General features: G+C 61.9%; 41 protein-coding genes and 1 pseudogene. 21 read left to right on the plus strand and 21 right to left on the minus strand.

From position 1 onward, the window contains the following. The first annotated feature begins 202 nt into the window (after positions 1–202). Positions 203–2,554, plus strand: a complete 2,352-nt coding sequence (locus tag QT386_RS21895) for a UvrD-helicase domain-containing protein (RefSeq protein WP_289275879.1) — start codon at positions 203–205, stop codon at positions 2,552–2,554. A gap of 247 nt (positions 2,555–2,801) precedes the next feature. Continuing rightward, positions 2,802–3,764: a metallophosphoesterase gene (locus QT386_RS21900; RefSeq protein ID WP_289275880.1), complete on the plus strand. Its 963-nt coding sequence runs from the start codon at positions 2,802–2,804 to the stop codon at positions 3,762–3,764. A 70-nt stretch (positions 3,765–3,834) separates the two neighbouring features. Here the strand turns inward: QT386_RS21900 and QT386_RS21905 are convergent, their stop codons facing one another. From QT386_RS21905 to QT386_RS23580, 7 genes and pseudogenes are all read right to left on the minus strand, one after another. Then, entirely contained in the window at positions 3,835–4,998 is a 1,164-nt protein-coding gene (locus QT386_RS21905; protein WP_289275881.1) for a TnsD family Tn7-like transposition protein, read from the minus strand. A 222-nt stretch (positions 4,999–5,220) separates the two neighbouring features. Further along, positions 5,221–5,709, minus strand: a pseudogene (locus QT386_RS23575) (TniQ family protein); the annotation flags it as partial. Further along, the gene (locus tag QT386_RS21910; RefSeq protein ID WP_289275882.1) at positions 5,709–6,950 is read right to left on the minus strand and encodes a TniB family NTP-binding protein; all 1,242 of its coding nucleotides are present in this window, start codon (positions 6,948–6,950) and stop codon (positions 5,709–5,711) included. The gene QT386_RS21910 and the pseudogene QT386_RS23575, both read right to left, overlap by 1 nt. Continuing rightward, positions 6,947–9,100 (minus strand): Mu transposase C-terminal domain-containing protein, encoded by a 2,154-nt coding sequence (locus QT386_RS21915; protein ID WP_289275883.1) that lies wholly within the window; start codon positions 9,098–9,100, stop codon positions 6,947–6,949. Before QT386_RS21915 ends, QT386_RS21910 begins: the two co-directional genes overlap by 4 nt. Then, on the minus strand, positions 9,094–9,897 hold the full coding sequence (locus QT386_RS21920) for a TnsA endonuclease N-terminal domain-containing protein (RefSeq protein ID WP_289275884.1): 804 nt from the start codon (positions 9,895–9,897) through the stop codon (positions 9,094–9,096). The genes QT386_RS21915 and QT386_RS21920 overlap by 7 nt, the downstream gene beginning before the upstream one ends. Positions 9,898–9,989: 92 nt before the next feature. Then, a complete protein-coding gene (locus tag QT386_RS21925) occupies positions 9,990–11,402 on the minus strand; it encodes a ThiF family adenylyltransferase (protein ID WP_289275885.1) in 1,413 nt (470 codons plus the stop codon). 14 nt (positions 11,403–11,416) lie between these two features. Beyond that, on the minus strand, positions 11,417–12,247 hold the full coding sequence (locus QT386_RS23580) for an E2/UBC family protein (RefSeq protein ID WP_289275886.1): 831 nt from the start codon (positions 12,245–12,247) through the stop codon (positions 11,417–11,419). Between the two features lie 414 nt (positions 12,248–12,661). Here QT386_RS23580 and QT386_RS21935 point away from each other — a divergent pair, with 414 nt between their 5' ends. From QT386_RS21935 to QT386_RS21960, 6 genes are all read left to right on the plus strand, one after another. Next, entirely contained in the window at positions 12,662–12,997 is a 336-nt protein-coding gene (locus QT386_RS21935) for a helix-turn-helix transcriptional regulator (RefSeq protein ID WP_289275887.1), read from the plus strand. 5 nt (positions 12,998–13,002) lie between these two features. Next, the gene (locus QT386_RS21940) at positions 13,003–13,542 is read left to right on the plus strand and encodes an ImmA/IrrE family metallo-endopeptidase (RefSeq protein ID WP_289275888.1); all 540 of its coding nucleotides are present in this window, start codon (positions 13,003–13,005) and stop codon (positions 13,540–13,542) included. A gap of 68 nt (positions 13,543–13,610) precedes the next feature. Continuing rightward, entirely contained in the window at positions 13,611–14,873 is a 1,263-nt protein-coding gene (locus QT386_RS21945; protein WP_289275889.1) for an HAD hydrolase-like protein, read from the plus strand. After that, positions 14,870–15,862 (plus strand): DNA-processing protein DprA, encoded by a 993-nt coding sequence (locus tag QT386_RS21950; protein WP_289275890.1) that lies wholly within the window; start codon positions 14,870–14,872, stop codon positions 15,860–15,862. Before QT386_RS21945 ends, QT386_RS21950 begins: the two co-directional genes overlap by 4 nt. Before the next feature lie 180 nt (positions 15,863–16,042). After that, positions 16,043–17,113 (plus strand): lipopolysaccharide kinase InaA family protein, encoded by a 1,071-nt coding sequence (locus QT386_RS21955; protein ID WP_289275891.1) that lies wholly within the window; start codon positions 16,043–16,045, stop codon positions 17,111–17,113. 9 nt (positions 17,114–17,122) lie between these two features. Next, on the plus strand, positions 17,123–18,736 hold the full coding sequence (locus tag QT386_RS21960; RefSeq protein WP_289275892.1) for a hypothetical protein: 1,614 nt from the start codon (positions 17,123–17,125) through the stop codon (positions 18,734–18,736). Positions 18,737–18,879: 143 nt separating this feature from the next. On the opposite strand, the gene QT386_RS21965 is transcribed toward QT386_RS21960, so the two are convergent. From QT386_RS21965 to QT386_RS22005, 9 genes are all read right to left on the minus strand, one after another. Further along, the gene (locus QT386_RS21965; protein ID WP_289275919.1) at positions 18,880–19,161 is read right to left on the minus strand and encodes an SDR family oxidoreductase; all 282 of its coding nucleotides are present in this window, start codon (positions 19,159–19,161) and stop codon (positions 18,880–18,882) included. A gap of 30 nt (positions 19,162–19,191) precedes the next feature. Continuing rightward, on the minus strand, positions 19,192–19,833 hold the full coding sequence (gene dcd / locus QT386_RS21970; protein ID WP_289275893.1) for a dCTP deaminase: 642 nt from the start codon (positions 19,831–19,833) through the stop codon (positions 19,192–19,194). Then, positions 19,830–21,188 carry a hypothetical protein gene (locus QT386_RS21975; RefSeq protein ID WP_289275894.1) on the minus strand — a complete coding sequence of 453 codons (1,359 nt, stop codon included), beginning with the start codon at positions 21,186–21,188 and terminating at the stop codon, positions 19,830–19,832. Before QT386_RS21975 ends, dcd begins: the two co-directional genes overlap by 4 nt. Positions 21,189–21,191: 3 nt before the next feature. After that, complete coding sequence (locus QT386_RS21980) at positions 21,192–21,563, minus strand: hypothetical protein (RefSeq protein WP_289275895.1); 372 nt, start codon at positions 21,561–21,563, stop codon at positions 21,192–21,194. Positions 21,564–22,426: 863 nt separating this feature from the next. Beyond that, complete coding sequence (locus QT386_RS21985) at positions 22,427–23,092, minus strand: NYN domain-containing protein (protein ID WP_289275896.1); 666 nt, start codon at positions 23,090–23,092, stop codon at positions 22,427–22,429. 214 nt (positions 23,093–23,306) lie between these two features. Continuing rightward, positions 23,307–23,822, minus strand: coding sequence for a VOC family protein (locus QT386_RS21990; RefSeq protein ID WP_289275897.1), 516 nt, complete (start codon positions 23,820–23,822; stop codon positions 23,307–23,309). Positions 23,823–23,868: 46 nt separating this feature from the next. Then, entirely contained in the window at positions 23,869–24,276 is a 408-nt protein-coding gene (locus QT386_RS21995) for an MAPEG family protein (RefSeq protein WP_289275898.1), read from the minus strand. A gap of 33 nt (positions 24,277–24,309) precedes the next feature. Continuing rightward, positions 24,310–24,753, minus strand: a complete 444-nt coding sequence (locus QT386_RS22000) for a YciI family protein (RefSeq protein WP_289275899.1) — start codon at positions 24,751–24,753, stop codon at positions 24,310–24,312. A gap of 39 nt (positions 24,754–24,792) precedes the next feature. Beyond that, positions 24,793–25,218 carry a YciI family protein gene (locus QT386_RS22005; RefSeq protein ID WP_289275900.1) on the minus strand — a complete coding sequence of 142 codons (426 nt, stop codon included), beginning with the start codon at positions 25,216–25,218 and terminating at the stop codon, positions 24,793–24,795. A gap of 304 nt (positions 25,219–25,522) precedes the next feature. Here QT386_RS22005 and QT386_RS22010 point away from each other — a divergent pair, with 304 nt between their 5' ends. The 9 genes from QT386_RS22010 (at position 25,523) to QT386_RS22050 (ending at position 33,986) form a co-directional block, all read left to right on the plus strand. Further along, positions 25,523–25,927 (plus strand): VOC family protein, encoded by a 405-nt coding sequence (locus QT386_RS22010; protein ID WP_289275901.1) that lies wholly within the window; start codon positions 25,523–25,525, stop codon positions 25,925–25,927. A gap of 37 nt (positions 25,928–25,964) precedes the next feature. Next, complete coding sequence (locus QT386_RS22015) at positions 25,965–26,321, plus strand: DUF1428 domain-containing protein (protein WP_289275902.1); 357 nt, start codon at positions 25,965–25,967, stop codon at positions 26,319–26,321. Positions 26,322–26,331: 10 nt separating this feature from the next. Next, the gene (locus tag QT386_RS22020; RefSeq protein ID WP_289275903.1) at positions 26,332–26,817 is read left to right on the plus strand and encodes a DUF1579 domain-containing protein; all 486 of its coding nucleotides are present in this window, start codon (positions 26,332–26,334) and stop codon (positions 26,815–26,817) included. Beyond that, on the plus strand, positions 26,817–27,191 hold the full coding sequence (locus QT386_RS22025) for a nuclear transport factor 2 family protein (RefSeq protein ID WP_289275904.1): 375 nt from the start codon (positions 26,817–26,819) through the stop codon (positions 27,189–27,191). Before QT386_RS22020 ends, QT386_RS22025 begins: the two co-directional genes overlap by 1 nt. 35 nt (positions 27,192–27,226) lie before the next feature. Then, the gene (locus tag QT386_RS22030; RefSeq protein WP_289275905.1) at positions 27,227–27,802 is read left to right on the plus strand and encodes a YceI family protein; all 576 of its coding nucleotides are present in this window, start codon (positions 27,227–27,229) and stop codon (positions 27,800–27,802) included. Positions 27,803–27,908: 106 nt separating this feature from the next. Further along, a complete protein-coding gene (locus tag QT386_RS22035; protein WP_289275906.1) occupies positions 27,909–29,726 on the plus strand; it encodes a monovalent cation:proton antiporter-2 (CPA2) family protein in 1,818 nt (605 codons plus the stop codon). A 110-nt stretch (positions 29,727–29,836) separates the two neighbouring features. Then, a complete protein-coding gene (locus QT386_RS22040; RefSeq protein ID WP_289275907.1) occupies positions 29,837–30,634 on the plus strand; it encodes an AraC family transcriptional regulator in 798 nt (265 codons plus the stop codon). A 147-nt stretch (positions 30,635–30,781) separates the two neighbouring features. Continuing rightward, entirely contained in the window at positions 30,782–31,612 is an 831-nt protein-coding gene (locus QT386_RS22045; protein ID WP_289275908.1) for a prolyl oligopeptidase family serine peptidase, read from the plus strand. A 175-nt stretch (positions 31,613–31,787) separates the two neighbouring features. Then, positions 31,788–33,986: a TonB-dependent siderophore receptor gene (locus tag QT386_RS22050; RefSeq protein ID WP_289275909.1), complete on the plus strand. Its 2,199-nt coding sequence runs from the start codon at positions 31,788–31,790 to the stop codon at positions 33,984–33,986. Between the two features lie 52 nt (positions 33,987–34,038). Here QT386_RS22050 and QT386_RS22055 read toward each other — a convergent pair whose 3' ends face one another. Next, positions 34,039–35,013: a quinone oxidoreductase gene (locus tag QT386_RS22055; RefSeq protein WP_289275910.1), complete on the minus strand. Its 975-nt coding sequence runs from the start codon at positions 35,011–35,013 to the stop codon at positions 34,039–34,041. A 36-nt stretch (positions 35,014–35,049) separates the two neighbouring features. Here QT386_RS22055 and QT386_RS22060 point away from each other — a divergent pair, with 36 nt between their 5' ends. Beyond that, positions 35,050–35,463, plus strand: coding sequence for an SRPBCC family protein (locus QT386_RS22060; RefSeq protein ID WP_289275911.1), 414 nt, complete (start codon positions 35,050–35,052; stop codon positions 35,461–35,463). Here QT386_RS22060 and QT386_RS22065 read toward each other — a convergent pair. Beyond that, complete coding sequence (locus QT386_RS22065; RefSeq protein ID WP_289275912.1) at positions 35,456–36,373, minus strand: LysR family transcriptional regulator; 918 nt, start codon at positions 36,371–36,373, stop codon at positions 35,456–35,458. The two genes, QT386_RS22060 and QT386_RS22065, sit on opposite strands and share 8 nt — an antisense overlap. 105 nt (positions 36,374–36,478) lie before the next feature. Here QT386_RS22065 and QT386_RS22070 point away from each other — a divergent pair, with 105 nt between their 5' ends. Continuing rightward, complete coding sequence (locus QT386_RS22070; RefSeq protein WP_289275913.1) at positions 36,479–37,216, plus strand: SDR family oxidoreductase; 738 nt, start codon at positions 36,479–36,481, stop codon at positions 37,214–37,216. A gap of 147 nt (positions 37,217–37,363) precedes the next feature. Here QT386_RS22070 and QT386_RS22075 read toward each other — a convergent pair whose 3' ends face one another. Together QT386_RS22075 and QT386_RS22080 are read right to left on the minus strand one after the other, a co-directional pair. Further along, positions 37,364–38,677 carry a cytochrome P450 gene (locus tag QT386_RS22075; RefSeq protein WP_289275914.1) on the minus strand — a complete coding sequence of 438 codons (1,314 nt, stop codon included), beginning with the start codon at positions 38,675–38,677 and terminating at the stop codon, positions 37,364–37,366. Between the two features lie 299 nt (positions 38,678–38,976). After that, positions 38,977–39,513: a DUF924 family protein gene (locus QT386_RS22080; RefSeq protein ID WP_289275915.1), complete on the minus strand. Its 537-nt coding sequence runs from the start codon at positions 39,511–39,513 to the stop codon at positions 38,977–38,979. A gap of 197 nt (positions 39,514–39,710) precedes the next feature. Between QT386_RS22080 and QT386_RS22085 the strand changes: the two genes are divergently transcribed. Continuing rightward, the gene (locus tag QT386_RS22085) at positions 39,711–40,952 is read left to right on the plus strand and encodes an MFS transporter (RefSeq protein ID WP_289275916.1); all 1,242 of its coding nucleotides are present in this window, start codon (positions 39,711–39,713) and stop codon (positions 40,950–40,952) included. On the opposite strand, the gene QT386_RS22090 is transcribed toward QT386_RS22085, so the two are convergent. Then, positions 40,953–42,065: an MBL fold metallo-hydrolase gene (locus tag QT386_RS22090; RefSeq protein WP_289275917.1), complete on the minus strand. Its 1,113-nt coding sequence runs from the start codon at positions 42,063–42,065 to the stop codon at positions 40,953–40,955. A 79-nt stretch (positions 42,066–42,144) separates the two neighbouring features. On the opposite strand from QT386_RS22090, the gene QT386_RS22095 reads away from it, so the two are divergent. Beyond that, entirely contained in the window at positions 42,145–42,765 is a 621-nt protein-coding gene (locus tag QT386_RS22095; protein ID WP_289275918.1) for a TetR/AcrR family transcriptional regulator, read from the plus strand. Positions 42,766–42,922: the final 157 nt, after the last annotated feature.

Genomic DNA, 42,922 nt, shown 5'->3' on the forward strand with positions numbered 1-42,922 from the left:
CACGCTAATCACTCCTGGTCATCCCTGGCGAGAAAATCGCCAGAGTACCGATTAACGTGGGTCAAATTTCAGTGCGCACTTGCCTCTTGGGTGGGTCAATTCTTACTGCGCGCCAACAGCCGCGCAATCCCAGAGGCGCTGGGTCACCCAGGAGACGCAGAACGCCCTGGAAGCAGTTCGTCCAGCCCTGGAATCTCAGAGCGTGCGCACGCGCCTGGAAAATCCTATCGTCAGGGGTATTCTGGGCGAGGAAGCCGGTTCTCTCGAGAGGTCTCTAGCTCTATGGGCGACGAATTGGGCTTCCTACTGGGGTGCGCTGAACGACCGGCACACGCAAAGCGAGCTTGTCGCCTGTAAGGATCTGTTCGACAGGGTCGAGAGCAGGCCTCTGACCGAAGAGCAAGCTCGCGCGGTGATCTGCTTCGACAACCGCGTACAGGTGGTGGCCTCGGCCGGATCCGGTAAGACCTCGACCATGGTGGCCAAGGCCGCCTACGCGATCCATCGCGGCTTCGTGAGACCCGAGCAGGTTGTATTGCTGGCCTTCAACAAGGAAGCTGCGAATGAACTCCAGGATCGCGCCGCGCAGGCGTTGAGGCGGCTGGGCGTGGAGGGCATTTCTGTCAAGGCCTCGACTTTCCATGCGTTGGGGCTGCGCATTATCGGGAAGGCCACAGGAGAAACGCCGGATGTCCCGGATTGGGCCATGGAAACCGCCATCGGGGTTCGCAAGCTATCCGAGATCATCGACCAGCTGAAAGATGGGTCACCGCAGTTCCGGACCCAGTGGGACCTGTTCCGCTTCGTTTTCGGTAAAAGCCTGCCTGCTCTAGGTTCCGAGGGGCCTGCCGATGCCTGGGATGCCGACGGCAATGGACGCGTCCTGACCGCCAATGGCGAACGCGTTCGCAGCCAGGAGGAGGCCGAGATCGCCAACTGGCTCTTCTACAACGGGGTGGACTACGTCTACGAGCCGCCCTATGAGCTCAAGACCGCGAACGCAGATCACCGCCAGTACAAGCCCGACTTCCACTATCCCGGCATCAAGCTCTACCACGAACACTTCGCGCTCGATGCCCGCGGACAGGCACCGGCGCACTTCGAGGGCTATCTCGAGGGGGTCCGCTGGAAGCGCCAGTTGCACGCCAGTCACGGCACCTCACTGTTCGAGACCACCTCTCACGGAATCCGATCAGGCCAGGATTACCAACGCTTGGAGAAGGAGCTGACCGCACGCGGCGTCGTTCTGGACCCTAACCCGGACCGCCCTATTCCCAGCGAAGGTCAGAAGCCCATGGAGGCCGTGGAACTGGTTGGACTGGTTCGGGCATTCATCAGTCACACCAAGAGCAACAGCCTGACCGTCGAGGACATGCGCCAGCGGCTCGAACTCATGCCCGACGACGGTTCCAAGCATCGCCACAGGATGTTCCTGGGCATCGTCGCCCCGGTTATTTCGGCCTGGGACAAGGCTTTGGCTGCGGAAGGCGGAATCGACTTCGAGGACATGCTCAACCAAGCGGCAGGACACCTGGAAGGCGGCCGATACGATGCGCCTTTCCACCTGGTCATGGCGGACGAATTCCAGGACGCATCGCGTGCCCGAGCCCGTCTTTGCCGGGCCATGGTGCAGAAGCCCGGACGATTCTTCTTTGCCGTCGGTGATGACTGGCAGTCAATCAACCGATTTGCAGGAGCCGACGTGTCGGTGATGACCGGCTTCCGGGAGTGGTTTGGCCACGGCCAGGTGCTCAAGCTGGAGCAGACTTTCCGCTGCCCCCAGGAGCTCTGCGATGTCTCCAGTGCTTTCGTTTCCAAGAATCCTGCACAGATAGCAAAGCGGGTCCGCTCGGTGACGCCCTCCGCCGGTCCGGTCCTGCAGGCCTTTGAAGTTGAGCATCGGGAACGGTTGGCTAGCGCCATCGACCAGTTCATTGGTCAGCTTTGTGACGGGGTGCGCGATGGCACTGTCCCGGCGGGCCGCAATGGCAAGGTCTCGGTGTTCATCCTGGGGCGATACAACACTGACGTCGCATATCTGCCGACCCGGCGGGCACAGTTCGAGCATTGGATCGATCTGTCCTTCCTGAGCATGCACCGGTCCAAAGGCCGTGAGGCCGACTACGTGATCCTGCCGGAAATGGTCAGTCGCTTCCGTGGTCGTAGCTTTCCCTATGCGCGTGCAGACGACCCGGTTCTGGATTTGGCCATGCCGGCTGGCGACACCTTCCCTTTGGGGGAGGAGCGGCGCCTTTTCTATGTCGCCCTGACTCGAGCTCGGCGAAGGGTGATCCTGTTCACGGTAAAGGGCCAACGATCGGTTTTCTTGCGCGAACTTGAAGACGAAAAGGCCGTTCAGGTCTTGAGCGTCGGCGGAGGGGTGATTCAGGAAACACGATGCCCAGCTTGCAAGCACGGGGTCATCATCCCTCGAACGGGTCGCTATGGAGCGTTCGAGTCCTGCTCGAACTTCCCGTTCTGCCGCTACAAGCCTCGAAAGGGTCGTGCCAATGTGCCCCGTGGCTCAGGAGGAAAGCCCGCGGTGGGGCCTTAGAGCTTCGATTGAAGTGACACTTTTCCATTGTGGACTTTACATCACCTCGGCACGCAGAAACGGTCACAGAACTTGCGCAAACGTCCCGCAGAAACGGTCACATCAAGAGATCACCTTCCTAGGTGTTTAATGAACAGGATCAAAGTCATGAGGCCGGGGAAGATTTAGGGCGCACTTGCATCGAATAGACGGTCGCGAATCAATGGGGTGTCGACGAGTCTATTTTCGTCATGCCGGATTAGCGCCCATGTTGTTCGACAAGCCTTTCGTAACCCTGCCGAAGAATCGCCGTGGAAGGGACTTCTGCATCGGCGACCTGCATGGCTGTTATGCCATGCTCAACCGCTTGCTGGAGGCGGCTTGTTTTGATTCCGGCCGAGACCGACTGCTCTCCGTTGGTGATCTTGTTCATCGCGGACCGTCATCGGTTGAATGCCTGAAGATGGCAGAGAAAAGTTGGTTCTTCCCGGTCATGGGTAACCATGAGGCTATGCAACAAGGCGCGTACAGAGGAGAAATTGGTGCCGATGGAAGACTGGTGGTTCAAGCTTGCGAGTACGACGGTCCAGATGATCCTCTGCGGCCTGGGAGGAAGGATCAGCGTCACATAGAACAAATTCTGGACAGATTGCCATTGGCGTTGGAGTTCACCCTGTCCGACGGCCGCCGTGTCGGCATCGTTCACGCCGGCTTGCCAATCGAATGGTCGTGGTTGGACGTACAGGGCATGATCGAGCGCGACAGCCGGCTGTTCGACAAGAATCGCGGAGGAGTCCAAGCCGATCTCCTGTGGGACCGAGCACCGATGGTCTCGGCCGCCCTGGCATCATTGCCGGACATAAAAGGTGATTTGATCACGGCATACTCCGCCCGGGACCGATATCGTCACGCCCTGGCGAACCAGCCTGTGGCGGGCATCGATCTGCTGTTGTCTGGGCACACCACGCTTAGGTCAGGACATCCTCTGTCTACCGGCAATCGTGTCTACCTCGATACCGGAGCTGGCATGATCGATGGCCGGCTGACGATGCTGGATTTGTTGAAGGGAAGCTACTGGCAGGTTGCGGATCCTCGGCTAGATCCGGAGCTGTCCGTTACGGAGTATCCGAGCGTGCCTTTGACGCAAAGGGACCTGGTTTGGCTCACTGAGGAGGAATGGCGGACCGCGGAGACTTTTCGGGCGGCCCGGCCGCCCGTTCGCGGACAGTAGGCGCTGACGTGATTCGAGGCTTGGCCCGCGAACTGGGCCTGCAATGTGTTGTTGACTGAAAACAGCACATTCATTCGTCAACGAACTGTAATCCCGCCGCCTCGACGATCTCGCGGATGATCTGGTCTCTTGAAGCCTTCAGGCAGGCAGGGATCTGATAGCGCTGCAGTACTGCCGATCGCCGGATCACCCGCGACGATTTCGCTAGTTCTGCGACCACCAGGGTCAGCTGCCGTCGTCCGAAGTCTGCTGTGCTTTCGACGTTCGCTAGTATGGCCTCATGGGTTAGGGGAAATCGCGAAGGGCTCTTGCGAACCATGGAGCGAAGACCGGCTGCATCGAACAGGTTCGTGCTGGTGATTCTTGGGTAGTCCGACAGTCGCTGCATCTCTGCGGCAGCCAGAAGCACTCTCTCGGCGCTTTGCACGTCGTCGGTTCTCGGAAGGTTCCGAGGCGGATTCTGCGCCCTGCGGCAGCGAAGCGGAGCGGTCACCTCCTTAAGCCACTCACGATCATGACTGCCTAGCCAGTTGAAAGCAGTGCCATGCTTCCCCTGGATTTGCGTCAAGGAATCCAGTTCGGCTACGGCTGTTTCCAGCAAAGCGCGATAGCGTGCTTGTGTATCACCGTGAAGCTTTTGCCGAATCTGCTCGGCAAATTCGATGTCCACCTTGGCGACCTCGTTGAGCAGGCGGTCGGTGGAGACCTTGATCCTCAGGCGCTCCCGGTTGAGTGATGCCCCCGCCAGGACGCGATCAACCGATCGCTTGAGCAGCACTGCCGATGGCTCCTTCCGGAGGAAGATTACGCCTAGTCGCGCGGCGAAGAACCTAACCTCAGGCAGCGGGACCTGCAGGCTCCGTGCGATGGCTGCGGCGGATTCGCCATGATCCGCCTTCAATCGTAAGGCATGAACCCATTCGGGGGCCCAACGATCCTGGTGAGCTGTCTCCGAGCTTTGGCCGATCGGCGAATCCAGCGCGGTGGATTCGAATGCGCCAATGGAATCGCTAACCAGCAGGGTAAGCAACACCTTCAGCAAAGGGTGTTTCGCGTATTGAGGCTCATTGAGCACGTTTCGAGGCCAGTTGAACCCGGCGGCCGAGAGGCCGCGCGCGTCGAACAGCCACTTCTGGAGCGAGCCTCCGTACCGTCTGGCCAGAGCCTGGTTCAGTGCGTGGTAACAGAGGTGACCACCGCGGCGGAGCCCCTGCTCGATGAGGGCCTTGCGCATGTTCTCGGTCCAAGCCTCAGGGGTCAGGCGCGGCGCTTGGTTGCACATATGGGCGATCGCGATGGAAATGCGCTTCGCTTCGAAGGGAGGAAGCCCTGGAGGAACTAAGTAAGTCGGTGTGTTGTGGTTGCCTTTAGTGCACCTGGAACGAGGCGCAAGCGGAAAGCCTGTGGACCCTGAGATCATGTGGCACTGTTGGCACTGAGACACCAGAGAGCGATTGTGGCGCCAACACACACAAATTCCTGGGAACTGATGCTCTCGATGGTAATAGCTGCGACCGAAATCCTCGCGATCCTCCAGCGCACACTCTTCGCAATACCTCCAAGCACGCGATTCCGCCGAAAGGTAGAGTCTTGAAGTTCCGAATGCGCTCAGGATCTGGGAATGGTGGGTGCCCGACTCGTAGTATTTACGGCATCGACTTCTGACCTCGGGGTCTAGGAAATAGGTCAGAGCAGGGAAAAGGGTGTGCTGGTCTATCAGCACAGCCAGGGACTTCTGGCGATGATGCGAAGGGAGCGCCTCTGCGAACTCGGGCAAGCGGGGTGGAAGAACTCGCTGCCGATGCCACTGAGCGTCACCGAGTCCCATCATCTTATAGGCAGTCACGGGCGCGGGCAGGTCCAGAGCAAAAGCCAGACGGGCAAGTGCCGACTGTGGCATCTCCCCCGGATAGATGCGGGGGAAGTAGCTGAGTTCTCCGCCCACTAGCGAAACCTCCCCTTGTTAGCCTGACTTTTTGCCTCCGCCCTCTTCATCAGATCATCGATATCAGTCATAAGGTCCGGGTGCCAGATGTCAGGAAAGTTCTGCAGTGCGGCCAAGTCACCCGACTTCAGCGCGTACACCGCCCCGTGAATCAGGCCGGCCCTCCTGAAGCCCTCCTTGATATTCTCGGAGTTTAGGATTTCGCTCTCGTTCTCCATCGCTACCCGCTGGCTGGTGATCATCACTGCATTCAAGAAGGCTGGTAGCCCCTGGCTGTACAGATAAAGAAGTTCGACCAGATCGGGAGTGAGTTCGGCCTGGTGCTTTACCAACTGATAGCTCCAGCGCACCTTGCAGAGATCCTCCCACTCCGTTGCTTTGGGATTCCGCATGCGATGCAGGCGGAAATCACCGGCGGCAAATCTGCGGCCCGCACGTACATCCCGAGTAAATAGGTCATAGGTGTGGTAAGTACCGCAGATCAGCATGGGGGTCTTGGATACCGAGATCGAAGCCAACATGAGATTCAGGATGGTCCGAGGCTCCGCGCCCTTGGCCTGCAGGACATCCTGAAATTCATCCCACATGACCATGCCGATGGCAAACAAATTGCAGAGCAGCGCGATACCGGCGTATAGCGCGTACACCGAGCGTCTTTCGTGGTAGTGAGCCACGAACTCAGGGCCGACTATCTTGCGGAGAGCGTCGAAAAATCCCATTGCTACGGCGCGGGGGGTGACCCTGCCCATGCAGCGAACGTAGAGAATAGGGATCTGGAGAAGTGGAACCTTTCCTGCGCTCAAGCGTGCATGATCGATGGTCCTTGAGTACAGAGACTGGATCTTCTCCATCCCGCTCGATTTTCCGCTTCCCGCAGCCCCGGTGAACAATATGGCGTGCTCGTCGGTTTGGTAGTCAATCGCGGCCAGAGCTATCTTGAACGCTCGCTCGAAGTCGGTCTGAGACCAGTCGCCTAGAACGGGCATGCCGTTATGTAGCAACTCCTTGCTGCGGATCAGATACCCGTTCCGCATGTGGCCATCAATGGCCAGATAAAGGGGATACAGCTCTTTGCGTGGATAGAACGAATCCAGATTGGCAATGAGCTTCATCATGCGTTCTTCAATCGGAGCGTTGCGATCCTTCTCGGTAGCAACGGGAATCGCGGCGGAGTTCTTGAAAAATTCCATCCGGCTTAGTGTTTTAGGAAGGTGTTTGAGCAGAAGATTATTGCTAGTCATGCTTTGATTTCCCGGAGAATGGAGCTGATCTCATCCTCGATGTAGGAGGACAGTAAGTTGGCTTGGGACTTTCGCCCCGGCTTCTGGGCCAAATCCTGAGTGCCCTCATCGGGGGCGTCGACCGAACCCATGCCAGAGCGTGCTGCTTCGATATCACTCTCGCGGAGGCGTCCCTGCTCTTCCTCACGTTTTTCTGCAACACTTTGCGCGCTTTGCGGTACGGACCCACGGTCCTTGGCGCGCCGGCGAGCGGTGCGATTCGCCTCGTCGAGGTCGTGTATTAACTGCGCCCGCTTGAGTTCTTGCTCCTTTCTTACTTTTCGGCGTTCCGCATTGGCGCTTTCGTCCATGGACTCCGAGTCCGCATAGGTCCATTGGTGCATATCGCTGCTTAGATCGATGCGACGGCAGGTGATGAACTTGCCGGCTCTCTTGTCCTGCACGTACAGGAGATCGGGCCGAGAGGGATCGGAGCGGGCTTTCACCAGTTCGGTCTTATCCTTGGCGAACTGGAAGCGCCTGTCGCGTACGTACTCGTCACAGGTGTAGTGGAACTTCCTGTAGGAAATTCCTTCCCTGGTAATCCGTGCCTCGACTTCAGGGAGCAAATGAACCCAAAGTTGCTCCTCGGGGAGAGCCTGTAGCGGGGCGGTCAGGTTTTCGCAGCCCCAGTTCCATAGGTCGAGTGGGGTGGCTCTGACTTTGTTCATCTGTGCGATGACAGGCACTGCGCGTCTTGGCATCGGGCGCTGGAGTTCGCTCAAGATCCAGCGGATGACCAAGACGCGCAATTCGTAGATGGTGTACACCGCGCGCTTCTTGGGGTTACCCGTGCCGCGCATCTTTCCTGACTTCGGACGATGGCCGGCGATGTAACGGAATAGGCGGGACTTGATGACCCCGATGATGTTTTCCACATCACCTTTGGCATAGCCAGCCCGGGCCTTGGCGTTGCTCAGATTGATTGGCAGGCTGATGACGTAAGAGCTTGTCCGATTGCTGCGATAAGCCGAGCCATTGTCGCTGAGATATCTGACAGGTGTCCCGGATACTGGCCATTCCGAAGGATCGATCTTGATCCCGTAAAATGCACAGAACGCTACTTTGTCAATGATCGAGTTGTAGAAGGCTAGGGCATAAGACTCCTCCGACGCGGTGCCGAGATCCAAGTGGAACCCGCAGATCATGTTTGACCACGTATCAATGACCAAGATGATGAAGGCCGCGCCGATGGGTTCACCGGCAACATTCACGACCTCGATTTGGGTGCCGGAATCGTCCATCTGATATTCGGCCGCGGGACCCGCATGCTGCTCGTGGGCGGCATGTAGTGAGCTGGAGTGCTCCAGATCGAACTTGGCGGCGCCGGCAAGCTTCCGATCTAGTTGTCCGGACTTGTTGAGCTTGTTAAAGGCATAACGGAACTGCTCAAGGCTGATGTCATGAGCTGGGTCCGGGGGCAAGAGTACTGATCGGCCAGCTGCATCTACCGTCTTCTCGCAGAGTGCAATCTTTACTTGGTTATAAATGTATTCTCGCGACCCTCCGGCGCGCGCGGACCGCAGAATGGCAGCATCCATGGTCTTGCGAACCTTATCGGAGAGCGCGAAGGGCGATGCGCCTGCAATCTTGGGGCCTCGCCGCTTCTCCCCTTCTTTTGCCCCGCGTCCCAGGGTCTTGGTGCCAATCGCGGGAATCAGTGCGGCTTCGGTCATGCCGTTCCGCCAATACCGGTACATCGCTTCGTAGACGGTCTTTGGATCGATGGCCTGATCAGAGGCGACAAATGCGACGAGCGGACCGCGAGAGGATTTGTGCAATAGAGGGGCCAGATTTGTGGTCTTCGCCCTATCCTTGAGGGCGTTCAGGATCGCACTGGCGCGGTCGCGGCTTCTGATCTGGAAGGGGGTCAACTCACTTTCAGAGTAGAGTGCAGTGGGCGGCACCCAAGTTTTGACGTGGACCAACGAGGCCTGAATCTCTCGCGTGATCAGTGACAGGGAAAATCGTTCCGGTGGGCATCCCTTGCCCTCTAGACGGAATATCCACGCGACATGCTCGCCGCTGCTGTCCCTCTCAAGGTGGACGATCCGGCAGAACGGGATGGTTGATTCTTCCTCCGGCACCAGGACCATGTTGATATTCACCATGGCCAGTTCGCCGATTCCTCGATGCGGTTGACCAGGTACAGCGGGAAGAGCGGTGCAATCCGGAGACGCAAGTCTACGAACAGTTGATGCTTCCTAATGGCATACGAAAGTGCCCGCAGCAGCTGCTGACGTGTGTAACCCCGATACTGATCCTTTTGCAGGACATCGAGCAGATTGGACAGCGGCACATCGAGCTGATGCACGCGCAGCAAGGCCTCGGTGAAGGCTTTGGGCTCGATGCCCACGGACTGTTCGTACTGCCAGCAATGCTGCTGGATGGTGTTAATGTTGTTGCTTACCGTTCGGTCGATCAGGCCCGTGTGGATCAGGCGATATGGAACGTCGATCGCTTCCCACCATATGCGCCGGACCATGTGGATGGCCTGCTCGCGCTCGTTTAGCTGTTCTTCCGGGACCGATTTGACCTCGATGGCCAGCAATTGCTCGTTACGGCGGGTGACCACGAAGTCGGTGGAGATCGGGAACAGCGTGCCGCGGGTCTGGGGGTGCCGGATCCCCAGCATCAGACAGATCGTGAGGGTCTCGGTTACCGGCGTGTGGATGAACTGCTCTCGGACATCGATAAAATCTGGATAGAACGCCAAGTGCGGATACAGCGAGGACTCGCAACCCGAGAAGGTTTGTACTTCTCGCTCGTGCTCGTGGCTTCGCATTCGCGAGGCCTGCCCCCGGGAGGAGAAGTCCCTCGCATGGATCGGAGAAACGTAGTCGCCCTTAGTGCCCTGGCCGGCGCCCTGCTTCAGGCGGGAAAAGGGGTCGCGGTTTTTTCTGGACATGATTGCCCTATCGGGGCTTCTCAAGCCCCGTGTTGAGAGTCGAAGAAAGGTAGCGCCGCCCCGAGGAGGGCGGCGCTACAAGGTGGCGCCGACTAGGTCGCGAGCAGCTTGGCCGCCATCGGCGTCGGGTCCGTCGCGCCGTGACCGACCAACCCCTGGCTGGGCGAGCAGATGATGCAGTCGGGCTCGCCGCGCTTGCGGACCATGGAGTGGTGCCGCAGGCCGTTGCCGTTGAGGAAGGTGTAGCGCTCGTAGGCATCCGGCGTTGCGGGGATCAGCCCGGTGATGTAGCCGAGCAGCAACTGCACCCCGCGGGCCGCGACCGAGCCGTTGAAGGGCATCATGCTCGGCTGCGGCAGATGCCAGTTGCGCACGTAGCCGTCGCGCACCTGGTTCTCGCGCGTCGTCTGGGGCAGGGACTCCCAGGCGATCTTCATCGGGTTGAGGTGCCCGGTGCAGAGCAGGCACGGCGTGCCCGGCAGCATCAGGTTGATCTTGCCGATGTCGCCGCGGATGTGGCCGTCAGTCGGGTCTGCGTCGAACTCCACGCCGAGGTCCAGCAGCGGGATCAGGTGCCGCTGGCAGATCTCGTTGAGGTGAGCGCGCGAGGAGTCGCTGTCGGTCGTGCAGACCACCAGATCCGCGCTGACCAGCGCCGACCGCAGGTCCTCCGCCTGAACTTGCGTGGCCCAGGTCTGCACCCGGGTGTCCGGAGCGGCGGTGGCGAGGTAGCGCGCCATCACGGCGACCTTGCTGGCGATGCCGATATCCTCGTCGCGGGAGCCCACCTGACGCGGCCGGTTGTGGACGTCCAGGATGTCCGGATCCACCAGGCCGAGCCAGCCCACACCGCTGTGGCCGAGCGTCATGGCCACCATGGAGCCGAGACCGCCGGCGCCGACGACCACGACGCGCAGGCCGTGCAGCAACTGCTGACCCTGGGCGCCGAGCAACAGCACCTGGCGCTTGTAGGCCTCGCCGGCGGCACCGGTCCGGGGGCGCGCACGGTCGGTGAGCACGCGGCGGACGTGATCATCGATGACCTCGACCTGGCTGATGAGCTGCCAGGTCAGGCCATCGGTATACACGCGCCCCTGCACTGCCGACAGCGAGGCGTTCCAGACCAGGCAGGAGTGGACCCTGTCGGGCAGCATCTTGCAGAAGTAGTCGAAGGTCGCTCGGTTGCCGATGTCGTCGGCCACCGAGAAGCAGACCTCCGCCGCAGCCATGGGGTGGGTGTGGACCATGCAGATGCCACAGCCGGTGCGCTGCGCCTTGCGGAAGGCGCGGAGCATGGCGGGGGCCGCAACGCTGAGCAGGTCGTACTCCTTGACCGCGAAGTCGTCTTCGGTGAGGGGGATGATGTCGCGGACGGTGAGGATGGTCTCATCGACGCCAACCGCTGAGCTGGTGAGCAGGAAGCAAGCCTGCTCGGTGGAGGTATCTCCCAACAGCCCAGCGAGTTGGCGCCAATGGGACCCGAGCATCTTGAATCGGGTCTTCATTAGCGCCTCCTCGGTTAGTTCAACATCTGCAGCCGGGAGCGGCAGAAGTCGAGGTGGGACAGCAGGGTGTCGCGGCCGGGCTTCCAGGGGCGCTGGTAGTGCCACGAGAAGCGCTGCCAGGGCTTGCCGCCGTGCTGCTCGACCGTGTCGGCGTTAGCCGGCTGGCGGCCGTCGGCAAGCGACAGGTGCGGGTCGACATAGAACATGTCGAGCGCGCCGGTGGGGAAGCCCGCCGGCACCAGGTACATCAGCTCGACCTTTTCCACCGACCAACCCTGGCGCAGCGGGAAATCCGGCACCAGCACCATGCTGTTGCCGCCCAGCCCGACCAGGGACGCCTTCGGGTAGTGCAGCTTCAGTTCCGCGAACTGCACCTGCAGGCCGGTGTAGCCCACGTTGCCGCAGGGCGTCACCAGGAACTGCATGCACTTCACCAGCACGATGCGGGAGCCGGTGGGCACCGGTTCGTCCGCGAGGTGGTCGATGTCCAGGGTGATCATCGAGCCGTCGGAGTCCGGGCCGTGCAGGGCCAGGATTTCGGCGGTGGTGAGCTTGGCCTTGGAGACCGGCACCTCCTTGTGGTTGACCTTCACCTCGATGGGGCAGATGCGGTCGGGGTTATCGGGCAGCTGCTTGCTGCTGACCGAGAACTCCTCGCCGCCGCGGATCGGCACCAGGTCGGTGTTGGTGATGGGAACGTCGATCTCGCCCTTCACCTCCAGAAGGAGCTGCTGCCCCTCCGGGACGCGGCCGGCGGCGCGCAGTTCCGAGCCCTTGACGAGGCCGGCCGCGATCTTCACGCGGTGGCCAGTGACGATGACATCTACTTCGGTAACGTTTTTCACGTTTGGGTACCTTTTGTCGCATTGAGAAAAATGAGCAAACTCAATCTCGAGGCGGCAGAACCCGTGAAAAGACTTGACCGAAGTGTGCGCGTACGTTAACCTTTTGATAGCTAAGTACTGCGGTTTTCACGCCGCGCACATTCGGGCAGGCTCCTCAAAGGGTCTGCCTTTTTTGTTTCTACCCCAATACCTCCTTTGCTCGCTGCCCCCGGTCCCCCGGAGGTATGCGCAAGGTAAGCCCCGTGTTCGAGCATGTCAAGGGGGTAAACGCGATGTGTGTATTACTCACATTTATAGATTTTCCGACTGACGGTACTTATACGGACTTCCGTAATTAGGCTACAGTCTCCTCCATTGCATATTTGCTGGCGCCGGTATGGTCATTACGGTATCCATTGGCCCTAAGGTGTTGACATGATCATTGAGCGTGAGCTCTACGTTGCGGTCGGTGAGCGGATCCGCAAAACGCGAAAGCTGAGGTCCATGACTCAGGACCAGTTGGCGAAGCGGGTGGGACTCGAGCGCTCGTCGATCGCAAACATCGAGCTGGGAAACCAGCGGCTTCCGCTGCACACCCTGTTCTCTATTGCGTCGGTCCTGAACATCGACGCCAACGACTTGCTGCCGGAGACTCCGCGTGGCGTGGCGCCCGTGAAGACGGTCAAGATGGGAATCTCCGGGGTCGACTACGACGTTCCCGAGAGCGTGGCCAACGCCGTGGCCACCCTGAATCTCGCTGACACCCAATAAATCCCATGCACACGTTTCCCAAAAAGCCCGAAGCTCTGCTGATTGAGCTGGGGCTTCTATCCGTGCCCGTCAACGTTGACGCCGTAGCCGCTGCCCTGAATCTATCGGTGTCGCAGCAGATACTGGACGACGACGTCTCTGGGTTCCTGGTCGTCAAGGGGGGGCGTGGATCCGTCGTGATCAACAAATCCCAGCATCTCAACCGCCGGCGCTTCACCATGGCCCACGAGATCGGCCATTACGTGCTGCATGCGAGCTCCGATCGCTTGTTCCTAGATCGGAAGTTCCCGACGATCTCGAAAGTCGATGAAAGTGTTTATCTTCGCAGTTCGTCTCAATCGACCAGCGCGGTCGAGGAAATCGAAGCCAACAACTTCGCGGCCGAGATGTTGATGCCGAAGACGCTGGTTGAGAATTTCGTAAAGCGCGCGCGCTTGTCCTTCCATGACGAGGAAGAGGTGTCCGCCTGTGCCCGCGCCTTCGGCGTTAGCGAGCAGGCCATGCTGATCCGCTTGAAGCGACTGGGGTTGCTGAAGATCGCCTGAGCGCCTGCGTGGGCACGGATGGCCCGACTGGTATTCAGGGTTGCGAATTCGGGGGTAGGGCTTGAACGGTGCAAGACTTTGACCTGATCCTGTTTGACCTCGACGATTGCCTTCTGCGAACGGGTGACCTTGCCCGCTTCCGGGGGAAGGAGAACGTCGGCGTCAGCACGGTCGAGTACAAGGAGTCCTTGCTAGCGGCGGCCAATGGCGGCGACCGTACCATGATCTCTGGCGCGACGATCGAGTCCATTTGTGAGTCTCATGATGCCCCGAGGATTGGCGTCTTTACGACCTCGCCGCGGTGCTACGCCGAAACTCTTCTTGGGCACTACTACCCAGACGTGAACTGGGACGTGATTGTTGCGTTCGAGGACGTTCAGCACACCAAGCCTTTTGCTGATGGGATCAATCGGGCTCGCGCGGAGCTTGGTATTCAAGACTTCCGGCGAGTGGTCGTCATTGGCGATAGTTGGAAAGACATCTATTCGGCGTACCGGGCGGGCTGCTGGGCGGTTCTATTTAGAGCCTGTTGGCCGCCAAGCAGAGCTGATTGGGATGGGCAGCGCTATAAGGCGGTGAATCAATTGCCTGATGCCATTGCGGACTCGCCTGAGGAGCTAAATACGGTCCTTGAATGGCCTCACCGCCACTTGCCATTACTTGAGAAGTACTCTGCCTTTGGTGGCGATCCTCCCCCAGGTTCGCCGTCCCGAACGCAACCCATCAATCACTTCAACAATCACAACGAGGACAGGAGCTTCGTTCCAGTATTGACGCTGGGGCGTCTGTTTTCCGACTACCAGGAGCTTGCGCCCAGGCGCAACTGGCATCAGCTTACTGCAGAGATTCATGCGCACAAGGATGCCGACGACTTTCCGCCGGCTTGGGTTGCTGCCGTGCGAGAGGCCATGAAGGAGATCCTTCCGGGAAGGCTCCTCTTCGGCAGAACCAGGGCGGTCATAGCGGTGATACCCGCCAAGCCTGGTCGCACCCCTCGCATGGAAATTTTCCTCGGCCAACTGCAGGCCTATCTCAATGCCAATCCTTGGTCCGACCGAATAGATCTGACTTACGCGCCTCAACTTCTGGTCTACGGCAATGGCGCGCTGTCACATCATGGCGCGCATTTGGGAAGCAAGGAGCGTTTTGATAACGTCCGCGACAATCTGCAAGTTGCGACGCCCGACATCGCTTTAAGAAGGCATGTCGTGGTCATTGATGATGTCGTTACTTCCGGCGCAACGATGTTCTACGCAAACGAGTACTTGCGGCAAGCGGGAGCTTCCGATGTGAGCTGTTTGGCCCTGGCTCAAGCGGTGAGCCTGGGATGATGCTTCGAGAGGTCGACAAGCTGCATCTGCTAGCGCTCAGCAAGCTCCGCGGGGTTGGCCCGGCCACGCTCGAAAAGCTGGCTCGCGTGCCCTCACTCGCAGAGCATTCAATTGATGAGCTATCGGTACTGAGCTCCGCGCTGAAGAAGGCGCTGACGGGACCGGTGTCTTGGTCTGAATCTCTGCAGGCGGCCCGAAAGGACCTGGACCAGGCCGACAAAATGCAGGCGAGGATTCTTTGCTCGCTGGAGTCTGCATATCCAACCTTGCTGCGAGGAACGCCTGATCGGCCTTTCTTCCTGTTCGTTCGCGGCACGCTGCATATCGAGCAAGAGAAGTCCCTCGCGATCATTGGCACGCGAGAGCCGACGGAAAACGGCCGAACAATCTGCAAGAGGCTTACCGAGTTTTTTGTCACTCAGAACTGGAGCGTCGTTAGCGGCTTGGCGCTGGGGCTCGATGCTGTCGCCCACGCTTCGGCGGTTGCAACTCGTGGCCATACAATCGCGGTTCTTGCGCATGGTCTGCAGACTGTCGCTCCCAAGCAGCATGATCGTCTGGCACGCGAAATCCTCGATTCTGGCGGCGCATTGGTTACCGAGTATGGATTCGGGGTGGAGCCCTCACGGCACAATTTCGTTAAGCGCGATCGCATTCAGGCTGGCCTGGCACAGGCTGTCGTAATGGTGCAGTCGGACCTGCACGGTGGAAGCTTGCATGCGTCGCGGGCTGCGCTTGAGTACGGCAGGCTTTTGGCGGTGCCATGCCCGACCGCACGCGATCTGGAAAAGAAGGAGCCTAAGATCAGTGCGAATGCGCTGCTGGCATCGGGCGAAGATGCCGCACGGATGGAATTGCTTCGCTGCAAGCCCGCCGATCTCTCTCGGCTGGTTATCCTCAAGGGGCGAGAAGACTATCCCTTGCTAGAAGATCGGATCGATCAACGGCCGTCTTCAGGCTTGATAGAGCAGAATTCTCTGCTGCCCTGACTGCAATTCGCCAATTTGGCCAGGTATTGAGATTGCCAGACTTCCAAATGCATGCTTCCAAAGAGAGGAGCAGTGGGCAGTGGATCAACGGGGCAATTCTGTGGGGTTGCCATCAACCAGCCAGAAATATAGCTTTTAGTGACTAGACGAAATCAATGCATTAAACCAGGGGATCTAGTAATGAGTGCCGCTGCATCTTTCATTGATCCTGCGTACCTGCTTCTTGGGCTGACCTTGCCTAATACCCAATGGAAGATCACGCAGCAGATTCCGCCGGGGATTACAGGTAGCACCTTCGGCGTCAGCTATCTCGCCGAGCGAGACGGAACCAATGGGAAGGAAACGGCCTTCGTTAAGGCCATCGATTTTGTGGCTGCATTTAATGAGCCGGATCCATTGTCCGCATTTGGTGATCTGGTCAACTTGGCCAGATACGAGTCTGAAATTGCCGATTTCTGCACAAAGAATGGTATGACCAAGGTGGTTCGTTCCTTTGGTAAGGATCAAATTATTCCACCTCAGTTCAACGGCGATCAAATGCGGCAAGTATTCTGCATTATCTTTGAGCGAGGAGAAGGTGATCTTCGTAAGAAATTAACCACAGTATCGGCGCCGTCAGTTTCCTGGAAGCTCGCTGTTCTACGAGATGTTGCTCAAGCAGTTTCACAGATGCACAAACATGATGTTGCGCACCAAGACATCAAGCCCTCCAACGTAATTACACTGCCCGATGTTGACGGATCTCCGAACAGTAAGCTGGGTGATGTGGGGCGGGCTGTTCGGAAGTCAGGGGGGCCATACAACAGCCTCCCTTGGCCCGGTGCCAAAGCCTATGCTCCTGTAGAGCGCTATTACGGATATCGTCCTTCAGACTGGAAGGACGAGCGAGAGGCATCGGATGCATTCATGGTCGGTGGCCTTGCCCTCTTTTTGTTCACCGGGGTTCCGCTGCTCGCAGCTCTCATTGATCGGCTTCCGGATAATCTCAAACCCGGTCAGTGGGCAAATGGTTACGATTCCACGATCAAGGCAGCACTTACGAAGTCTCAAACAGAGGTGGTCGAAACACTTCTTCGTCCGACCCTGCCAGCGTTCGCGGATGAGATATGCAACATAGTTTATCAACTGTCCTCTCCCAGCCCTGAAAAGCGTGGCGACAGACGCGCTCGTGCGTCCGGCCAAGTTGGTATGGATCGTATCTGGAGTCGACTACGTCTTCTCGCTCAAAAAGCGAAAATTCAGAAGGTCTAACGACCAATCATGAAAGCGACACTCTCAAAGCGCCGGATGATCCCCAAGTGGCGCCCGGTGGCAAAGTCCCTCCAATCGCCTGAGGTTGCGCCGCTCAAACCAAAGCCTGTGGATGTTCCTCGACCAAATGCGGAAGAGTTTGAAATTGCTCAAATGCAGTTTGAGAAGAATCCGACGGCGGGACACTTTGGCGACCTCTTGGCATTCTCAGTCTTCCCGGAATGTGTCCCTGCGGTTCGTGATATTGCGAAGGCGGCAATCTCAAAGGGGGTTTCACTCTCCTCGGCGCAACGAGCTATAGCGGGAATCGTGGCGGCGGATGCCGACATCGAAGTCGAGCCGCCGTTATGCCTCGAGGACAAGAAAAATCCGTTTTCGGAACTCCTCCAAGATCACCGGAGGTTACTCAAGGCGAACCCCGAAAATCCCCTGCTTTTGCTCGACTTTGCTCAACTCCAACTTGCTGGAGGGAATACAAAGTCCGCAGAAAAGTCGTTAAGGCTCGCGCAAGGGATGCTTCCTGATCATCCGTTGGTGTTACGCACGGTCGCCCGATTCCTTGTTCACGTCGACAAGAAGTATCGCGCACATGCGCTGATTGCGAGCCATCCTTCAACGAAGTTAAATCCATGGTTAATGGCAAGTGAACTTGCCCTTGCTGATGTAGCTGGAGTTAAGCCGAAATTCTATGGGGCTGCTAAGAAGGTCATCGATTCGGGACGATTCCCTGATAGACACATAGCGGAATTGGCAGCGGCCATTTCATCTCATCAGTTGAGTGCTGGGCATCCTAAGGAGGCTCGGCGCTCCTTTACCAAAGCAGTATTAGCTCCGAACGACAACGTCGCCGCCCAGATCGTTACCGATCAGAGAGACCTCAACATCTCGCTGAATACTCAAGGTTTAATTCAGGTGATTGAGGCAACACATGAGGCCAACGCCCTCGTTGCCGCGTCCCGCGGCCAGCATTCGGCTGCAATTAAGTCAGCGCAGGCATGGCTCTGCGAAGAGCCGTTCTCAAGTCGGCCTGCGCAATTTTTAAGCAGTGTTTATGTGTACAACGAAGATCCCCAACGCGCGCTCGAAGTGGCTAAAGTTGGTCTTCGGGCGGATCCAAACGAAGTTGGTCTTCTTATTAACGCCTGCTACCTTCATGCACTTCTGGGTGATCTCGAGGCATCAGCTGCCGCTGGAAGGCGTGCAGTTCAACTCGATAGGAATCTTGCTCTACCGTTCATATACTCAACCTATGGAATGCTAAGCATTCTCGCAGGTGACTACGAACACGGCGAATCTCTTTATCGAGATGCTATGCATGACTTTGAGAGAACAGGGCGTAATGCTCTCAAAGGGTTATGCGCGACTTTTTTTGCGCAGACTGCTGTAAGAGCGAACCTGCCAAAAGCAGAGGATATCCTGCAGGAGGCGATAGAACTGGTTCGCAAGTACCCATGCCCCGAGTCTGTAACGGTTCTTTCAAAGCTGACGAAGAGGGAAAATTTGCCTGTCAGCCGCATGCGCCTGTTTGAGCAATATGTTTATCATCCTTCGACAAACACCTTAGTGAGAACCTCGGGCGTTACCTCGCCTGGTGCTCCATTAATCATCTGGGCCAACGAATAGGGTGTAAAGCTGCTGATGGATCCAGCGCTCATTGGGGCAGACCACATCCCTTCAGGCTAGGAGCTACCAGGTACGCGAGATGCTGGCGACGCGTCACCCAGTCCCCCGAACGCTGTGCACCTGCCATCCACCGGCAGTACAGCTCATGTTACATACGAAGCCCAGCCCGAAGCGAGAAAGGCCACGACGCGCGCTACTTCGTCTACCTGCCCCAAGCGGCCCAGCGGCGTTCGACGCCGGAAGGCTTCCTCGGAGATATCAGCCCGATCACTCAGGCGGCTCGCCATGGGGGCCTCGATGAATCCGGGGGCCACGGCGTTGACTCGTAACGAATAGCGCGCCAGATCGCAGGCCAGGGTACGGGTCAGCATGATCACTGCGGCCTTTGAGACGCCGTAGGCGTTAGACGCGGGGAATCCGTCCAGCCTGGTGAGCCTAGGTGCTGAGAGTTCGAGCTACCCGACAGGCATTTTCTTGCTGCGAGGCAGGAAGTCGATATCGTGCTTGACGATATCTCCGCTGTCCGGCTCGAACGAGCCATAGAACTGGCTCTGGCAATGAGGGTCACATTTCTTCTGGGGATTTTCCGCGCGATACAGCGCGATCTGAGCTATGCGCATCCCCGGGTAAATTTTGATGGGAACCTGGCCGAGGTTGGCCAGTTCCAGTGTGATGATCCCGTTGTAGCAGGGATCGATGAACACTGCCGTGGCTATGCTCAGCCCCTCGCGCGCCCAGCATGAACGCGCAGTAACCACCCCCATAAGATGCGGCGGCAGCTGCACCCATTCGAATGTGGGAACCAGGATCAGCGTCCCCGCATGCAGCACGATTGGCTCGCCGAAAGGCACGCTGAGCTTCTCTAGTTTTCGCCGGCGGTGCTGTTCTCGGGAGAAGTCCCCGCTGTCTCGATCCTTGGCGTACTTCGCGGGATCTACATGAGACAAGCCCGCGCCACGAACCATCGCCGCCGTGTTGCCCATGCGCAAATCGATTGAGACGCGCCCAATCTGGGCGAGCGGGTCGATCATGGGGGTCACGACCAGCTTGCCGGAATTCAGCTCCTTAATCAGCTCTGCCTTGGTTAGCGCCGTCATGAGGGGTCTCTCACGGCATGGAGATTCTCATTCCAGAAGCTGATGCCATTCTGGTGAAGGATTGCCTTGGAGCAGAGCTGGTTGATCTTGCGCATGTCTTCTTCATCGCGCTCCTTCAAGGTCGACCAATGCAGCCAGCCGGCGAAGAGGATATGCCGAAAGTCGACTTCCTTGATGTCGTACCCCACTGCATCCTCGCTGTACCGGATCTCCGGCGCACTCGGAGGTAGGTGTCGCGAAAGCTGTTTGACGAGGTGCGTCATCAGCTTGGCTTCGGGGATCGGGAATACGACACCGTCTACGGCAGAGCAGGCCGAGTAGACACTTCGTGTCACAGCCATCGCTGTCTTCTTGTCGATTAGCTTGCCGGCGGGAGTGCTGCGGGCCTGCTTTAGCCTCTTGTCGAAGCTCTTATCTAGACTGCCGGCGACGGGCAGTTTGACGGTTCCGTCCTTGTGCTTGGAATACTGCATGCTCAAGGCTTCCGCGGCATAGCCCAAGAAGGAAATCCGAGCATCCAGTGGCGGATGGGTAGGCATGAAGTGGAACTTCGTTTTGTCTCTGGGGCCGAGCAGGGCCAAGAGAGCCGGAATGAAGCTGGGGCCCATAGAGATGAGCCCGAATAAGTCACAGAAGAACTCCTCGGCCCAGAGGTTGTATCGCTCCATCGCGATCAGGATGGGGGTCGGGTGCGCGATCTTCAGGTGAGCGTAACACCAGTCATACAGATCCTTGGGGATGCTCGGCAGAAGCTTGTGCGCGGCGATCTTGTAAGTCGCCCCTCGCGGATTTGTTCGGTACGCGACGTGGCCGATCTCGTGCGCCAGCACCACGTGCAGGAGAACATGCTCTTTCAGCGATCTGGGGAAGATCACCGGAATGATGTCCATATGAGCCTGCGTCGGGAACTGCTGGGAGTTCACTGCAACTGAATAAGACGCCATTCCGCCTTCGGCCGTAAAAAAGAAGAACGGCGGGTTTATCTGCTTAAGGGTGGTGCGCGGATCTGACGCTCCCTTAGGTGTTTTTTTCTCGGGGAGGGGCTTCGGGGGCAGCGTGATCGCCCGAGCTAGGTCGTGGAGCTCTTCGGCGAATGGCCAGGCGAACTCCTCAAGGTGTGAGCGTTCCATCCGGGTGATGAGCTCGGATGCGAGGGTCAGCTGTTCGGAAATCCAGGATGGGGCGCCTTCGTCTGGATCCAGGGCCTCGATCGCATTCTCGATCCAGACGAGGCGCCGAGCGCATTCGTTGTAGAACTTCTGGTACCTGTCGTTGAAGCGGTGCCTGAGGGTCTCGTTCAGGGCCTGCTTTACGCCGGCGTGCTCAACGCGGAGGTACTCCTTGTGGCCGAGCATGCTTTAGAGGCTATTCAGCTTGGCGTCCAACATCTTCAAGAAGGCGGTGGCGTTATGCCTGTCATCGGGCTGGGGTGAGACGCCGGCGTCTGGAGAGAAGACCGCCAGAGAATTGCCGTACACACGCGAGAAATCCTCGATCGACAGTGAGTCGTCGAGTTCGTGGTGGACGGCGGCCATTGCCGCTCTGAGGTCCAAATAGGCCGAGCCGCTTGTGTGATTGAGGTTGGTGCTGTCTTCCCAGGCCACCAGGCCAGGCGGCGGTGCCTGCTCAAACAGGTCGTACTCGTACATTTCCAGCAGCTTCAGCATGTTGATCACGCTGATAGTGTCGGTCGAGTCGCGCTTCTTCTGGTCGATGTCGGTGAGCATCATGTGGGCGATTAAGCGCCCCACGGATGCTGGGTTGGATGCAGAACTGCTCTGGCTTTTTAGCATCTGCGCCTCCGCGAAATTTTCTATTAGTACTCCCGGGAACCTGCATGTCACATGCCACGGTCGCCGCGGGGCGAATGAGGTTACGCAAGTCATCGGCCGCCGCCAACGCCCCTATCCTCAGGTTTTAGTGTACAGGAATTCATTATCAATACCCAAAGATGCCCGGAAATTTCAAAGGGAGGACTAAATATCCTTGTAAAACAATAGAGGAATGAGGGACCATGGACGGCCATGTCAAACCCAAAGTTGCCCGGAAATGAAGGAGAAGGCCGCGGAGAGCGAGCTTCTGGCCGGGTCTTGCCCTATGTCACGTCAGTAGCCCTAGACGTTCGGCAGCGTTTACTGATCCCCACGGGCGTTCGGGACAATTGCGAGTGGCTCAAGCGGGGGCACTCGATTTTTGCCGAGTGCCTCCACGACGGGTCTGTCCAAATTCTGGAATCCAACCCGGGGGCGGATGCAGGCTTGCCCAGCGATGAAGAGGGCCAGATCGAGTACCGCTCCCGATTCCACCCAATCAGCCTAGATGCTGAGTGGCGGATGACCGTCCCGGGTTTCTTGCGGGCTCACCTATTTCATGGCGTGCCGGAAAGCGGCCAGTTGGTGGCTATATTTCTCGAGGGAGGAGTTCGGCTCATGGGGATGCCGGTCTGGAGGTCGCTCTATCTCCCCAGGGACCGCGGCGGACCCCTGCCAAAGCTCCACCCTGCTGACCTGACGGCTCTGGCTGGCTCTAGGTCCCGACCATCCTGAGTAATCCTTGCCGTTGAATACTGACCCAGCCCATTGGCACAGGCCCTCTACCAGTGCGAAGGTTTGTCGATAGGCTTCTTGCGGGTCGGAATTCGGTTCGGTAACTGGTGCTTGGCCAATTCCTCTTCGCGTACGGCGTGGCGCGTCCAGTGGGCCAAGCCCTCTAAGGTTCCGCTTTTTCTTGCCGTGAGGCTTGGTGGCCTGGGGAGAATCACTCCGATCCGAATATGCGGGAAGTCTTCTCGAATTGCTGCCAACGAAGGGCTCAAGTCCGAGTCATTGGTGCATAGGACAATTTGGTCGACCTGCCCCAGGGAGGCGTCCCGATACATCTGGAGCGCCACCTTTACGTCTGTCTGTTTTTCTCCCAGCGCCCAAATCTCGCATCTGTCGTCACGGTCGGCTGGTGTGCCCTGAACGTAACGGGGAGCGCTGCCGTGGGAGAGGGTGAACTGCCCCAAGATGACCTCGCAGCCTCGGAGAGCGAGAGCTCGATGATAAGCATCCTGAGCGATGGTGCTATCGATTTTTCGACGTGCGAGGGCGGCTTTGATCATGGCCGTGAAGAACTTCACGTTGATCAATTCGGATTCGGGATCTTGAGACCGCAGGACATCTGCCATTAGGGCTCGCAAATCAAGCCACTTGTAGTTCGTGTGCTTGAGAAGCCCGTGATAGAAGTTGTAGCCATCGACGTACGCGATGGTGCGCAAATTTCAGCCCCCGAAAATGACAACACCGGCCGAAGCCGGTGCGGTCGCCTTTATGAGATGGCGAACTTAATCACGTCCCAAAAAGGTGAGTAGTGCAAACATCGTATTGTTTACATATGTGTATGTCAAGCAAAGACCGCTAGCATTTGCTTATGCGAGCAACCTGGCCGAAATCATAGAAAACAATAGGTTACGGAAAAATCTGCTTTAAGCTTTAAGCACCGAGTAAGGTCGGACTGGCGTCAAGGTGAGCAACATTTTGGTGCATCCCTGGGAGGCGGAGAAGTTTTAATTCCCGGCAATTCAAACTCCCACAAACCGCTAACGGCGCATGTTTGTCGGTGGGGGTTTTAATTGCGTGTTCCCAGTTCAGCACGCCGAAGCGCGGAGAGAAAAAGGTCTTCTCCAGCGCCATGGTCACGGTGCCGCCTTCGGCCAGGGCCTGGAGGTAGCGGTCCGCCTCTGCCTCGGTCTTGAGGTTCAGCGTCATGGAGATGCCGCCGAACTTGGTGGTGCCGCCGCATTCGCCGTCGGAGGCGAGCAGGGTGCTTTCGCCGATGCGGAAGGCGCAATGCATGATCTTGTTCTCGTGGCCGGGTGGGGTCATGCCGGGCTCGGGGCTTTCGCCGAAGCGCAGGATCATCTCGACCTGCGCGCCGACGGCTTTCTTGTAGAACTCCAGGGCTTCTTCGCAGCGGCCGTCGAAGCTCAGGTAGGGTTGGATGTTCATGGGTGTATTCCTTGATTTGATCCTGAAGAGAATCATGAGAGGGGTTTTAGCGGCTCAGCAGCAGCCAGGCGATGTCCAGCAGCAGTGCGATCATGGCCAGACCGCCGATCAGGAAGCTGATGGTGCGCCAGGGTTGCAGTGCCTTGAGATAGGTGAAGGAGTGGGCGTAGCGTGCCGCCACGAAAATGGCGAACAGCGCGCTGGCCAGCTTCAGGCCGCCGCCGATCAGCACGTAGACCAGCCCCAGCAGCAGGAAGGGATAGATCGCCGACTCCGCGTTGCGGTGAGCGCGCAGCACGCGCGCCACCTCGGGTGGATCGCTGTCGCGCAACTCGCCGCCGAACTGCGCGGCATCCTCGGGGTTGATGGCAATCTTCGTGCGGCCCCGGACGGCGCCGCTGTAGCCCCAGAGGAACAGCAGGTTCACCACCAGTAGCAGACAGGTGAAGGGCATAGGCGCCGAGGGCGGGGTAGAGCTCCAGGGGGTTCATGCGGCGGCTCCCAGCGTGCCGGCAGCCGCCTGGGCGGAGGCCGTGCTCCAGGGCATCCGCGCTACCGCCGGGCGCAGGGCCACCGGGAAGTGCGCGGCCTCGGCCACCTGGCGGACCTCGATCTCGGCATCGCCGCCCGCGAGCGAGGGGCAGAGCCGAGCCCAATGCACCGCCTCAACCAATGTGGCGACCTCCACCAGAACGAAGCCGGCGATGATCTCCTTGGCTTCGGTGAAGGGGCCGTCGGTCACCGTGGTGCGGCCGCCGGAGTAACGCAGCCTGGCGCCGACGGCGGTCGGCAGCAGGCCGTCCCCGCCGCGGTAGACGCCGGCCGCGGTCAACTCGTCGCGGTAGCGGCCCATGGCCTCGAGTGCCTCCGGGCCGGGCAGGGCACCGGACTCGGTGAAGGCGTCGCCCTTGCGGATGATCATGAAAAGCATGCGTTCACTCCCTGTGATGCAGTGGTGTGACGGTGGGGCTTAGTGGCGCGCGGCGATCTGGTCGCGCAGGCGGTCTTCCTGCTCGCGCAGTTCCGGCGTCATGGCTTCGCCGAAGTCGTCGGCCTCGAATACCGGGCGAATCTCGACCTCGCAGGCCTCGCCCATGGGGTTGGGGCAGCGCTTGACCCACTCGACGGCTTCTTCCATCGAGCGTACCTGCCACAGCCAGAAGCCGGCCAGCAGCTCCTTGGTCTCGGCGAAGGGGCCGTCGATCACCGAACGCTGGCTGCCCTCGAAACGCACGCGGGCGCCGCGGGAGCTCGGGTGCAGGCCTTCGCCGGCCAGCATGATGCCGGCCTTCACCAGTTCCTCGTTATATTGGCCCATCTGGGTCAGCAGCTGCGGGTCCGGCATCACGCCGGCTTCGGAGTTCCTGTCGGCCTTGATCAGTACCATCACGCGCATCGTCCTTCTCCTTTGGCTTCAGTGGGGCCGGGAGAGGAGGTTTTTGCCACCTGTTTCCCGGTATTACCGATACGTCGAACCAGCTGGGCCGATTTCGACAGGCTTTCCGGGGTTATGGGTTAATTGAAGTGCAAGATCATGAAATATAAAGTTTTGTTGTTTGTCTGCCTGGCTGCATTCCGGTGACCGGAAGGAGTTGGCTCCGCGCCGCGAGCAGTGCTAGCTTGAAAAAGACGGCGTCGAACTCGCGGCCTGTTCCCGGGTCGATTGCTGAGGCGTTCATTCCACGAAAAGGATTTCCACGATGAGCACGCAGATCTTCGTCAACCTGCCGGTCCGCGACCTTCCCGCGTCGGTGGACTTCTTCAAGCAACTGGGTTTCGGCTTCAACAACCAGTTCACCGACGACACGGCGGCCTGCATGGTGATCGGCGACAACATCTATGCGATGCTGCTGACCGAGGCGAAGTTCCAGACCTTCACGCCCAAGCCGATCTGCGACGCACGCAAGAGCACCGAGGTGCTGGTCTGCCTCAGCCGCGACAGCCGCGAGGCGGTTGACGAGATGGTGAAGAAGGCGGTGTCCGCGGGCGGTAGCACCTACCGCCCGTCTCAGGATCATGGCTTCATGTACCAGCATGGTTTCCAGGACCTGGACGGCCATATCTGGGAGCTGATCCACATGTCCCCCGAGGCGCCAAAGGGCTGATCCGAGCGTCTCACCGATTGCCACCGAGGAGAACCACATGGCTTATGTCGACAGTTTCGTTTTGCCGGTCCCGAAGAAGAATCTCGACGCCTACCGCAAGATGGCGCGCAAGGCCGGCAAGGTCTGGATGAAGCACGGCGCGTTGCAGTACGTGGAATGCGTCGCCGATGATCTGCAGCCGGGCAAGAGGACATCCTTTCCCCAGGCGGTGAAGCTCAGGGCGGACGAGGTGGTGGTGTTCTCCTATGCCGTCTACAAGTCGCGCAAGCATCGCGACCAGGTGATGGGCAAGGTCATGAAGGACCCGCTGATGGCCAACATGGAAATGAAGGACGTGCCGTTCGACGGCAAGCGCATGTTCTGGGGCGGCTTCAAGCCCATCCTTTCGCTCTGAGCTCGCGGTCATGCATGGAGAACCGCAGAAGGAACATCTGTGGCTGCAGCAACTGCTGGGCGCCTGGAGCTATGAAGGCGAGGGCTTTGCCGGGCAGGACCAGCCGCCGGAGAAGATGAGCGGCAGCGAGACCGTCCGCACGCTGGGTGGCTTGTGGATCCAGATCGAGGGGCGCACCCCGGGGCCAGGTAGCGCCGAGATGAGCAGCATCATCACCCTGGGCTATGACCCGGCCAAGCAGAGCTATGTCGGCAGCTTCATCGCGTCGGTGATGACGATGATGTGGCTCTACGAGGGGCAACTCGACGAGAGTGGCAAGGTGCTGACGCTGGATGCGCGCGGCCCGGTGTTCGGCGTGGAAGGCAAATGGGCCGACTACCAGGATATCGTCACCATCGTGGATCGTGACCACTGGCGCCTCAGCTCCCAGGTCAAGGGAGACGATGGTCGCTGGACGCAGTTCATGAGCTCCGATCATCGCCGCGTGAAGACCTGATGGATGTCTCGCTGAAGGGGCGCGCGCTGGATTTCCTGCGCATGGTAACGGCTGGCGAGATCCGCGCGGCCTACCGGCGCCATGTTGCCCCGGATTTTCGGCATCACAACGCCTGGTTCGCGGGGGACGCGGATTCGCTGATGCGCGGGATGGAGGAGAACCACGAGCGCTTTCCGCGCAAGCTGGCGCAGGTGCGGCATGCGCTGCAGGACGGCGACACCGTGGCCGTGCATACCCACCTGCGCCTGGAGCCGGAGGACCGCGGCATGGCGCTGGTGCATATCTTCCGCTTCGAGGATGGGTTGATCGCCGAGCTTTGGGACCTTGCCCAGGCGGTGCCCGAACAGATGCCCAATGAAAACGGTATGTTCTGACCCGACACGTACAACAAGACGACAGGAGAATCCCCATGTTCACCCGCTGCATGCTGCCCCTGGCGCTGGCCGCCAGCCTGGTCTCCGGCGCCGCTTCCGCCGCCACCTACGAGATCGAGACGCACCATACCTATCCGAGCCTGGAGATGAGCCACATGGGCATCTCGATCTGGCGCGGCAAGTTCAACAAGAGCTCCGGCATGGTGACCTACGACCGCAAGGCCAAGACCGGCGCGGTGGACATCAAGACCGAGACCGCCAGCATCGACTTCGGCCATGACGAGATGAACAAGCACTCCATCGCCGAGGACTGGCTCAACGCCGCGCAGTTCCCGACGCTGGACTACAAGGGCAAGCTGGTCTTCAAGGGCAAGGGCGACACCCCGACCGAGGTGGACGGCCAGCTCACCATGCGCGGCGTCAGCAAGCCGCTGAAGCTGAAGATCAAGAGCTTCAAGTGCATCGATCACCCCTTCTACAAGAAGGAAGTCTGCGGCGCGGATGCGGAGGGCACGCTGGATCGCGCGGACTATGGCATGACCCAGTACGCCGACAACGGCATGGGCAAGATCCTGATCCGGATCCAGGTCGAGGCGATCAAGCAAGACTGAGCGCCGGCCAAGATCCAGGGCCGCGTCCTGAGGGGCGCGGCCTTTTTTGTGGCCGCGTGCGGCCCCCTCGCGGTAGCATCCCGCCTGAACCCGGGAGAAGAAGCGCATGTCGGTCGAGGGCGGAGCGAGCGAGCTGGTCAAGGTGGTGGCGCTGCTGGGAGCCGGCGTGGTTGCCGTGCCGCTGTTCAAGCGCCTGGGCCTGGGCTCCGTGCTGGGTTACCTCGCCGCCGGCATCGTGATCGGTCCCTTTGGAATGGGCTGGTTCAGCGACCCGCAGGCCATCCTGCACGTGGCCGAACTGGGCGTGGTCATGTTCCTGTTTGTGATCGGCCTGGAGATGCAGCCGACGCGGCTGTGGAGCCTGCGCGGCGAAATCTTCGGCCTCGGCCTGACCCAGGTGGCGTTTTGCGGGCTGCTGCTGACGGGCCTGGGTATCCTGGCCTTCGACCTGGCACCAGCCGCGGCCTTCGTCGCCGCCATGGGCTTCGTGATGACCTCCACCGCCACGGTGATGCTGCTGCTGGACGAGCGCGGCGAGACCTCCACGCCGCGCGGCCAGCGCATCGTTTCGGTGCTGCTGCTGGAAGACCTGGCCATCGTGCCGCTGCTGGCCTTCGTCGCCTTCCTGGCGCCGGCCGCGGAGGCGGGCGGGCAGTCGCGCTGGGTCAGCGTCGGCCTGGGCATGGGGGCCATCGTCGGCCTGGTGCTGGCCGGCCGCTGGCTGCTGAACCCGCTGTTCCGCCTGCTGGCGGCGGCGCGTGCCCGCGAGGTGATGACGGCGGCGGCGCTGCTGGTGGTGCTGGGCGCGGCGCTGCTGATGCAGCTCGGCGGTTTGTCGATGGCGATGGGCGCCTTCCTGGCCGGCGTACTGTTGTCGGAATCCACCTTTCGCCACCAGCTGGAGGCGGACATCGAGCCCTTCCGCGGCATCCTGCTGGGCCTGTTCTTCCTCAGCGTGGGCATGTCACTGGACCTGGCGGTATTCGGTGCGCAGTGGGCACTGATCCTGGGAGGCACTCTGGTGTTCATGGCGGTGAAGGCTGCCGGCATCTACGGCGTGGCGCGTCTCTACCGCGGGGCCCATGACGACGCGCTGCACCGCACGGCGATGATGGCGCAGGGCGGCGAGTTCGCCTTCGTGCTCTATGCGGCCGGTGCTGCGGCAGGCATCTTCGACGCGCAGCTCAATGCGGTGTTCACGGCGATCGTGATCCTGTCGATGGCGCTGACGCCGCTGGTGGTGATCTCGCTGCGCTGGCTGATCCCGCGCGCGGGCGAGTCGATGGATGGCGTCGATGCAGCCGAGGGCCTGGAAGGCCGCGTGCTGCTGATCGGCTTCGGCCGCTTCGGCCAGGTGGCCAGCCAGGCGCTGCTGGCGCGTGGCTTCCAGGTGGCGATCATCGATACCGACACCGACATGATCCGCAGCGCCGCAGATTTCGGCTTCAAGGTCTACTACGGCGACGGCACTCGCCTGGACGTGCTGCGCGCCTCGGGCGTGGAGAAGGCGCAGGTGGTGGCGGTGTGCATCGACAATCGCGAGGCGGCGCTGAAGATCGTGGAGCTGGTGAAGCACGAATTCCCGCATGCCAAGCTGCTGGTGCGTGCCTTCGACCGCGAGCACGCCATGAAGCTGATCTCCGCCGACGTGGACTACCAGATCCGCGAGACCTTCGAGTCGGCCAGCGCCTTCGGCCATGCCGCGCTGCTGGCGCTGGGCGTGCCGGCGGCCGAGGCCGAGGAGATCGCCGAGGACGTGCGTCGCCGCGATCTGGAGCGCCTGACCATCCAGGTCACCGGCGGCATCACTGCCGGGCGCGACCTGATGCACGGCAACCGCCTGAAGCCGCGTCCGTTGACCGAGCCGCGCCAGCAGGGCGAGGCGCTGAGCCCGGAAACCGAGGCGCTGACCCGGCCGCGCTGACACGGGCCGCGGACTGACGGGCGATTGTCTCTGCTCCTGCCTGGGCCATACTGCGGCCAGAACGATGAGGGCGTACACCAAAGGGCGCCACCAAGGAGGAGGGAAGGGCGATGAATGCAGACGGCCCGCGCATGCAGGTCTACCTGTGGGATCGCTGCTTCCTGCTGCAGGGGCGGGGATATGAGCTGGACCGGCGGCATAACCCCTACCATCGCCCATCGGCCACCTTGCTGGTGGCGCACGAGGGGACTTTCGAACTGGGCATCAACGGCGAGCCGCCGCGTGATTACGAGGCGGTGCTGCTGCCGGTCAACATCCGGCGCGACTGGATCACCAGCCATGGCCGTCCCTTCACCATCATGGATGCGAGCGTCAGCAGCGAGGCGTATCTGCGCCTGGCGCCTTACCTGACCCCGGGGCAGCCACTGGTGCTGGCAGCGGCGCTGCGTGACCGCCTGCGCGGCCTGCTGGCTCGGCAGGCGCCCGGCGTGCTGGATATCGAGGCGGCGGTGGCGCTGTTCGGGGCCGCTGTGGATGCCTGCTGCGATCCGCCGCGCCCGCCGCTGCTGCGCGAGCCGCGCATCCGGCGCGTGATGGAGAAGATCGAGCGCCTGCCACTGGACCAGCTCTCGCACGAGGATCTGTCGCGCGAGGCGCAGCTGTCCGCCTCGCGCCTGCGCGCGCTGTTCCAGCGCCATGTCGGCTGCACCATTTCCCAATACATGCGCTGGGTGGCCGGCTCGAAGGCAGCGGAGATGTGGCGCGAGGGCAGCAGCTTCACCGAGATCGCGCTGGCGGCGGGCTTCTACGATCTGGCGCATGCGGACCGCGTGATGAACGAGATCTTCGGCATGAATCCCTCGGTCATGACTGACCCGCGGCAATACCGGCTGCACTTCCGGCGCTGAGGGCTCGGCCCCTGCCGGCCCCGCGACCACGGCCAGTCGTTTCGTCCAAGCGCCGCGTCCAAGACATCGCGGGCCTCGGTCCAGACAATCCCCTCCAGCCCGCCGAGACGGGTTTTTCCGTCCACCGACAACCTCTGGAGAGAGATCATGCGTCACATCCTGCTCGCTGCCCTGCTGGCGGCTACCGCGCTACCGGCCTGGGCCGACCCGGCCTGCAGCGAGACCGTCATTGGCAACTCCCGCACCCTGAGCTGTGCCTACAAGAACATGACCGTGGTCTCGAACTACGGCATCCCCCGCGTGGTGCAGTACCAGCTTCCGGCGGGCACGCCGCCACCGGGCGGCTGGCCGGCGGTGCTGATGTACCAGCCCAGCGTCTTCCCCACGTTCTGGACCGCTCCGGACTACACCCCGGCCGGCGCCTACCACCAGGTCCGCACCATCGAGGCGCTGCTGGATGCGGGCTACGCGGTGATTGCCCCGCCCACCAACTACGCGCGCCTCTACCAGTTCTGGGACACCAATGCCCCGGGCGTGGATAGCTGGGTTCCCTATACCAGCACCGATGACTACGGCTTCCTCACCAAGGTCATCAACGGCGTGGTGGCGCAGCAGTACGGCCCCATCAATGGCGCACGGCTCTATGCCACCGGCATGTCCAGCGGCGGCTACAACACCTCGCGCATGGCGGTGAGCTTTGCCGGCCGCTTCCGCGCGCTGGCGGTGCAGTCGGGCTCCTACGCCACCTGCCTGGGCCCCATGTGCAACATCCCCGCCGTACTGCCCTGGGACCACCCGCCGACGCTGTTCCTGCATGGCAGCAGCGACTACACCGTGCCGGTCAACACGATGCAGGCCTATCGCGCCCGCCTGCAGGCGCAGGGCGTGGACACGCGCCAGGTGCTGGGGCCGGGCCTGGGACACGAGTATCTGCCGGAGGCACCGGAGGAAATCGTGGACTGGTTCAACGCCCACTAAGGCCGACCAGGGCAAGCCGGCTCCGCCGCAGGGCGGGGCCGGCTTCTTTCGTTTAGGGCCAGAGGGCAGGGGCTGCCGACAGCGGCTGGCCACCTTGCAGGAGCCGACAAGGCGAGTCATTGAATGATATTCATTATTGATTGATAATGAGTATCAATTCTAAACAGAGCCTGAAATGGACTTCGCCCCGCTCCCCCGGCGTGCCCCGCGTGCCCGCCGCCTGCTGTCCACCGCATTGCTGGCGGCACTGCCGGCCGCTGCCACCGCCCAGGAAGCGGAGCCTGCGACGCTGCCCGCGGTGGAGGTGAAGGCCGAGGCCACCCAGCCCTATATCGTCAAGGAGACGGGCGCCGCCACCCGCCTGCCTCTGAGCCTGCGCGAGACGCCGCAGTCGGTGACGGTGTTCACCCGTCAGCGCCTGGAGGACCAGAACCTGCAGTCGATGCGCGAGGTGCTCGACAACACCCCGGGCATCTACTCCTATGCCTACGACACCGAGCGCGTGGTGTTCACGGTACGCGGCTTCGTCATCGACAACCTGCTGTACGACAACATCCCGGCCAGCACGGTGTTCAGCACCGGCTCGATCGACGAGACCATCGACACCGCGATGTACGAGCGCATCGAGATCGTGCGCGGCGCCACGGGCCTGTTGTCGGGTGCGGGCAATCCTGCCGCCGCGGTCAACCTGGTGCGCAAGCGCGCCGACAGCCGCAGCTTCGACCTGTCGTCGTCGTTCACGGCCGGCTCCTGGAATGACTACCGCGCGGTGGCCGATCTTTCCACGCCGCTGACGGCGGACGGCAGCGTTCGCGCCCGTGCCGTGGGTGTCTACCAGGGGCGTGATTCCTATCGGGACCTGTACACCAGCGAGAATCAGGCGTTCTACGCAACGGTGGCCGCCGACCTGGGGCCCGAGACCGTGCTGACGCTGGGCTACGACTACCTGGAGACGCAGCCGCAGGCCAACACCTGGGGCTCGTTCCCGCTGTTCTACAGCGACGGCACCCGCACCGACTGGCGGCGCTCGGTCACCACGGCGGCCAACTGGAGCTTCTGGAACAAGCGCACCGAGACGCTCCTGGCCGAGCTGGAGCATCGCTTCGGCAACGGCTGGTCGCTGAACTCCACGTTGACTCATCGCGATCTGGGCAGCGATCTGGCCCTGTTCTACATGGAGGGTTACCCGGACCCGACGACAGGCCAGGGGCTGACACCATATGCGTATCGCAGCCGGGAGGGCGGGCAGATGAACTCGCTGGACCTGTTCGCCAAGGGGCCCTTCGAACTGTTCGGCCGCAAGCACGAGGTGATCGTGGGCGCCAACCACTCGCGGCTGAAGCTGGACGGCTACGAGTTCGCCGCGCCCGCGGTGCTGCCGGATACCGGCAACTTCTTCGAGTGGGATGGCTCCTATCCCGAGCCGGTGTTCTCCACCACGGCAGATAGGATCACAGGCATTACCACCGACCAGACGGCGCTCTATGCGGCCTACCGCTTCTCGCTGGCGGATACGCTCAAACTGATCGCCGGCCTGCGTCACACGCGCTGGGACACGGATTACTTCGACGTCTACTCCGACGCCGATGCCTTCGTCTACAAGGAGCATCCCACCACGCCCTACGCCGGCCTGGTCTACGACTTCCTGCCCCAGTGGTCGGCCTTCGCCAGCTACACTGAGATATTCAAGCCGCAGAACAAGCTGGATCGCAACGGCAGCTTCCTGGATCCGACCACCGGCCAGAGCGTGGAACTCGGCATCAAGGGCGAGCACTTCGGCGGCCGGCTGAACACCGCGCTGACACTGTTCGACACGCGGCAGGACAATGTCGCGACGCTGGACGAGGAGATCGACCCCAACACAGGCAGTCCGTACACCGTGCCCGGCCGCCCGCTCACGCAAGCTTCGGTCAACGTCGATGGAGCCCGCAGCCGCGGCTTCGAGCTGGAAATCTCCGGCCAGCCGATCCAGGGCTGGAACCTGTCCCTGGGCTGGTCCAACTTCTCCCTGGAGGACGCGGATGGCAACGGGTTGAACCGCTACGTGCCGCGCACCATGGTGCGCAGCTTCACCAGCTGGACCCCACAGGGTGTCTGGAGCAAGCTGACCCTCGGTGGCGGCGTGAACTGGCAGTCCAGGAGCAAGGCCACGGTGTACGCGCCGGGCACGCCGGACCCGGTGGCCACCGAATGGGAGCAGAGCCCGGTGACCCTGGTCAGCTTGCTGGCACGCTATGAGGTGACGGAGGACTTCTCCGTGCAGCTCAACGGCAACAACCTGCTGGATTGCAAATACTACGTGCTCGACGAGTACGGCAACCTGTACTTCGGCACGCCGTCCAGCGGCAGCGTGACGCTGAACCTGCGCTTCTGAGCCTGCGGTCCACAGGCCTCTCGCCCCTCCGGGGCGGGAGGCCTTTCGCGTTTCAGGGAAGCAGGATGGTGGAGCCCGTGGTGCGTCGCGCTTCCAGGTCCTGGTGCGCGCGGGCCACCTCGGCCAGCGGATAGCGCTGGCGGATGTCGATCTTCACCTGGCCGCTGCCGACCATGTAGAACAACTCCGCCGCCATCGCATCCAGGTCCTCGCGCTGCGCGGTGTAGTCGAACATCGTGGGGCGGGTGATGAACAGCGAGCCTCGCGAGCTCAGCTCACTGAGCGAGAAGGGCGGCACCACGCCGGAGGCATTGCCGAAGGACACCATCGTGCCCAGGCGTGCCAGGCAATCCAGCGAGCCGGTGAAAGTGTCCTTGCCGACGCCGTCGTACACCACCGGCACGCCGCGGCCGCCGGTGATCTCGCGCACGCGCTCCACGAAGTTTTCGCGCTGGGTGTTGATCACGTGCGCGCAGCCGTTGCTGCGGGCCAGCTCGGCCTTCTCGTCGGAGCTGACGGTGCCGATCATGGTCACACCCAGCGCACGCGCCCATTGGCAGGCGATCAGGCCCACGCCGCCGGCGGCGGCGTGGAACAGGATGGTTTCGCCGCCGCGCAGCAGGAAGGTGCGGCGGAACAGGTATTGCACGGTGAGACCCTGCAGCATCATGCCGGCCGCGGTCTCCAGCTCGATGCCGTCCGGCAGCTTCACCACCATGGCGGCGGGCATCGTGCGCTCGCTGGCGTAGGCGCCGATGGGCCCGCCGGCATAGGCCACGCGGTCGCCCGCCTGCAGGTGCGTGACACCGGGGCCCACGGCCACCACCGTGCCGGAGGCCTCCATGCCGACGCCACCAGGCAGGGGCTGCTTGTAGGTGCCGTTTCGGTGGTACACGTCGATGAAGTTCAGGCCGCAGGCCGCCTGGCGGATGCGCACCTCCCCGGGGAAGGGATCGGCCACGTCGACCTCGACGTACTCCATCACCTCCGGCCCACCGCTGCGGGAAATCCTGATCGCCTTGGCCATGCCTGTCACACTGTCTGCAAATGGGAGGTCAACATCATGGCTGAATCGCTACATACCCGCACCCTGAGCGTGACCATCGAGCGCGACTGGCGCGAGGTCTACGACTTCGCCTGCCAGCCGCTCAATTTCCCGCGCTGGGCCAGCGGTCTGGCGGACTCGCTGCACGAGGCCGGCGATCACTGGGTAGCCGCCGCGCCGGAAGGCCAGGCCAAGGTCTGGTTCAGCCCGCGCAACGACTACGGCGTGCTGGACCACCACGTGGAGCTGCCGGGAGGTGTCAGGCTGTACATCCCGCTGCGGGTTATCGCCAACGGCGATAGCGCCGAGGTGATGCTGACCGTTTTCAGGCAACCCGGAGCGGATGACGCCGCCTTTGCCCGCGATGCCAAGTGGGTGGCCAAGGACCTGCAGGCGCTCAAGACGCTACTGGAGAAGACCGGCCTCAGGTGAAACTGTCGATGCCGCGCACCAGCCGCTCCGCCAGTCGCGGCTGGCGCAGTTGCTCCAGCCACCACTTCAATGCGCGCCCCTCGTGGGCGCCGCTCCAGGCGGCGTAGAGGGTATTCGGCTCACGCGGGTCGGCGGTGCGCTTCTCCACCAGTTCGCCGCGCTTGAGCAGCGAGGCGGCGCGAGCCCGCGGCAGCCAGCCCACGCCCAAGCCCTCGCGCTGCGCCATGATCTTCGCGCGCATGGTGGCCACCGCCAGGGTGGGCTGGCCTCCCAGCACGCCGTAGCTGCGCAGCTCCGTGCGGCGCGAGGAGTCTCCCACCACGATGGCGCAATGCGCGGTGATCACTTCACGCTCCATCGGCTCCGTGGCCTTGGCCAGCGGATGGCGCGGCGACACCGCAAAGACCCATTCCATCACGCCCAGTTCCAGCCAGCGCAGCTTGGGGATGGCCGGCGGTTCATTAGTCGCGCCCAATACCAGGTCGGCGCGGCCCTCGCGTAGCGCTTCCCAGGTGCCGCCGAGCACTTCGTGGCCAAGGCGCAGGCTCACGCCGGAGTTCAGGGCCTGGAAGGCCTTGACCGAGGGCAGCAGGGTTTCGAACTCGATGATTTCGTCGCTGACGATGCGCAGGCGGTCTTCCCATCCGCCCGCCACCAGCCGCACACGCTGCGTTAGCCGCGCCACGTCCAGCGCCACACGTGCTGCTTCCTGCGCCAGCAACTGCCCGGCGGGCGTGAGCTGCAGGCGGTAGCGGCGGCGGTCGAACAAGAGGGCGTCGAAACGGGTCTCCAGCTGCCGCGCGGCGTGGGAGATGGTGGAGGGCGCCTTGCCCAGGCGGGCCGCCGCCCGCGACAGGCTGCCGCTCTCGCGGATGGCTTCCAGCAGAGCCAGTTCGTCGGAAGACAACATGTTCGACTTCTTCGAATGTGATCGTCGTCGGCATGGTACGGAAAACGCCGTGTACCTTGCCACTATGGGCTCCACGGCATCCCGCCAGACCCGAAGGAGATGAACATGGAACGCTTCAACAACAAGACGGCCCTGATCACCGGTGGCAGCAGCGGCATCGGCCTGGCGGCGGCCCAGGCCTTCATCAACGAGGGTGCGCGTGTGATCGTCACCGGCCGCGACGAAGCTGGCCTGGAGCAGGCCCGCAAGGCGCTGGGTGATCGCGCTCAAGCCTGGCGCAACGAGACCGGCAGCGTCGCCGAGGCCCGCGCCCTGGCCAGCCGCCTGCTGGCGGAGGGCACCAGCCTGGATGCCGTCTTCATCAACGCCGGTATCGGTCGCTTTGCACCGCTGGCCGACATGAGCGAAGCCCTTTGGGACGAAAGCTTCAATACCAACGTCAAGGGCGCCTACTTCCTGATCCAGGCGCTGCTGCCGGTACTGAACCCGGGTACTTCGATCGTGCTCAACGGCTCGATCAACGCCCACATCGGCATGCCCAACTCCTCGGTCTACGCCGCCAGCAAGGCCGCGCTGATCTCGCTGGCCAAGACCCTGTCGGCGGAACTGCTGCCGCGCGGCGTACGAGTCAACGTCGTCAGCCCCGGTCCCGTGGTGACGCCGCTGTACGGCAAGCTAGGCATGGATGAGGCCGCCAGGCAGGAACTGGCCACGCAGATCCCCCTGGGCCGCTTCGGCAAGCCGGAAGAGATCGCCTCCACCGTGCTGCACCTGTCGGCGCCGGAGTCGGCCTTCATCGTCGGCACCGAGATCATTGCCGACGGTGGCATGAGCCAGCTTTGAGCGGAGCAGGGTGGGAGATGCCGGGCGGTGCCCGGCGTTCTCCCGCCGCCGAGCAGGGTAGACTTGGGCGTGCACGCGCTCCCCGTCATGCCGGCTTTCGCGGGCATGACGTTGCCGGTGGTTCCGGGTATCGGATTGGAGCGCGTGCTAGCGTAGCCGCTCCAGCTTGATCGGCAGCCGATCCGCAGGAATCGGCAGGCTGGTCCAGTCCTGCGGCATGGTGTAGCCGGCTGGCACGCTCCAGCGGAAGCGCAGCAGCATCTGGTGCAGGGCCGCCTTCACTTCCATGGCGCCGAAATGCATGCCGATGCACTTGTGTGCGCCGCCGCCGAAGGGCAACCACAGGAACGGGTGCTGCCGGTCTTCCGCGCGTCCCGCGGCGAAGCGGTCCGGGTCGAAACGCTCGGGCTCTTTCCAGTAGCGCTCCAGGCGGTGGGTCATCCACAGCGAGATCGAAACCAGGGTTCCCCTTGGAATCCGGTAGCCGGCGTATTCGAAGTCGCGCGTCGCCTGGCGCGGCAGGCCCGGCACCGGCGGCGTCAGGCGCAGCGTCTCCTTCATGGCGTGATCCATGTCGGACAGGCGTTCCAGATCCTCGTACTCCAGGTGTGCGCGGCCCAGTGCGCGGCTCTGCTCGCGCAGCCGGTCCTGCCACTCCGGGTGCTTGGCCAACTGGTAGAGCATATTGCTCAGCGTGATGGTGCTGGTGTCGTGCGCCGCCATCAGCAGGAACACTAGATGGTTGATCACGTCCTCGTCGCTGAAGGGTTGGCCGTCCTCGGTACGCGCTGCGCAGAGACGCGTGAACAGGTCGTTGCCGCTGCCGCCGCGATGCGCAGGCAGGGCGGCGGCGAAGGTCCTCTCCAGCAGCTCGCGGCCACGCAGGCCGGCACGCCATCGCGTGAAGGGCAGGTCATGACGCACCACGCCGGTGGCGGCCTGCACGGTGGCGAGGAAGGCGCTATTCATGGCGTCGCTGTCCTGGCCGGCAGGCTGGCCCAGGAACACGCGGCTGGCCACGTCCAGCGTCATGCTCTTGAGCAGGTCGAACATCTTGACGCCTTCGCCGGTGGGCCAGGCCGCCAGGGATTCGTCCAGCGTGCGGTTGATGCCGTCCAGATCCTCACGTAGCGCGGCGTTGGTGAAGGCCACCTGCATCACGCGCCGGTGCAGGCGGTGCTCGTCACCGTCCAGCAGCATCAGCCCGCGGCGGAAGAAGGGGCCGATGATCTTCGTCCAGGAGGCATTGCTGAACAGGTCGTCGCGGTTCTGCAGCACCAGCTGGTTCGCCTCCGGCCCCAGCAGCGCGATGAACTCCATGCCGAAGGTATTGATGCGCACCACTTCGCCATAGCGCGCGAAGCGCCCTCGAGTGAAGTTCTCGAAGTTGAACAGGTAGTCGAAGGAATGTCCGACCAGCGGCCAGCCAGTGTCACCGGGAATCGCGCGTACTTGCTGCATGAGGCTCCTCCTGACCCTCTTTGGGGGGTCGGTGGCCAAGCATGCCTGAGGCCGGGGCTGCGCGAAACGTTCGTTTAATACCGGCGGCAGGCCGCTTGCAGCGACGACTCATTCACTCGTTAGATCGCGGATTGCCCGTGCACCCGGACTTTCCAGGGATTTCCTGGGGAAACTCTGAAAAAGTCCGTTAGTGCAGGGCCTGTCGAAGCACGGGCGGACTTTTTCCACAGTCGCTCCAGTAGTCACCGTTCACCCCCCGTCGACAGGCTCAGGGCGAACGGTAACTTTTCCGAGCTTCCCTAGAAGCTCGACCCTGGCTGCTTCAGGAACTCGATCTCCTCGGCCGTGGATTCACGACCGAGGATTGCATTGCGGTGCGGGTAGCGCCCAAAGCGGTCGATGATCGCCTTGTGCTTCAGCTCGAAGTCATAGTTCAGCGGGATACCGTTATCACGGTACAGGCGTTCCGCCCATTCGTGGATCGCCGGCGACTCGCTATGCATGAAGGGCAGGTACAGGATGCTTCTCTCCACGGCAGAGAGTGCGGCAGGCGCTCCCGCGGCGATCGCTTCCTGGGCCAGGGTCAGGGCCATCGGGTCCTGGGCGAAGGCCAAGGGTGAGTTGCGGTGGATGTTGCGGGAGAACTGGTCCAGCACCAGGATTTCCGCCAGCCTGCCGTGCGGTCCGGTTCGCCAGGCATGCAGCTCCGCTTTCGCGGCTTGCTCCAAAAGGTGGCCGAAGCGCGCCTGGATCAGCCGGTCGAACTCCGGGTCGGCGGTCCACCAGGCCTTCGGATTGATCTCCTGGAACCAGAAGGCAAGGATCTGTTCATGCATGAGCGGTACGCCGGCAGCGGGCCGCGATCCGGCCCGCGGGCAGGGTAACCCAGGGCAGGTGGGCATGCGTCCTGGCCTTTTTGACGCCGCTCTCGGTGTCGCGGTGATTGATGATTCGGCAAAAGCTCACCCCAACGGACCAGCCCCCAGGGCCGAGGGCTTGCCAATAATCGGGAAAACAGCAGGAGGAGAGACGCATGGAGCGGGCGAAAGCGGCGGGTGGCATCTTTCACGGCTGGTGGATCGTGGCGGCGGGTTTCGTCTGCACGGCCCTGCTGATCGGCAGTACCACCTACAGCTTCGGCATGTTCGTGGCGCCGCTGTCGGCCGAGTTCGGCCTGACCCGTGCCAATGCCAACATCGGCTTCATGGCGCTCCTGCTGGGTTTCGCCGTCTGGGCGCCTTTGGTGGGCAAGCTGCTGGATCGCCGCTCGGCGCGGCAGGTGATCGTCGGAGGTGGCCTGCTGTTCGCTGCCGGCTTCGTGCTGATGGGCCAGTCGCATTCGCCCACCACCATGGCGCTGCTGATCCTCGGGCCGGTCTCGATCGGCACGCTGGCTGCCGGTGCGCTGGCCGCGAACACCATCGCCGCGCGCTGGTTCCTGCGCCAGCGTGGTCGCGCACTGGGCGTGCTGGCGGTGGCCACCTCCGCGGGCGGCTTCCTGATGCCGCCGCTGGTGGCCTACCTGATGGAGAGCTATGGCTGGCGCAATGCGCTGATCGCGCAGGGCCTGATCGTGGGCCTGGTGATTGCTGCCGTAGGCTGGCTGCTGATGCGTGACCGGCCCTCCGACCTGGGCCTGACGCCCGATGGCCAGCCGCTGCCGCAAGGCGGGCAGGGGCCGGCGGTGGCCGGCGAGACCTGGACCCTGGGCAAGCTGCTGCGCACGCGCAACTTCTGGCTGCTTTCCTGCGGCGCCGGCATCCTGCTGGGCGCGGACCAGGCGCTGCTGTCCTCGCTGATCCCTTATGGCACCGACGCCGGCCTGACGCTGCCGCAGGCCTCGCTGCTGGTGTCCACGCTGACCTTCTCCGCCATCCTGGGCAAGCTGGCCATCGGCGCGCTGGCGGACCGCTACGACAAGCGCCTGCTGTTCTGCGCGGTGGCGGCCTGCAATTTCGCCTTCCTGGTGATCCTGCTGCTGAGCCCGGGCTACGTCACGCTGCTGATCGCCTGCAGCATCATCGGCCTGGCCATCGGCGGCACTTATCCGCTGTGGACCACGCTGGCAGCGGACTGCTTTGGCACCGCCAGCTTCGGCAGCGTGCTGGGTAGCATGAACCTGTTGATGGTGCCGTTCTCGATCTTCGCGGTGCGCTACATCGGCGAGGTCTTCGACCGCACCGGCAGCTACGACACCGCGCTGATCACCTTCATGGTCACGGCGGTGGTTTCCACCGTGCTGATCCTGGCGCTGCGGTTGCCGCCGCGCGCCTGATCAGTCGGCAGTCTGCAGCACGCCCTTCGCGGGCTGCTCTCCGACGCCGCGCCACCAGGGCGTGTTGGCCCGCGGCGCGCGCACGTCCAGCGCCGTGCCGATCACCGGCGTGGTGAGGTTCACGCCGTGCTGGGAGGCCAGCGCGCTGATGCGCTCGAAGGGATCGGTCCAGGAGTGCATGGCCAGGTCGAAGGTGCCGTTGTGGATCGGCAGCAGCCAGCGTCCGCGCAGGTCCAGGTGGGCCTGCAGGGTCTGCTCCGGCAGCATGTGCACGTAGGGCCACTGCTTGTCGTAGGCGCCGGTCTCCATCAGTGTGAAATCGAAGGGCCCCAGGCGTTCGCCGATGGTCCTGAAGCCGTCGAAGTAGCCGGTGTCGCCGCTGAAGTAGATGCGCGTGTCGCCGTCGATCAGTGCCCAGGACGCCCACAGCGTGCTGTTGCGGTCGCTGAGGCTGCGGCCGGAGAAGTGCTGGGCCGGCGTGGCCACCAGGCGCAGGCCGTCCAGCGTGGTTTCCTGCCACCAGTCGAACTGCTGCACCTTGGCCGCATCCACGCCCCATTCCAGCAGGCGGTCACCCACGCCCAGCGGTGCCAGGAAGACCTGCGTCTTGGCGGCGAGCGCGAGCACGGCGGCATCGTCGAGGTGGTCGTAGTGATCATGCGAAAGGATCACGGCGCGGATCGGCGGCAGCTCGTCGATGGAGATCGGCGGGGCGTGGAAGCGCTTGGGGCCCATCCACTGGAAGGGCGAGGCGCGCTCGGAGAACACCGGGTCGGTCAGCCAGAACTGGCCGCGCAGCTTGAGCAGGATGGTGGAATGCCCCAGGCGCCAGATCGTGCGGTCCGGCGCGGCCAGCAGCTGGGCCTGCGTGAGCTTTTCCACCGGCACCGGGGCGGCGGGCATGGTGCCTCGGGGCTTGTTGAAGAAGAAATTCCAGGCGATGCGCAGCATCTTGCCGAAGCCTTCCGGCGGTTGCGGTACCGGATTGCGGAACTTGCCGTCCGCGAACTGCGGCGAGCCCTGGTGGGCATTGGAACTGTCCGCAGCGGACATGGCACAGGCCGTCATGGCGAGGACTCCGGTGATCAGCAGCAGGGGGCGGAAAGGGCGCATCGGGGGTTCCTGCATTTGTACACTGCACAGTGTAGTTTCCGCTTTTCCAAAAGTAAACCGCCCGGTGTAAAATTGGCGAATGTCACGTCCGCAACGCCTGACCGACCGCAAGCGCGAGAGCATCCTCCAGGCTGCCCTCCGGGAGTTCCTGTCCCAGGGTTTCGACGGCACCAGCATGGACCGCATCGCCGCCAGCGCGGAGGTGTCCAAGCGCACGGTCTACAACCACTTTCCCAGCAAGGACGAGCTGTTCGAGGCGATCCTGCGGCGGCTGTGGGAATGCGCCATGGCGGAGGAGGCGATCCCCTACCAGCCGCGCAAGCCGCTGCGCGAGCAGCTCACCGAAATGCTGTGGCAGAAGATGCGGCTGATGCAGGACCGCGGCTTCCTGGACCTGGCGCGCGTGGCGCTGGCCGAAGGCATCCGCCGCCCTGAGCGGGCGCGCGAGCTGATCGCGCGGCTCGATGACGGCGGCCCGGAGGAAGCCCTCACCGCCTGGATTCGCGCCGCCGTGGCAGACGGCAAGCTCAAGCCGCTGGACCTGGCCTTTGCCGAGCAGCAGTTGCACAGCCTGGTGAAGGGCTTCGCCTTCTGGCCGCAACTGGCCATGGGCGAGCCGGCGCTGACGCAGAAGCGGCAGGCACAGGTGGTGGAAGGCGCGGTGGAGATGTTCCTGCGCTGCTACGCGAAGAAGCCTTAGCACTTTCCCCTCTCCCCCATACGGGAGAGGGGTGAGGGGAGAGCAACTGTCTTAAGGGGTCGCCAGTTCGGTCTGTTGGAGGAGGAGTTCGTCTCGACGCCTGGCATTGAGGATCACCAGGAGTTTGCGCATGCAGGCGACCAGGGCGACCTTGCCG

Source organism: Solimonas sp. SE-A11, from assembly GCF_030345715.1.
In the GTDB taxonomy this organism is placed as follows: domain Bacteria; phylum Pseudomonadota; class Gammaproteobacteria; order Nevskiales; family Nevskiaceae; genus Solimonas_A.

Bases quoted from the DNA above. Each gene is read 5' to 3' on its own strand.
- QT386_RS21900 (WP_289275880.1), top strand. From the start codon at position 2,802: ATGTTGTTCGACAAGCCTTTCGTAACCCTGCCGAAGAATCGCCGTGGA.
- QT386_RS21905 (WP_289275881.1), bottom strand. From the start codon at position 4,998: ATGCGCAAGGCCCTCATCGAGCAGGGGCTCCGCCGCGGTGGTCACCTC.
- QT386_RS21910 (WP_289275882.1), bottom strand. From the start codon at position 6,950: ATGACTAGCAATAATCTTCTGCTCAAACACCTTCCTAAAACACTAAGC.
- QT386_RS21915 (WP_289275883.1), bottom strand. From the start codon at position 9,100: ATGGTGAATATCAACATGGTCCTGGTGCCGGAGGAAGAATCAACCATC.
- QT386_RS21920 (WP_289275884.1), bottom strand. From the start codon at position 9,897: ATGTCCAGAAAAAACCGCGACCCCTTTTCCCGCCTGAAGCAGGGCGCC.
- QT386_RS21925 (WP_289275885.1), bottom strand. From the start codon at position 11,402: ATGAAGACCCGATTCAAGATGCTCGGGTCCCATTGGCGCCAACTCGCT.
- QT386_RS21935 (WP_289275887.1), top strand. From the start codon at position 12,662: ATGATCATTGAGCGTGAGCTCTACGTTGCGGTCGGTGAGCGGATCCGC.
- QT386_RS21940 (WP_289275888.1), top strand. From the start codon at position 13,003: ATGCACACGTTTCCCAAAAAGCCCGAAGCTCTGCTGATTGAGCTGGGG.
- QT386_RS21950 (WP_289275890.1), top strand. From the start codon at position 14,870: ATGATGCTTCGAGAGGTCGACAAGCTGCATCTGCTAGCGCTCAGCAAG.
- QT386_RS21955 (WP_289275891.1), top strand. From the start codon at position 16,043: ATGAGTGCCGCTGCATCTTTCATTGATCCTGCGTACCTGCTTCTTGGG.
- QT386_RS21960 (WP_289275892.1), top strand. From the start codon at position 17,123: ATGAAAGCGACACTCTCAAAGCGCCGGATGATCCCCAAGTGGCGCCCG.
- dcd (WP_289275893.1), bottom strand. From the start codon at position 19,833: ATGACGGCGCTAACCAAGGCAGAGCTGATTAAGGAGCTGAATTCCGGC.
- QT386_RS21975 (WP_289275894.1), bottom strand. From the start codon at position 21,188: ATGCTCGGCCACAAGGAGTACCTCCGCGTTGAGCACGCCGGCGTAAAG.
- QT386_RS21980 (WP_289275895.1), bottom strand. From the start codon at position 21,563: ATGATGCTCACCGACATCGACCAGAAGAAGCGCGACTCGACCGACACT.
- QT386_RS21990 (WP_289275897.1), bottom strand. From the start codon at position 23,822: ATGAACATCCAACCCTACCTGAGCTTCGACGGCCGCTGCGAAGAAGCC.
- QT386_RS21995 (WP_289275898.1), bottom strand. From the start codon at position 24,276: ATGCCCTTCACCTGTCTGCTACTGGTGGTGAACCTGCTGTTCCTCTGG.
- QT386_RS22000 (WP_289275899.1), bottom strand. From the start codon at position 24,753: ATGCTTTTCATGATCATCCGCAAGGGCGACGCCTTCACCGAGTCCGGT.
- QT386_RS22005 (WP_289275900.1), bottom strand. From the start codon at position 25,218: ATGCGCGTGATGGTACTGATCAAGGCCGACAGGAACTCCGAAGCCGGC.
- QT386_RS22010 (WP_289275901.1), top strand. From the start codon at position 25,523: ATGAGCACGCAGATCTTCGTCAACCTGCCGGTCCGCGACCTTCCCGCG.
- QT386_RS22015 (WP_289275902.1), top strand. From the start codon at position 25,965: ATGGCTTATGTCGACAGTTTCGTTTTGCCGGTCCCGAAGAAGAATCTC.
- QT386_RS22020 (WP_289275903.1), top strand. From the start codon at position 26,332: ATGCATGGAGAACCGCAGAAGGAACATCTGTGGCTGCAGCAACTGCTG.
- QT386_RS22025 (WP_289275904.1), top strand. From the start codon at position 26,817: ATGGATGTCTCGCTGAAGGGGCGCGCGCTGGATTTCCTGCGCATGGTA.
- QT386_RS22030 (WP_289275905.1), top strand. From the start codon at position 27,227: ATGTTCACCCGCTGCATGCTGCCCCTGGCGCTGGCCGCCAGCCTGGTC.
- QT386_RS22035 (WP_289275906.1), top strand. From the start codon at position 27,909: ATGTCGGTCGAGGGCGGAGCGAGCGAGCTGGTCAAGGTGGTGGCGCTG.
- QT386_RS22040 (WP_289275907.1), top strand. From the start codon at position 29,837: ATGAATGCAGACGGCCCGCGCATGCAGGTCTACCTGTGGGATCGCTGC.
- QT386_RS22045 (WP_289275908.1), top strand. From the start codon at position 30,782: ATGCGTCACATCCTGCTCGCTGCCCTGCTGGCGGCTACCGCGCTACCG.
- QT386_RS22050 (WP_289275909.1), top strand. From the start codon at position 31,788: ATGGACTTCGCCCCGCTCCCCCGGCGTGCCCCGCGTGCCCGCCGCCTG.
- QT386_RS22055 (WP_289275910.1), bottom strand. From the start codon at position 35,013: ATGGCCAAGGCGATCAGGATTTCCCGCAGCGGTGGGCCGGAGGTGATG.
- QT386_RS22060 (WP_289275911.1), top strand. From the start codon at position 35,050: ATGGCTGAATCGCTACATACCCGCACCCTGAGCGTGACCATCGAGCGC.
- QT386_RS22065 (WP_289275912.1), bottom strand. From the start codon at position 36,373: ATGTTGTCTTCCGACGAACTGGCTCTGCTGGAAGCCATCCGCGAGAGC.
- QT386_RS22070 (WP_289275913.1), top strand. From the start codon at position 36,479: ATGGAACGCTTCAACAACAAGACGGCCCTGATCACCGGTGGCAGCAGC.
- QT386_RS22075 (WP_289275914.1), bottom strand. From the start codon at position 38,677: ATGCAGCAAGTACGCGCGATTCCCGGTGACACTGGCTGGCCGCTGGTC.
- QT386_RS22080 (WP_289275915.1), bottom strand. From the start codon at position 39,513: ATGCATGAACAGATCCTTGCCTTCTGGTTCCAGGAGATCAATCCGAAG.
- QT386_RS22085 (WP_289275916.1), top strand. From the start codon at position 39,711: ATGGAGCGGGCGAAAGCGGCGGGTGGCATCTTTCACGGCTGGTGGATC.
- QT386_RS22090 (WP_289275917.1), bottom strand. From the start codon at position 42,065: ATGCGCCCTTTCCGCCCCCTGCTGCTGATCACCGGAGTCCTCGCCATG.
- QT386_RS22095 (WP_289275918.1), top strand. From the start codon at position 42,145: ATGTCACGTCCGCAACGCCTGACCGACCGCAAGCGCGAGAGCATCCTC.